Origin of the sequence: Vibrio sp. Vb1127, from assembly GCF_033338735.1 — a bacterium.
In the GTDB taxonomy this organism is placed as follows: Bacteria; Pseudomonadota; Gammaproteobacteria; order Enterobacterales; family Vibrionaceae; genus Vibrio; species Vibrio alginolyticus.
In genome coordinates this window covers 115344-173014 of the sequence record NZ_JAWOTF010000009.1, presented here as the reverse complement: position 1 = coordinate 173014, position 57671 = coordinate 115344, and the positions used below count along the sequence as shown (strand labels likewise).

The window sequence follows — 57671 nt, the reverse complement described above, 5'->3', positions numbered from 1 at the left end:
AGAGCTTATCATGCTGCGTTTCTCAGTGCCTTGGGTGAAAATCCGCCTAGCGAAGCCTGGCGCCGTGCCGCAAGCACGTGCTGTTGGTGTGGTGATTGAGCGAGGCCGAGCATGATCACCACCTATATCGGTGTTGGGACGAACGTAGAAAGAGAGCAACATGTGCTTGCTGCGTATCAGGAGCTGCAACGGCTTGGAGAAAATCTCCTCGTATCACCGATATATGAATGCGAACCTATTGGTTTTAGCAGCAAGAATTTCTACAACTTTGTCGTTGCAATGCGTACCGAGTTGTCATTAGAAGAGTTGAGCCATCAACTACGCGAGATTGAATTTAAGTGGGGACGCGAAGAAAACGCGCAAAAGTATCAGGATCGAACACTGGATCTCGATATAGTGTTGTTCGGTGAGCGCGTCTCCAAGAAAAAACCTGAGCTACCTCGCAGTGATATCTACAAATATCCTTTTGTCACAAAGCCGCTGTATGATCTCGAACCGCAATTAGTGATCCCAGGCGATGGACGCACAGTCGCAGACATTTGGCATGCTATGCAGCCAGTCGATTCGCTCAAACCCGTTTCCTTTCATTTTTAATTTGAGTTGTTTACATGAGTTATTTTGAAGCCTTTATTTTGGCTCTGATTCAGGGGCTGACAGAGTTTTTGCCTATTTCAAGCTCTGCCCATTTGATCCTGCCTTCCGCTATTTTAGGATGGGAAGACCAAGGTCTAGCCTTTGATGTTGCTGTTCACGTCGGTACATTAATGGCTGTCGTGATCTATTTTCGTCATGAAGTAATCACTTTGTTTCAAGCGTTATTTGCTTCGATCTTTAAAGGAGATCGCAGTAAAGAAGCTAAATTGGCTTGGATGATCGTGATTGCGACGATTCCAGCTTGTGTGTTCGGCCTATTGATGAAAGACATCATTGAAGTGTATCTACGTAGCGCTTACGTCATCGCGACTACTACGATCGTATTTGGCTTGTTGCTATGGTGGGTAGACAAAAACGCTGAACTCGTTGCCGATGAATACCAAACGGGTTGGAAGAAAGCTGTATTTATCGGTATTGCCCAAGCCTTAGCGATGATTCCTGGAACTTCACGTTCAGGGGCGACCATTACAGCAGCGCTTTACCTTGGCTTTACTCGAGAAGCGGCTGCCCGCTTTTCATTTTTAATGTCGATCCCAATCATTACATTAGCTGGTAGCTACTTAGGTATGAAGTTAGTGACCAGTGGTGAACCTGTCCATGTTGGTTTCTTAATGACTGGCATTATCACATCGTTTATCAGTGCGTACATCTGTATCCACTTCTTCTTGAAGATGATTTCACGCATGGGCATGACACCGTTTGTGATTTACCGTCTGATTTTGGGCATCGGTTTGTTCGCTTTTCTATTAAGTTCATAATTGATGTTAACGAAAAACGCCCGCGAAATCCGCGGGCGTTTTTGTTTGTTCGTTACTTCTTAAGTGCTGCTTTCACTGCTTCAATACGTCGTTTTTCTTGCTCGTCACGAATCGCAGGGCCTTTAAAGCCCTCTTTGATTATGATTTGAACGTCAACTGCCGCTGCTGCTTGGTAGGCTTGCCTAAAAATATCCGCCTGTGGATATGGTTGCGTTTCCAGTCCTTTACGACCAGCGTGATCCGCTTGGCAGCAAAGCAAGATATCTTGCAGACGTTCGGACTTACGCCACACATCGAGCTTATTGAGTATTTTAATTATGGTTTGTGGTTTAAGTTCAGCCGCGCGATGAATATTGGAGTGCTGTTCGCACACCATCAAGGCTAAATCACGAAACTCATTTGGTACCCGGACACGTTCGCACAGCTTTTTGATCAGTTTTAATCCTGTATGGCAATGCATTTTGTGGCTTGGCCATTCGCTCTCTGGCGTCACGCCCTTACCCAAGTCATGCACTTGGGCGGCAAACCTGACGGGGAGTGAGTTACTCAATTTTGCGGCTTGCTCTGCCACCATCAAAGTATGGATGCCAGTATCGATTTCTGGATGCCACTTCTCAGGTTGAGGTACGCCAAATAGTGCATCAATTTCAGGTAACACCACGGTTAATGCACCACAGTCTCGTAGAACCGATAAGAAAATATCAGGGCGAGGAGTAGAGAGAGATTTATGCCATTCTTGCCAAACACGCTCGGGAGTCAGTGTGCTCAGCTCTCCGGACTCTGCCATGTGACGCATTAACCGCATGGTTTCGTCGGCAACCGTAAAGTTTAGATCAGCAAGCTTCGCTGCGAAGCGAGCGACACGTAAAACGCGTAGAGGGTCTTCAATAAAGGCGTCTGATACATGGCGTAGCAGTTTATCGTTGAGATCTTGCTGGCCACCATATGGGTCATGGATCGTGCCATCACTCTCCATTGCCATCGCGTTAATGGTTAAATCACGACGTATCAAATCTTCTTCTAAGGTGACGTTTTGATCGAAGAAACATTCAAAACCAGTGTAACCAGAACCTGACTTTCTCTCTGTTCGTGCAAGGGCATATTCTTCTTTACTTTTGGGATGCAGAAATACAGGAAAGTCTTTACCAACGGCGGTGTATCCTTGGGACAGCATCATCTCGGGCGTCGAGCCTACGACCACCCAGTCGTTGTCATAACTATCAATTCCGAGCAATTTATCTCGAACTGCGCCACCTACTAAATAAACTTGCACGAATTACCTCTTAATTTATGGATATGCCGTTGGACATTGTAGCAAGCAATGGTACTTTTCTTTACTCCTAAGAATAGAAGAAGAGCGTTTATACCATGTCTGACTATTCCCAGGTGGTTTTTTAGCTGGAGAGCCTAATGTATAAGGACTTTTTTGGGTTTGTCGAACAACCATTTTCGATTGTTCCAAACTCACGTTATTTGTATTTAAGCCAACGTCACAAAGAGGCAATCACACATCTCCAAGCTGGGCTAGGCGATGGCGGTGGCTTTGCTATGCTTACTGGCGAAGTAGGTACAGGCAAAACGACCGTCGCAAAAGCGATGCTGGCGAATTTGGGTGATAACACCAAAGCGGGTCTTATTCTCAATCCCACGTTTTCGAGTAGAGACTTGCTCGAAGCCATTTGCGATGAGTTCAAAATCACCTATCCGCCAGATGCAAACCTCAAACAGCTAAACCAGGTTATCCATCAATATTTGCTGCGTAATTATCGTTCAGGCTGGCAGACATTGCTGGTCATTGATGAGGCTCAACACCTTGCTGCCGACGTTCTAGAGCAGTTGCGCTTGTTGACCAACTTGGAAACCGATACCAGAAAATTGCTCAAAGTGTTGTTGGTCGGGCAGCCTGAATTGCAGCGGTTATTACAAACAACACAACTACGCCAACTTGCCCAGCGTATTACCGGGCGTTATCACCTGTTGCCGTTGGATGAAAAAGAGACAGAAGATTACATCGCATTTCGACTACATACAGCAGGTGGCGACCAGCAACTGTTTAATCGTGCTTCTTGTAAACTTATAGCCAAATACAGTCACGGTATACCGCGGCTCATCAACCTTATCTGTGACAAATCCCTCAACATTAGTTATCACCAGGGTAATGTGGTGGTGGATAAGCAAACCGTTCAGCAGGCCTGTGAAGAGGTGATGCAGTTTCAGGCAGATATTTATCAGCAAGATAAAAAAGAGCGCCGGACTTTCCGTTGGCCTGCTTGGGGCTCTGTCACGGTAGGCCTTATTGCTGCATTAAGTACGGGGTGGGCGGTCGTGAATTATATGCCAGCTCAAGCGACGTCAGTGTTGACACAAGTGACGGAGCCAAGAGTAGAGCCAACACCAACCGTCGTCAGCCAACAGTTAACTGATGAGCAGCGTGATTTATTGTTAACACAAAAACAGTCGAACCTCGCTGTAAATGATTTGTATCGTTTGTGGGGATATCAAGCATCGGTTCGCGATAATCTTTGTTTGTCAGAACCGCAGTCGACTATGCGTTGTGAGCGTAAAATGGCGACTTGGCCGCTGTTGATGCAACAAAATCGCCCTGTGATCTTGGAGTTGAATTATCAAGGTGATGTTGGGTATGTCATTCTATATGCCGTCGGTAATGACCAAGCTGAAGTGCTCAATGGTAAGCAGCGTCTTCGTCTGCCAGTTTCGTGGCTAAAGCCGTTGTGGCAGGGCAATATTATCGAACTGTGGCATGCTCCGCTGAATGAAACATTACGTTTAGACATGGAAGGCCCTGCGATTGAAGTATTAGACCGATTATTAGCAGAAGCGGTGAGTGAGCCACTGCTTGAAACGTCTATTTTTGATGGTGCGATGAAAGAGCGAGTCGAATTATTTCAACGTTGGCAAGGAATTGGTGTCGATGGTATTGCAGGTAAGCGAACGCTAGACCGACTTCAGCAAAATGTTCAGCCAGATGCGCCTCAACTGGCGAGAATCGAGAAGGAGGACGCATAATGTCAGCTGTGAAACATATAGGTCTGTTCTTGCTGCCAATCACTGCTTCTGCTATCGGAGTCGCTTGGTACTTAGATCTCTTTGCACCGAGTGTTGAAGTAGATACAACGTCCCCGATAGAAAAGGTCGAAGTGGTATCACCTTTCAAAGTATTGGACTATCCAGAGAACACCCAGTTGGCCCAATTGCCAAGAGAGTGGCCAAGTGCAGAGCTATCGCGTGATTTTGGTACATTTACCACCCCCGATGAATACACGAGCCATACACCAAGCAGAGATGAAACACGCAACTCAGCATCAACCCAAACGACTTCTGCTGCTGAAGAGGACCTCGGGTTGTCTTTGGATGATCTGGATTTATCCTCATTATCTCCTGATTTAGCTAGGAAGGTCGAAAATGCCTTATCCCGAGATGATGACAATTCGTCATCACAAACGGCACGCGTGAACGATTTAGAGCGCAACGCTCACCAGTGGCAAGGGCGTCTACCTGCGCTTAATTTGCAAACCCATATGTATGCCAGTGATGAAAATCGCCGTTGGGTGAAAATTAACAATGTTGAGTATCATCAAGGGGATGTCGTTGATGATCAGGTCACTCTAAGAGAAATACAACCGCAAGCTGTGATTGTTGAGTTCCAAGGTGAGCAAATTCGTATACCAGCGTTGTATGAGTGGAAAGGGTAACTCTTGTAGAAACACATCAAGCCAGCGAAATCATATCGCTGGCTTTTTATTTTTCAGAGCATCTTTTGCATCTATTCTGATGATGATTTTTAGATACTCAAACAAGCAAAATATAGCTTTTCTCAGTCGTTTAAATAGCACCAATATCATTCATCTATTGATAGCGCGATTCCAGTCAGCGTTGTGTAAAAAGACACCATCTTCACGAACTTCGGAGTAATGACTTGGTCCACGTTAGACCCCATCACATAATAGGAGTCTAAACAGAGACACATGCGTATTCTGATTTTTTCTTTAAGCATTGTTGCATCGACAAGCTATGCAGCAAAGCCAGACCCATTCCCAGTTACACCAGATAGTCGCGGGCAAGATTTCATGGTCAGTGCGACGAATCCTTACGTGAGCAGTACCGGTTACTCAATATTGAAAGAAGGCGGTAACGCTGTTGATGCTATGGTTGCGATGCAGATGGTGATGTCTGTCGTTGAGCCAGATATGACCGGAATTGGCGGCGGGACTTTCGCGCTGTTTTATCAACATGACGAGAAAAAATTTCTGGCCCTTGATGGTCGAGATGAAGCACCCTCTAGCGCGAACCCTGAAATGTTTGTTGAGAATGGGGAAGTACTCAGTCGCAACGAAATATTAGGCCCTCGTTCTGTTGCGGTTCCGGGCACGTTGCGGTTGCTTTACACCACTCATGAACAATACGGCAAGTTGCCATGGGCAGAGCTGATTAAGCCGGCGATTACATTGGCGAGCAATGGGTACGCGATGAACAGCTACACCTACGACATCGTAGTAAGAGAGCAAAGCCGACTTGAGCAAGATCCGGAAGTGAAAGCCTTGTATTGGCAAGGGGACGATATTAAGCCGACGGGAACCTTGATGAAGAACCCTAAGATGGCTGAGACGCTGAGGAAGATCGCGCAACAAGGCGATCGTTACCTTTATGGTGGTGAGCTTGGTCAGCACATCGTAGAGACGGTTAATAGTCGTATTGATGACCAACACGAGAAGTTGTCTTTAGAAGATTTTAAACATTACCAAGTGAAGCAGCGTGACATCATTGAGAGCGACTACCGTGGGAATAAAATCGTCTCTTTTGGTTACCCAGCTTCGGGCGGTGTGATGGTCGCTCAGAGTCTTGAACTGCTCGCACCCTATGACATTGCCCATATGGCGAAAACGGATGTGGAACCTTGGCGTCTCATGACTGAAGCGATGCGAATTGCAAAAGCCGATCGTATTGCGTATGCCGGAGATCCGGATTATGTGGAAACGCCAGTTGAACAGTTGTTGTCTAAAGCCTATCTAGATCAGAGACGTGATTTAATCCCTGATAATGGCACTTTAAAAGAGGATCCAAAAGCAGGACAGATAACGCAAACTCAGTATGCGCAATATCAAGGCTTCGAGAGCAAAGATACAGGGCATATTTCTATCGTCGATAGAGATGGAAATGCAATTGCGATGACCAGCACGGTAGGAACGGGTATGGGCTCGGGTGTGATGGTCGATGGCGTTATCTTGAATGCGCAGATGGCTAACTTCTCACCTCAGCCAACGGTTAACGGCAAGCCTACGCAAAACTCAATTGAAGCGGGCAAGCGTCCACGTTCGGCTATTACGCCATTAATGGTGATGGACAGTGATGATAACTTGCGTTTGGTGGTTGGGTCACCAGGTAGTTCACAAATCCCGGGGTATGTACTCAAAACCGTGGTTGGGGTGCTGGATTGGAATTTATCAGCGCAAGAGGCTATTGACTTACCAAACATCCAGTATGGCACTAAGATAGACCGCACCAAGTCTTATGACCCGACTGGTTTGCTGGTGGAAAAGAAAACGTTCGCAGAAATGTTGGTGCCTGAGTTTATGGAGCTTGGCTACCCAGTGCACGTTATTCCAGTGGTAAGCGGTTTGAATGCAATTGAGCTAAAAGATGGCAAGCTTTATGGCGCAACGGATCGTCGTCGAGCCTCTAGTTCAATGGGGGAGTAGTACTCACTTCTATCAAACGAAGCAAACTAAAAAGCCAGTCAATATCGACTGGCTTTTGCGTTCTTTTTAAAGATAAAAGCGTAAGGGTTTATGCCCAACCCGCAGGAGAGCGCTTTCTACGAGGCATGACATGCGGAAGAATCAAACCAAATAGTAAACCTAAACCTGCAACACCGCCGCCATAAGTGAAGTACTTAAGCAGCATGTCATCTTTTTGTGTATCCAGCTTTGCGCGTAGCTCGCGGTTTTCTGTTTCAACAGAAGTAAGCTGATCACTGATCTCAGAGTATTTATTTTCTAGATCTGAAATTTGTTGGTTACGTGTTTCGAGAGAGGTAACAAGACCTGCTTTCTCTGCATCAGAAGTTTGACGAGCATTAGCAAGCTGCTCTTTTACTTCGGCTAGCTCTTTCTCAATGCGAGGAAGGCGAATTGCCATGCTCTCTTGGTTTGTCACAAACTTGCTTTGTACCCAACCAGTGCGACCACGGTCATCACGAACTTGCGTGTAGCCAGTATCTCGGTTGGTTTTAATCAGTTGTACTTTAGAACCGGCGTTAACACTACCAATAATACGGTAGGTGTTATTTGGACCTGAGTGCATAAAAGTGAAGAGGTCATCAGAAATATAACGGTCTGCTGCTAGGGCCGCTGGCGCTGCTAGCAAAGTAAACAAAACCGTGATGATTAGTTTTTTCACAGTAAATCCCTTAACGATTTTTCTTGGAGACAGCGTTGGCACCGAATGATTGGAGCCGGAAATAGACGAATAGTATGCAGTTTCAAACTTCGGTGCAACAAAGAAGGGAGGCAAAGCCTCCCTTTCTGTGCGTTTGAGTCAATAATGACAAAGCGCTTACATTCTATTGACGAGTGTCTTAAGCGAACATCGCTTGAAGTCCGTAGAAGAATACTACGGCCAATAACGCACCCGCTGGTAGTGTAACGATCCATGATGCCACGATGTTACGAACTACGCCTAGGTTCAGTGCTGCGATACCACGAGCAAAGCCAACACCGAGAACCGCACCAACCAATGTTTGAGTGGTTGAAATTGGCAGGCCTGTACCAGACGCTAGAACTACCGTACATGCTGTTGCTAGCTGTGCTGCAAAACCGCGGCTAGGCGTTAGCTCAGTGATGCCTGTACCAACGGTTGCCATTACTTTGTGACCCAGTGTTGCAAGACCGACCACGATACCAATACCGCCAAGAGGTAGAATCCACCAAGCGATGGTGCTTTTCGTGCTGATTTCGCCCATGTGTTCAACAGTCGATACGACAGCAGACAGTGGACCAATGGCGTTTGCAACGTCGTTTGAACCGTGTGCAAATGCCATCGCACAAGCGGTGATAACCATCAGAACGCTGAAGATACCTTCCACGCCAGAAAAGCTGCGGTCTTCTTCGCGATTAGCGAATTTTTTCTGGATGTATACGTAGCCGCCAATCATCACAAGTGCTGAAACTGCAGCTGCCCACATCCAGGCTTCACCATTGGTCAGGTGAAGACCAACGTGTTTTAGACCTTTTTTGATGGTTACAAGTGCAATCACCATTGTTGTGATGAACATGTAAACAGGTACAAAACGTTTCGCATTAAACAGAGGGTTCTCTGTATCAAAAATCAGGCGTTGTGCGCTGACAAAGATAACGTAAGCAAAGAAACCTGAAATCACTGGCGTAATAATCCAGCTACCAACAATGCCTTGAACGCTGCCCCAGTCAACCGCTTCAGTACCTACTGATACGCACGCAAAACCAATGATTGCACCGATAATTGAGTGAGTCGTTGATACTGGCCAGCCCATGTAAGAGGCAAGAAGCAGCCATGTACCTGCTGCCAAAAGCGCAGACATCATGCCGTAGACAAGAACATCTGGTTGACTAGCAAATAAAGAAGTTTCGATTACACCTTTACGGATAGTGTCGGTTACTTCACCGCCTGCAAGGTAAGCACCTGCAAATTCGAAGATCATCGCAATGATGATAGCTTGTTTTACAGTTAGCGCTTTTGAACCTACAGATGTACCCATCGCATTAGCAACGTCGTTCGCGCCAATACCAATCGCCATCATGAAACCAAAAATCGCTGCAACAATAATCAGGACAGTGCCGTAGTTCGCAAGGATATCCATCGTAATACCTAGTTGTTTTATAACAAGCGGAACAAAATTTTACGCGCGCCAAACCATAAGACGATGAAAATAGTCATCGTCCCTATGACACGTGTTAATTATGCTCTTCGTTATGTCGTTAACTTTATGTTTTAAGATCGAGATAGCATGACTTCCAAACGAGCACCTACGCGCTGCGCTTGGTCGGCAATACCACCTACCCATTCAAGAATCTTGTACAGGAACATGACATCGATAGGGTTCATGTCAGCTTCAATCACCATCAACTGTTGGCGAAGTTCAATCTGCATGGCATCGGTATCATCTTCGATAACGTCTAATTGATGAATCATTTCAGCGACGAGCGTCACTTCACGGCCTTTGAAGCCGGTTTCTAGCAATTCATCAAGTTCATTGATTACCTTTTGCGCCTGATCGGCAGCATCAAGACAACGTTGAACGTAAGCGAGGAAGTTTGGTTGGAGAGCCTCAGGGATGACAAGTTGACGACCATATACACGGCCAGCAATGTCTTTTGCCAGGTTTGCAAGTTTGTCCTGTTGAGTCAAAAGCTCAAGCATGTCAGTACGGTCGACTGGCATGAACAAACCGCGAGGCAGTTTTAGACGGATTTCACGTTTCAGCACATCCGCTTCTTTCTCTAGGTGAGAAATTTGTGCACGGATTTCTGCTGCTTTTTCCCAATCACCCTTTGAAGATACTTCAAAGAATTTCACCAAGTGTGAACAACATTCGTTGACACACACAACGTGGCGTTGCAAAGGCTTAATTGGGGACTTTGCAAATAACCCCATAATTGTATTTACTGGCATGGTCATTCAACCTAATAACTATAACCTTAAAAAAACATACACCATTTCTGAGTGCTTGGCGAAATGTTGAACGATGGCTATAAAGGCGCGCATGGTAACGCATTAAATCGCTCATTAAAACTGTTTTAGATCATCATTCCGGCGATATTTCTCTCTTGCCGTGTGAGAAATTACGCAATATCCTGTTTCTATCTGCTTTGAAAGGTATAGCTATGGAAACCGAAATAGAACTGAAGTTTTTTGTTTCTCCTGAATTTTCAGAAACTTTAAAAGAAAAAATTTCTGAGACAAAAGTACTTCAGCATAGTTGTCGTGACTTGGGTAACACCTATTTTGATACTGCCGATAAATGGCTCAGAAAGCACGACATTGGTTTAAGAATTCGCCGTTTTGATGATGTATTCGTCCAAACCGTAAAGACAGCAGGACGCGTCGTCGCAGGCTTACATCAAAGACCAGAATACAATGCTGAGCACACTAGCGACGAGCCTAATCTGTCGCTTCATCCTCTAGATATTTGGCCTCCAGGTAAAGATGCAGAAACGCTGCAATCCGAGCTTATGCCATTATTCTCGACCAACTTCACACGTGAACAATGGCTGATTGGCATGCCCGATGGCAGTCAGATTGAAGTTGCTTTTGACCAAGGCTTAGTTGTAGCCAAAGGTGAAGACGAAGAAGAGAAGCAAGAGCCAATTTGCGAAGTTGAACTGGAACTTAAGTCTGGCCAAACCGAAGCTTTATTCACACTGGCACGCAGCTTTTGCGAGCAAGGTGGTATGCGCTTGGGTAACTTGAGCAAAGCGGCGAAAGGTTATCGACTTGCAAGCGGTTATGCGGGTGATGAAGTAAAATCATTGGCACTTGTGGACAGTAGTCCGACGGATACCGTTGAATTTTGCTTGATCAACTCTTTAGAGCACGCTTTGTCTCATTGGCATTATCACGAGCAAATTTATGCTGAGCGTGACAGCGTGGAAGCACTGCGTGAAATCAGTAATGCCATTCGTTTCATTCGTCAAACATTGACCATTTTTGGCGGGATTGTCCCTCGTCGCGCGAGCGCGATTCTGCGCCAAGAGCTTAAATGGTTGGAAGAAGAACTGAGTTGGTTGGATGAGCATGCACACCTTGAAGAGCTTTTAGATGACAAAGGCAATGTGCTGCGCAAGTTGGATGCACGTAAGTTCTTAGTATCTGAGTTGACTCAGCAGTTACAAGAGTTGCCAAGCCGTGAAGAAGTGCTAGGGTTGCTCAATTCCGCGCGTTACACAGGGTTACTGCTGGATCTAAGCCGCTGGATCTTAGCGCGCGGTTGGCAGCCATTTCTTGATGAAAAAGCACGTGAAAAAATGGCAAGTAATATCATGCCGTTTTCAGTTACTCAGCTCGATCGCACTTGGGCTGAGCTAATGGAAGCTTTCCCAGCAGAGCGCGATTTGACGGCGCAAGAGTACGTTGATCAGCGTTATCGCTTATTGCGTAACCTCTATACTGGTATTGGTTTCGCGAGTTTGTATAACTCGGATGAGCGTAACAGCTTCCGTTTACCATGGGCGGATCTGGTGCATGGTATCGATGATCTGCTAATGCTGAACCACTTGCTCCCGTTGGTTGATATGCTGGAAGACGCAGAAAAAGAGCAGTTAGAACGCTGGTTGCACCGTCAAGAGCGCTCAATTTTGCATGCAATGGATCAAACCCGAGCGATCAGTGTGGAAGTACAGCCTTATTGGCGTGAATGATCGTTCTGGTGGTAACGACAAAAAAATAGGACCGCATGGTCCTATTTTTTTGTCTCTGTTTTACGTTGTTGTAGCTCTTTTTCCATGAAATCGAGTCGTTCTAGTATTTGAGCTTGTTGGGTTAGGAGCTGCTCGAGCATACGTTCTTTATTGATTGAACTGTGCGTCTGTTGTTTCGTTGGGGCAGTAAGGATAGAGGTGATAAGACCCGAGATCATACCAAAGATACCCACCCCGCAAACAATGATGATGACAGCCAAAAACTTTCCTATGGAGGTCACTGGATAATGATCGCCGTAACCAACCGTTGAGATTGTTACAAATACCCACCACAAAGCATCGGCGCCAGTACGAATATTCGCTTCTGGGTTTTTCGCTTCGATAAACAGCATTGCACTAGAACCGAGTGTTATGAGGATAACCATCAATAGCAGTATAGAGGCGACCGTGGTTTCGCGGCGGTTTTCTTTGAGCTGATGCAAAATGAACTTTGACGAACGCAGTACTAATACCACTCGCATAATATGAAAAATACGAGCAAAGCGCAGGGGCTCTATCAATGGGATGCTCGCCACGAAATCTATCCAATGACGTTTAAGGAATAACCAGCGATCTGTGGACCGGATCAAATCAATGGTGAGCTGTAGTAGAAAAATACTACAGATTATGAAATCCAGACCGATAAGAACTTGACGGGTTTCGTGATCGATCGGGAAAAACAACAAGCCAGAGATCACAAATAGTGCCATAAAAGACAATATTAGTGACAACAGGCCCATCGGTCGTGTGCTGTCTTTGATATCATTGTTTTTCATACGAAGCTCAAAATAAATCGCGTAACCACGCAAAGCGCGAACATAACTATAAGTAATATAAAGATTATAGATAAAGACTATATAAGACTCGGTGGAGAACTGACAATGGAAAAGCTGGCATTTAAGCCATGGGAAAGGGTCATATCCGACATTCGACTGGTGCCTAAAATGGTCATGTTGATGGTCTTCAGTACTGTCCTGATCGTGGCAAAACAACTGTGGGACGCAAACACTTTTTACGACTCACTTTTAGCGGCGACACAAAACGCGCAAGTTGCCCAACAGCATTATGAAGCATATTTAACGCAAGTTGCTTGGCAAACCGCCTTATTGATTGTGGTTTTTGTCGTGCTCTTATTAGCGGCGGCTAGAGTGATGTTGCGTCAAACACAGTATCTGAGCGACGCGATCAAACTGATGGCGAGCAAGAACCTCTCTGTTCCATTTGGTATGGATTGTAAAGATGAATACGGAGACGTGGCACGTGAATTAGAAAAGACACGTCGACAATTGCACGATGTTATTCAAATGCAAATTAATGCGTCTGATGAATTATCAACGCTCACCGAAGTCATGACGCTGAGCATGTCGGAAACGAAGGAATCGGCGCAAGAAGAGTTTAACGAAATTGATCAACTTGCTACGGCGATGAGTGAAATGTCGTCGACGGTCCAAACGGTTGCGGAACATGCCCAGACGGCATCTTCTCTAACAGAGCAAGCTTCCGCACAAGCAATTTCTGGTCAGCAGTTCTTGCAAAGTACAATGGCGAAAATGAGTGAACTTTCGTCGGATATCGCTTCATCGGCACAAGCGGTTAACCAAGTTGAAGAACGTGTTGAAGCCATTGGTAGCGTTGTAGGGACGATTCAAGGCATTTCTGAACAAACCAACCTGCTTGCACTGAATGCGGCGATTGAAGCGGCGCGAGCTGGCGAGGCTGGGCGGGGTTTTGCTGTGGTTGCAGATGAAGTTCGTAACCTTGCCCAACGTACACAACAAGCGACGGTAGAAATTCAAGAGATGATCGCACAGCTGCAAACCAGTGCTGAATCTGCGGTAGAACTCATGGAAAAAAGCGTTGTAGAAGCGGCAGATGGAAACGAGCTGGTTTCTAATGCTGGATCTGAGCTCGATGGTATTGTTGGGCAAGTGACGCAAATCAATGACATGAACTTCCAGATCGCGACGGCGTCTGGTCAGCAAAGCAGTGTTGCAGAAGAGATGAGCCAAAACCTCACCAATGTACGTGAGTTGGTTGAAGCCTCAGTTGTTGTTGTTACCGAGCTGCTAGAAACCTCTGAAATGATGCAAAATAATGCAGGTGAGCTAGACAAGAAGATCAAATCTTTCCAAGTTTAATATTCGATCCCGAACTTTTGATAAAACGCCCACAAACCTTTTGTGGGCGTTTTTATTTGCTTTCAGTCTGGTATAAAGAATGAGTTACCGTGCTTTTCAAACAAGGAAGAAAAATGCAGCTGCCTTCGCCACTGATTTCTATCGCTGAATCTGCCGTACAAAACGCCCAAGACGCAGGTTATTTTCCCCTTTGGCCCGATGAGGTTGCGCAGCAATTTCGTTATGTGGCGGGCTTAAGCCAGTTTATAACTGAAGCCATTCATCGCGATGAAGTCCTAGCCCGTGAGTTGCCAAGTATGTTAGCGCAGCCAAGTCGTCAGGAGTCTTACCGCTCACGCCTTGCTGAACTGTTGGAACAATGTCCTGATGAGATGTCTGGTCATCGCGTATTGCGTCAGTTTCGCAATCGAGAAATGGTGTACATTGCGTGGAAGGATTTCACGCATGCATGGTCTCTAGAGACGTCTTTAAGCCACTTATCTGAGTTGGCAGAAGCGATGATTTTTGAAACCTATCAATGGCAATATCAAGTGTGTTGTCAGGAGTGGGGCACGCCAACAAGTGAGGACGGTGAAGTGCAGCCGATGTTAATTATCGGCATGGGGAAACTGGGTGGTGGCGAGCTAAACTTTTCTTCCGATATTGATCTAATTTTCACGTATCCAGAGAATGGCGAAACCCAAGGCGCACGCCGCAGCATTGCCAATGCCCAGTTCTTTACTCGTCTTGGTCAACGCATCATCAAAGCGCTCGACCAACAAACCTTCGATGGTTTTTGCTACCGCGTCGACATGCGACTTCGCCCATTTGGAGAAAGTGGCCCCTTGGTAATGAGCTATGCCGCACTTGAAGATTATTACCAAGAGCAGGGGCGAGATTGGGAACGTTACGCGATGATCAAAGCTCGGGTGATGGGATGTGAGATGTACCCGCAGTATCAAGAGCTACGCCAAATGCTGCGCCCTTTTGTTTTTCGTCGTTATATTGATTTCAGTGCGATTCAATCTTTGCGTCGAATGAAGTCGATGATCAGTAGCGAGGTTCGCCGCCGAGGGTTGAATAACAACATTAAGCTAGGTGCGGGTGGCATTCGAGAAATTGAATTTATCGCTCAAGTTTTTCAATTGATTCGAGGTGGTCGAGAACCTTCTTTACGTAATCGAGGGCTGTTGGAAACACTGCAAGGCATTGAAGAACTGGCATTGCTTACTCCACAAGAAGTCAGCGATCTAGAAGCCGCATACAAGTACTTGCGTCAATTAGAAAACTTGTTGCAAGCAATGGCGGATAAGCAAACCCAGACGCTGCCTGATTGCGAAACCGAACGCTTAAAGCTCGCCACCGCGATGAAAATGAGCTGTTGGGATCAATTGATTGAGCAAACCCAGCAGCATATGGCAAATGTTCACCAAGTTTTTGAATCACTAATTGGTGATGATGAAGAAGACGAGGGGACTACCGTTGCTCGTCATTTTCATGAGCTATGGGATATGGCCGACAAACAAGATGTTCTTGAGCATATCTTGCAGCAGGATATTCAGATTGAAGACTTTGCTTCATGCGCGAAAACCATCATCAACTTTAAAACCGATCTGGCCAAAAAAACGTTAGGCCCACGTGGACGCGAAGTGCTCAATCGTTTGATGCCGAAAGTGTTTGATGCGGTCTTTGCCCATCCTGATGCACAGTTTGGTTTATCTCGTGTACTTCACTTGCTACACAACATCTGCACTCGCACGACTTACTTGGAATTATTGGATGAGCATCCAGCGGCTCTGGTGCAGCTCGTACGTTTGTGTACCGCAAGCCCAATGATTTCAGAGCAGCTGTCTCGTTATCCTATCTTGCTTGATGAGTTGATCGACCCTGCGCAGCTGTACAATCCCATTCCATTAGACAGTTACCGTACAGAGCTACGTGATTATTTGGCGCGTATTCCTGAAGATGATATGGAACAGCAAATGGAAGCGTTGCGTCAGTTTAAGCAAATTTGTATTTTGCGTATTGCAGCGGCAGATATTGCTGGCGCATTGCCAGTGATGAAAGTGAGTGACCATTTAACTTATTTAGCGGAAGCTATCGTTGATGCGGTGATCAGTCAGGCTTGGTTGCAAGTGTCTGAAAAGTACGGCGAGCCAACGCATGTGAAAGATCGTGAAGGTAAAGGCTTTGCTGTAATTGGCTATGGTAAAGTCGGAGGGTGGGAGCTCGGCTATAACTCCGACTTGGATATTGTCTTCATGCATGACTGCCCAGTCAATGTCTACACTGACGGCAAAAAAGAGATTGATGGTCGTCAGTTCTACCTTCGTTTAGCACAGCGTATCATTCATATTTTCTCCACTCGCACCGCTTCCGGTATTTTATACGAGGTCGATACCCGATTGCGTCCGTCCGGTGCATCGGGTTTGTTGGTTAGTCCAACGGACGCGTTCGACGACTATCAACATCAAGACGCGTGGACATGGGAGCATCAAGCACTTGTCCGCGCGCGCATGATTTATGGTGATGAACCACTGGCAATTGCATTTCACAATACGCGGCATGATGTGCTGTGCAAAGCACGCGATCAAGCTGAACTGAAAAAAGACGTTGTCGAAATGAGAGAAAAAATGCGCGGTCATCTTGGGGGGAAAAAGCCAGGCCGCTTTATGCTCAAGCAAGATGTAGGTGGGATTACCGATATCGAATTTCTCGCTCAGTACCTAGTGCTCAACTATAGTCACGATAAGCCGAAATTGACGCGTTGGTGTGATAATGTGCGCATCTTTGAAACGCTCATTGCGCAAGATGTTATGGACGAAGACCAAGCAATGCAGTTGATACGTGCTTACACGACAATGCGCAACGAAATACACCGCCGAAATCTACTCAATTTAGACGCTGATGTGGTGGAAGATAAGTTTGTTGCCGAAAGGGAGTGGGTAAAACAGGCTTGGAATCAGTGGTTCAGTTAAGACCATATATTTAGCCTCGATAAGGGCTGTGATAAACTCACTTCGATTTAATTTTTGGAGACCAACAATGAAACCAATTCTACCTGATTACAACAGCGCTGGTGTGCTCATCATCGGTGATGTCATGCTAGATCGTTACTGGTATGGCCCAACCGGGCGCATTTCTCCTGAAGCGCCGGTTCCTGTTGTAAAAGTAGAAAACAATGAAGAGCGTCCTGGTGGTGCTGCGAACGTTGCGATGAACATCGCATCATTAGGTGGCCATGCTCACATTGTTGGTCTAACTGGGGAAGATGAGCCTGCAAAAGTGCTGACGGAGACGCTGAGCTCGCTCAATGTGAAGTGCGATTTCGTTGCGCTGCCTGATTACCCAACGATTACGAAGCTTCGTGTAATGAGCCGTGGACAACAACTGATCCGCCTCGACTTCGAAGACAAATTTGAAAACACAGATTCTGCACCTGTGCTATCGCGTATGGATGCCGCACTGCCAAACGTTAAAGCCGTGATTATGTCTGACTACGCAAAAGGTTCGTTAGAGCATGTTCAGGCATACATTCAAAAAGCGCGCGCAGCAAATATTCCGGTTTTCATTGACCCGAAAGGTGCGGATTTTGAACGCTACCGTGGCGCAACACTTCTTACGCCAAACATGAAAGAGTTCGAAGACGTTGTAGGTAAAGTGAAATCTGACCAAGAGCTAGTAGAGAAAGCGCTGGCTTTGGTTGAAGAGTTTGAATTTGAAGCGCTTTTAGTGACACGCAGCGAAAACGGAATGACCTTGATTCGTCGTGGTCAGGAACCGTTCCACCTTCCAACTCAAGCGAAAGAAGTGTACGACGTGACAGGTGCGGGCGACACGGTTATCTCTGTATTGGCAGCGTCTGTTGCCGCAGGCAAATCATTTGAAGAAGCGTGTGCACTAGCAAACGCAGCGGCAGGTGTTGTAGTTGGTAAACTAGGCACGTCAACGCTTTCTGAGATTGAATTAGCAGAAGCGGTACATGGCAGCCAAGACACGGATTACGGTGTGATTTCAGAAAAAGCACTGATCGAAGCGGTGAAAAAAGCACGAGCTCGTGGCGAGAAAGTCGTTATGACAAATGGCTGCTTTGATATTCTACACGCTGGCCATGTGTCTTACTTAAACCATGCTGCTGAACTGGGCGATCGCCTAATCGTTGCGGTAAATACCGATGAGTCAGTAAAACGCCTTAAAGGCCCTGGTCGTCCGGTAAACCCAACCGATCGCCGCATGGCGGTGTTGGCAGGTTTGGGCGCTGTGGATTGGGTTGTACCATTTAGTGAAGATACGCCGCAGCGTTTGATCTCAGAAGTTCTACCAAGCTTGCTAGTAAAAGGCGGTGACTACAAACCAGAAGAGATTGCTGGTGGTAAAGAAGTCATTGCGGCGGGTGGTGAAGTTCGTGTATTGAACTTTGAAGATGGCTGCTCGACCAGTGAAATCATTAATGCAATCAAAGGCGGTAAGGGCTAAGGCTGCTGTTTGTTAGCATTGAAATGCTATTTGCTCATAAAGGTCGCTAAGTGCGGCCTTTTTGATACTTGTAGTTCAGAGGCACTTTTAAGCTCTGAACTACAAGTAATAAAAAACGCCAGCTGATAACTCAACTGGCGTTTTTTATTTATTAAGACCTGAAGTATTCAGTTCGCGGTTATTTTGCCGCTTTCAAACCTGCATCAACGTCCAAGATGTCTTGTTCGCTTAGCGTACCAACTGCTTGGCGTAGCTGAAGAACACTTAAAATGTAGTCGTAACGAGCGTTCGATAGGTTTTTGTTCGCATCGTATAGACGACGAGTCGCGTCCAGTACATCAACGATAGTACGAGTACCTACATCAAAGCCAGCTTCTGTTGCTTCTAGTGCAGAGCGTGCAGAAATAACCGCTTGCTCATACGCACGTAATGCGCCGATAGAGGCGTTAATGTTGTTGTTTTGTGCGCGAACATCTTTGACTACGCTACGGTACTGTGCTTCAAGATCTTCGCTTGCTGCCACGTACGCGTATTCAGCTTGTTTGGTTTGAGAGGTTACGTTACCACCTGTGTATAGCGGTACAGCAAGGTTCACACCAATATTGAAGTTGTCTGTCGTGTTGTCACGAGAGCTATGAGAAGTATCACCGTAGTTGTAACCACCGTCTAGAGAGAGCGTTGGTAGGTGGCCAGAGCTTGCTAGTGAAATATTGTCACGCGCAATGTCTTGAAGAATACGTGAAGATAGCAAGGTCAGGTTTTTGGTTTTTGCTTCATCAATGAGCGATTCAGCAGGTACGGTCGATGGGCTAGCAGTGAAGCGGCCAGTGTCCAAAATGTTGAGATCTTTGTGCTCTTGGCCTGTAATTTCACGCAGTGACTCGTAGCTATTAGTGAGCGCGTTTTCTGCCAACACTTCGTCCGCTAGCACTTGGTCGTACTGAGCTTGTGCGTCATGCACGTCAGTGATTGCAGACAAACCTACTTCAAAACGCTGTTTAGTTTGCTCAAGTTGACGGCCAACCGCGGCTTTTTCTGCACGTACGAAAACAAGATTATCTTGTGCGCGTAGAACTTCAAAATACGCTTGTGACACGCGAAGAATCAGTGCCTGTTGCGTCGCTGCGTAAGTTGCGTCTGCTTGGCGAGCACTTTTCTCAGCAGTATCTAGAGAGATCCAAGATGCGCGGTTGTAAAGTGCTTGTGAAAAGCTAACGCCAGCGGTTAGTGCGTTGCCATCGTTTGATACGTCGCTAATTAGATTTGAATCGTATTCAGTATCACCACGAGTTAAATTGTAACCCGCAGTAAGGTTAATTTGTGGTAATAGAGCACTACGGCTTGAGGTGATTGCTTCGAAAGCTTGGTCACGTTGTGCTGCTACACTGAGCAATTGTGGATCATTTTGTTTTGCCAAGTCGTAGATTTCAGCCAAAGAGTCTGCGAACGCAGACGTACTCATGCTACCTAGCGCTGCACTGATAAATAGTGGAAGCAATTTTTTCATTTTCTATTCCCGCGGTCCATAGATTGGTTAATTCTCAGTAGTTTAACTCAATTTGCACGATATTTACTCTAAAGTTTGCACTTTTTTACACGTAATTATCCACTTGTGCAATAAATTTTTAGCAAAGACTTAAATTAATTTGTAACTATTATACAAAAAGTTGAGCCAAGTCCTTTGAGCAAGCGAATAACAATGAGTAAACTACAGGATTCACTCAGAGAGGTGTTGAATGCAACAGCGTGACAAACAACAACAAGATTTTACTTCGCGAGATGTAAAAGTCATCTCGAAAGAAACCTTATTTGAAGGTTTTTTCAAAATGGTGAAATACCGCTTTCAGCATAGGCTATTTGCTGGTGGTTGGAGTGGAGTTGTCGAACGAGAAATGTTCGAGCGTGGTCACGCAGCAGCGATGCTTCCTTATGATCCAAAGACGGACCAGGTCGTAATCATTGAACAGATTCGTATTGGCGCGTTGGAACATGAACACCCTTGGCAGCTAGAAATTGTCGCCGGTATGATTGACCGCGATGAATCAGCTGAAGCCGTAATTCGTCGAGAGGCTGTCGAAGAAGCGGGGATTCAGGTGGGGCGCGTTATACCTGTCACTTCTTATTATCCTTCGGCTGGTGGTTGCTCGGAAAAGCTAGACGTCTTTGTTGGTGAAGTGGATGCGTCTAAAGCGCACGGCATTCATGGTTTAGACTATGAGAATGAAGATATCCGAGTTCATGTCATGAGTCGTGAAACGGCGTATCAATGGGTGAAGGACGGGAAATTTGAAAATGGTGCGTCGATTATTGCGTTGCAATGGCTGCAATTACACCATCAAGAGTTAAAGTCAGAATGGGGACAATCCCAAACGGTGGAGAGTGAGTAATGGCACAATTGGCTGAAAAACAACAATATCATGTTGATTTAGCTGGTCTTATGAGAACGTATGAGACCAACTACGCTAAGTTGAACGCCTTATTGCCTGCTTCTGCCGAAGTTGGGGATGTACGTTGCTACCAAGCGGCGAACATGGTTTACCAATTGACCGTGAATGAAATCACAAAATACACCACAGTTGTTGAGATATGTCAGAGTGATGAAACGCCAGTGTTTCCTTTACCGACGATGTCTGTCAGGCTTTATCATGATGCGAGAGTAGCCGAAGTATGCTCAAGCGGAGAGTTCTCTCGCATAAAAGCTAAGTATGATTATCCCAATGACCAACTGATGCAGAAAGATGAAAAGCATCAATTAAACACATTCCTCGGTGAATGGCTGACGTTTTGTTTACGAAGTGGTATCAGTAGAACACCACTTGCCTTCAATTGATCGTCACGTCACTAAAGGAAAATAACAAATAACGATATAGTGGACGAATCAGGTTTTCATTTTGCAATCATCTAGTGACAGCATCAAACTTTTACAAATTACGGATACTCATCTGTTTGCTGCCGATGAGGGAAGTTTGCTAAGCGTAAAAACAGTCGATAGCTTTAATGCTGTTGTTGCTGATGTTTTACGCCGCAACGTGGCGTTTGATTACATCTTGGCGACGGGCGATATTTCCCAAGACCATAGTGCAGAATCTTATCAGCGCTTTGCCAACGGCATTGAACCGCTAGAGAAAGACTGCTTTTGGCTACCTGGTAATCATGATTACAAGCCTAATATGGGCAGTGTTTTGCCTTCGCCACAAATCAAAGCCGCAGAGCATGTGTTGCTTGGCGAGCATTGGCAGTTAATTCTTTTAGACTCGCAAGTTGTTGGCGTTCCTCATGGGCGCTTGAGTGATCAGCAATTAACGCTACTCGAAGAAAAGCTAGCCGAACACCCAGAAAGACACACACTTGTTTTGTTGCATCATCACCCGTTACTGGTGGGAAGCGCGTGGCTTGATCAACATACTTTAAAAGATGCCGAAGCGTTTTGGCAGGTTGTCGAGCGTTTTGATAACGTGAAAGGCATTCTCTGTGGTCATGTTCATCAAGATATGAATGTGCTTCACAAGGGCATTCGAGTGATGGCAACACCCTCAACTTGTGTTCAGTTTAAGCCTAACTCGGATGATTTTGCCCTTGATACCACTTCGCCTGGTTGGCGGGAGCTGCAACTACACGCTTGTGGCGATATTACGACCCAAGTAGGTCGGCTTCCTGATGGCCAGTTCCAACCAGACTTCTCTTCTAACGGCTACTAACGCGCCCGAGCTCTCTGTTCGGGCTCGCTTTTTTGTGCGAGATATCTATGAGTAAACCTTCACTTCTTCTCTATATCCATGGCTTTAATAGCTCTCCACTCTCCATGAAAGCGAATGTGATGAGAGCCTACTGCGAGCAACATAGGTCTGATATCAAGGTGATTGTTCCCCAGTTACCTTGTTATCCTCAGCAAGCGGCGAAAATGTTGTTGGATATTATCGAGCAATATAAAGACGACTATAAAATTGGTCTAGTGGGCAGTTCATTAGGCGGTTTTATGTCAACGTGGCTAAATGACAAGTTTGGGTTTAAAGCGGTAGTGGTCAACCCCGCAGTCAAGCCTTATGAGTTGCTAGTAGATTATTTGGGTAAGCAAACTAACCCATATACGCATGAAACCTATACACTTGAAGCTTGTCATATTGACGAGTTAAAAGCTCTTGATGTACAAAGCATCGCGTCGCCACATTCTTTTTGGTTATTGCAACAAACAGAAGATGAGGTTTTAGACTATCGACAAGCGGTAGATAAGTTTGCAGACGCTAAGCAAACAGTAGAACAAGGCGGTGATCACAGTTTTGTAGGCTTTGAGCGTTATCCTGCACAGATTATCGAATTTCTAGAACTGTAATTCGAAAGCGATTGGAAAAGGCTCATAGTTTTTATTGATATATCCAACCGTTTCTTGACATGGGCGGTATGCTTTCCGACTATGTTTTGCCAAAAGATCTTAAGGGTCGAGGACCCTGGCTACTTTGTTATGCATCATGTTTACAAACTCTTAGTGATGTGAACAGGGTGGCTTTTTCGTTTCCTGAGTATGGGTACGCCCATTGGTGATACTCAGGCAACAAGTAAACTTTGAGAATAATTCCGTATTATGACTGAACAATATAATGCTGGTGCCATTGAAGTACTGAATGGCTTAGAGCCAGTACGTCGCCGACCAGGGATGTATACGGATACAGCGCGCCCAAACCATTTGGGCCAAGAAGTTATCGACAACAGTGTCGATGAAGCGCTAGCCGGACATGCCTCAAAAGTACAAGTCATCCTACATGCTGACCAATCACTCGAAGTGATCGATGATGGTCGAGGCATGCCTGTTGATATCCACCCAGAAGAGAAAGTATCAGGCGTAGAGCTAATTCTATGTAAGCTACATGCGGGTGGTAAGTTCTCTAACAAAAACTACCAATTCTCTGGTGGTTTGCACGGGGTAGGTATATCTGTAGTAAACGCGTTGTCAAAACGCGTTGAAGTAACAGTTCGTCGTGATGGTCAAGTGTATGAAATTGCATTTGAACACGGCGAGAAAGTGTCTGATCTGACCGTAACTGGCACATGTGGTCGTCGCAATCGCGGTACCAGCGTACATTTCTGGCCTGATGCGAAGTACTTCGATTCGGCTAACTTCTCTGTGACGCGCTTAGTCAACAACCTGCGCGCAAAAGCGGTTTTGTGTCCGGGCTTAGAAATCACATTAACCGACAAAGTTAATGGCAAAGACTATAAGTGGTACTACGAAGACGGTCTTAAAGACTATCTTGCGGAAGGTGTAAAAGGCTATCCAGTTATTCCTGAAGAACCATTTACTGGTGAGTTCTTGGCGGATACTGAAGCGGCAAACTGGGCGGTAATTTGGCAGCCAGAAGGCGGTGAAATGATCACCGAAAGCTACGTTAACCTAATCCCAACCGCTCAAGGTGGTACGCACGTTAATGGTTTACGCCAAGGCTTGTTGGAAGCGATGCGCGAATTCTGTGAGTTCCGTAATCTATTACCTCGTGGTGTGAAGCTAACGGGTGATGACGTTTTCGACCGCTGTTCTTACGTGCTGTCGGTTAAAATTCAAGATCCACAATTTGCAGGCCAGACCAAGGAACGTCTCTCTTCTCGTCAAACCGCGGCATTTGTCTCTGGCGTTGTAAAAGATGCGTTCAGTCTTTGGTTGAACGAAAAGCCTCAGCTCGCAGAGCAATTGGCAGAAGTCTGTATCGCTAACGCGCATCGTCGTATGCGAGCGGCGAAAAAAGTCGTACGTAAGAAAGTGGCTTCTGGCCCGGCACTGCCAGGTAAGTTGACCGACTGTTCTGCACAGGACTTAAGTCGCACGGAAATCTTCTTTGTGGAGGGTGACTCTGCGGGTGGCTCGGCAAAACAGGCACGTGACCGTGAATTCCAAGCTGTGATGCCACTGCGTGGTAAGATCTTGAACACGTGGGAAGTCTCTGCCGATCAAGTTCTTGCGTCTCAAGAAGTACACGATATCTCAGTTGCTTTGGGTATTGACCCAGATAGCGACAACCTCGAGAGTCTTCGTTACGGTAAGATCTGTATCCTTGCCGATGCGGACTCGGATGGTCTTCACATCGCAACGCTGCTTTGTGCTCTATTTACTCGTCACTTCCGCGCACTAGTGGAAGCGGGTCATATCTATGTGGCGATGCCGCCTCTGTATCGAATCGACTGCGGGAAAGAAGTGTTCTACGCCCTCGATGATGATGAAAAAGATGGCATTTTAGAGCGCTTGTCGAAGAAGAAAGCCAAAATCAACGTGCAACGATTCAAAGGTCTGGGTGAGATGAACCCACTTCAGTTGCGTGAAACCACCATGGATCCGAACACGCGTCGCTTAGTGCAGTTAACCATTGACGACTCTACGGCGACCATGGAAATGATGGACATGCTGCTAGGTAAAAAGCGTGCAGATGACCGTCGTTCTTGGCTACAAAACAACGGCGACTTGGCAGAGGTGTAACGGATGTCTACAGAAATTACCTACGATGGCGTCGAACAATTGCCAATGCGCAAGTTCACTGAAGACGCTTATCTGAACTACTCGATGTACGTAATCATGGACCGCGCCTTGCCATACATTGGTGATGGCTTAAAGCCGGTTCAACGACGCATCATTTATGCGATGTCAGAGCTTGGTCTCTCTGCATCAGCAAAATACAAAAAATCTGCACGTACCGTTGGTGACGTGCTAGGTAAATACCATCCGCACGGTGATTTAGCGTGTTACGAAGCGATGGTATTGATGGCTCAGCCATTCTCTTACCGCTATCCATTAGTGGATGGTCAAGGTAACTGGGGTGCGCCAGATGATCCGAAATCATTTGCGGCAATGCGTTATACCGAAGCAAAACTGTCTAAGTTTGCTGAAGTATTGCTTGGCGAACTTGGTCAGGGCACGGTTGAATGGCAACCTAACTTTGATGGCACAATGAAAGAGCCACAAATGTTGCCAGCACGTCTGCCTCATATCCTGCTTAACGGTGTAACCGGCATTGCCGTTGGTATGGCAACAGACATCCCACCGCACAACGTTCGTGAAATCGCAGATGCGACTATTCATTTGATCGACAACCCGAAAGCAGAACTGCCGGACGTGATGCAGTATGTCAAAGGTCCAGATTACCCAACAGAAGCAGAAATTATCTCGCCGCAAGCGGATATCGAGAAGATTTACCGCAACGGTCGTGGCAGCATCAAAATGCGCGCGGTTTGGCATAAAGAAGGTTCTGATATTGTTATCACTTCTTTGCCTCACCAAGTATCGGGTGCCAAACTGCTTGAGCAAATCGCTAACCAGATGCGTGCGAAGAAGCTGCCAATGGTTGACGATCTTCGTGACGAATCGGATCACGAGAACCCAACGCGTATCGTTGTGGTGCCTAAGTCAAACCGTGTCGATTGTGACTTGTTGATGAACCACTTGTTCGCATCAACGGATCTTGAGCGCAGTTACCGCGTTAACTTGAACATGATTGGTTTGGATAACCGTCCTCAAGTTAAAGGTCTGGTGCAAATTCTATCTGAGTGGATCGAGTTCCGTCGTACGACTGTGCGTCGTCGTCTACAACACCGCCTAGACAAAGTAATGGCTCGTCTACACATCTTGGAAGGTTTGTTGGTTGCTTACCTCAACCTAGATGAAGTGATTGAGATCATCCGTACTGAAGACGATCCAAAAGCTGTGCTGATGGAACGCTTTGGTATTACCGATATCCAAGCGGATGCAATTTTAGATACCAAACTTCGTCATCTAGCAAAACTAGAAGAGATGAAGATCCGTGGTGAGCAAGACGAGCTAGAGAAAGAGCGTGAGAAGCTAGAACAGCTACTCGGTTCTGAGCGTCGTCTGAACACACTACTGAAAAAAGAAATCAAAGCAGACGCAGAGAAATACGGTGATGACCGTCGCTCTCCAATGGTTGAGCGTGCAGAAGCAAAAGCGCTGACTGAACGTGACCTCGTACCAAGTGAGCCAATCACGGTTGTGCTTTCTGAGAAAGGTTGGATTCGTCACGCGAAAGGCCATGACGTGGATGCCGAAGGCTTAAACTATAAGTCGGGTGATAAGTATTTAGCGCATGCTCGAGGTAAGAGTAATCAGCCTGCGGTATTCCTAGGTAGTGACGGTCGAAGTTACTCTCTGGAATCGCACTCACTGCCTTCTGCTCGTAGTCAAGGTGAGCCGATTACCGGTCGCTTGAATATTACGGCTGGTAGCAGTATTCGCCAAGTCATCATGAGTGAAGAAGATCAGCTGTGGCTGGTGGGTTCAGATGCAGGTTACGGCTTTGTATGTAAAGGCGCGGACTTGCTGTCTAAAAACCGCAGTGGTAAAGCGCTCGTCACTTTACCTGCCAACTCTGAGATCATGACGCCAAAAGAGATTGAAGATTTAGACTCTGATGAAATCTTAGCAATCACTAACCAAGGTCGCATGCTGCTGTTCCCAATCAAAGACTTGCCACAACTGGCGAAAGGTAAAGGGAATAAGATCATCAACATTCCTGCTGCTAAAGCAAAAGAGCGAGAAGAAGTACTATCTCACTTAATGTCTTTACCAAAAGGTGCATCGTTAACGCTGTACGCGGGTAAGCGAAAGTTGGGTCTTAAACCGTCTGACCTTGATAACTTCCGTGGCGAACGTGGTCGCCGAGGTGGGTTATTACCGAGAGGTTTGCAGCGAGTCACTCGCATTGAAGTTGAGCTGGATGATTCCGATACGACGGAAACACCGAGCGATAGCGAGTAACGCACAAATAAAAATCCCAGCCAATGGCTGGGATTTTTTATGCTTCTTGCTTGTCTTCAGCAATGGTGACTTTCAAGGTCATCTCTTTTCCTTTGCGAATGATACCGACGTCCACGGTGGTGCCAGGACGTAAATCGGTGACGATATCCATAACGCTCTGACGCCCCTGAACCTTATTGCCATCAATACTGATAATGATATCTTGTTTTTGAAAGCCAGCCGCATTGGCTGGGCCATTTGGATCAATACCAAGTACGACAATACCACCTATGTGTTCATTTCCAAGTAGGCGAGCAGTGACCGCATTAATGTCTTGGCCGTCGATTCCAATATAACCACGAATCACGCGGCCATCAGCGATGATTTTCTGCATGATCTTACTGGCTAGCGGCGCAGGGATCGCAAAAGAAATACCGTAAGTTTCTAAGTCTGTCGCTTGCTGAAAAGAGGCGGTGTTAATGCCGACGAGCTCGCCTTGTGTGTTCACTAGGGCTCCACCAGAGTTACCTTCATTGATGGCGGCATCGGTTTGAATGAATGCTTGACGACCATCGCTAATAGATGAACGACCTGTGGCAGAAATAATGCCGAACGTTGTGGTTTGTCCAAGGTTGTATGGGTTACCGATGGCTAGTACTACATCGCCCACTTGTGGTTTGTAATTAGAGTTCAGAGGGATTACGGGCAAATTCGAACCTTCGACACGCAGCACGGCTATATCAGTACGTTTATCTGTCCCTACGAGCTGAGCCGCTGCGGCTCTGCCGTCTTGTAATGCCACAACAATTTGATCAGCTTGAGCAACCACATGATAGTTAGTAATGATGTAGCCTTTCTCACTAACAATGACACCTGACCCCAGACCTTGAGTCGAGAGTTTACTGCGATCATTCTCAACATACTTACGGCTGTAGATGTTTACCACTGCAGGCGCTGCTCTTCGGACCGCTTGATTAAACGTCAACTCGACTGATGCGATATTAACAGGTTGAGGATCAAGCGCGGCAGGAATTACGTTGTTGCGCAAAGATGGAACCGCCAGTAATACCACTGCGGCAGTAGCCAAGCCTAAAAAGACAGAACGTAATAAAAAGCTGAGCATATCCTCTCCATGCGTGAGCGCCAAAATGGCATCGAAGATGAAGAATAGCATTACATTGAAAAATAACAAAAGGGCAGCACGTCATCGCGCTGCCCTTTTCATTAGTTATTGAGCGATAAGGAAAAGTGATCGAGCCTTATCACTCAGTACTATGCATCGAAAACCTTATTTCCTATCACTTTGAAAGTGGTTAACGAATGACAAGATAAATAGTACGTTCACCACGTTGAATATTAAGAGCCAGTACACCTTTGTGTTTCTCTACGATTGTACGAAGCTCGGCAAGGTTTTTCACTCGTTGACGGTTCACACCGATAATAATGTCACCTTGTTGTAATTGATATTGAGCCGCTGGAGAGTTATCTGCAACGCTCGATACTTTAACACCTTGGATTACATCACTTGGTGTTGTATTGCTTAACTCCGCACCTTTGAGTCCCTCATGTAATGTCTCCGCTTTAGCTTTCATATTCGTAGATTCGCCAAGCGTTACATCAAAGGTTTTATTCTTACCATCTCGAACCACACCTAATGTGATTTCTTTACCTGCTCCCAGTGTTGCCACTTTTGCGCGGAGCTCTGAGAAAGTATTAATCGCTTTGCCGTTCACCGATACAATTACGTCACCGGCTTTTAACCCTGCTTTATCGGCTGCGCTGTCCGGTACGACTTGACCAATAAAGGCCCCTTTACTTGACTCGTAACCCAATGCATCAGCTAGCTCAGAGGTTACTTCGCCACCTTGCACACCCAACATGCCGCGTTTGACTTCACCAAACTCTAGAATTTGATCAGTGAGGTTTTTCATCATGTTTGATGGAATCGCAAAGCCAATACCCACATTACCGCCGTTAGGGCCTAAAATCGCAGTATTAATACCGATCAGCTCACCATTAAGGTTGACCAATGCACCACCAGAGTTACCGCTGTTAATTGCGGCATCGGTTTGGATGAAGTTTTCGAAGTTTTCAACGTTTAAGCCACTACGACCAAGGGCTGAAACAATACCCGAAGTCACAGTTTGACCGAGTCCAAATGGGTTACCAATCGCAACCGTAAAGTCACCGACACGCAGTTTGTCGGAATCCGCGACTTTAATCTGCGTTAAGTTTTTCGCTTTCTCTAATTTAAGTAACGCAACATCGGCCATTTCATCACCGCCAACGAGCGTAGCGTCATACTCGCGCCCGTCAAAGAGGCGAACTCGAATCTCATCTGCGCCCTTGATCACATGGTAGTTAGTGACAATATGGCCTTTCTTCGCATCAATAATGACACCAGACCCTAAACCTCTGAACGGGCGCTCTCGCCTTTGTTCCATAGGAAAATCTGGGCCAAAGAAAAATTGAAATTGCTCGGGAATGCGGCTGGTTTGTACTTGTTTACCTTCTACAGCAATACTCACAACAGCTGGGGTCACCTTCTCAAGCATTGGTGCCAAGCTAGGTAACTGTTGGCCATCCACATTCAAAGGTAATGCGGCAGTGGCTTGAACTGGGGCAATAATCGAACCCAAACTCAGAGATAGAACGGTGAGCGCAAGCAGTGGTTTTTTCATCCAATAACTCCTCTTGAAACATGTCTGCCAAAAAGAAATATCCGAACGGTTAGTTCACTTTGTTAATAACTAATATAGGGTCTAGTTCGGACAATCAAAAGGGGAGGCAGTGCACACCCAAGTTAGAGCGAAGGTGAGGGGAAAAAGTTCAAAAAAGGGCCGATACAAATGTATCGGCCCTAGATAGAAGTAAGAGAGGATTATGATGCTTTTGCGGTTACCGCTTCGGGAGCATTAATGATTTCTTTCTCTTGATCCTTCAAAAGACCGGTGGCGCCATTAGCGTAGTCTTTTGGTTGTTCGTTAAACTCTGGTTGATCTTCTGCAATGGTTTCAGACGACATTGCCGTTTTCTTATCAAACGGGTTGTCTTGTTCTGGTAAGTTTGGCAAAAGCTCAGAAGAGGTCTTGGCCATATGTTGGTATAGCTTGGTGTAATCTTTACCTAGGGTGTCCAACATTTCTGCGGTTTGTGCAAAGTGATCGACGAGCTCTTGACGTTGTTGCTCTAATTCAAACTTGGCCGCTTCAAGTTCTTTCTGCACAGACTTTTGTTTTTTGTATTCAGGGGTGGTTAGTCTACTAATGACTACGCCTACGATTGTACCGACCAGCAAACCCACAATGGCATAAATCCAAGGCATAACTGCTCCTTATAGTTGTTTTAACAAGTCTTTTACTACTTAGTTACACGCGGTGCTCGTCCATGTTACTATGGCTTGAACAGCCGATAAAGAAAAATAGCAGTATGTCTTCGGGGACTGATAACTACTTCTCTCTATTCTCAAAGTTGACCCCGAGGTAACCCTTTTCTCTATACCTCTATACGACTTAATACGATGACACCACTACAACAATATCAAAAAGACATAGCAGAACACGGGTTTCAGCGTGATGAAGCTCAGTATCAAGCGGTCGTTGCATTAGACAAGCTTTACCATGCTATCGTTGAATTTCAGTCAGCGCCTGTGCCTCAGCTTTCCAAATGGCAAAAGCTAATGGGGAAAAAAATCGACAAGCCTGAACCACCAAAAGGCCTTTACTTTTGGGGGGGCGTAGGTCGCGGTAAAACCTACCTTATGGATGCATTTTTTGATGCTTTACCGACCCAAAGAAAAATGCGCGTCCACTTCCATCGATTTATGTATCGAGTACATGATGAGTTGAAGCTGTTAGGTGATGTCGAAAATCCGCTATCAAAAGTGGCGGATAAATTTAAAGAAGAAGCCGATGTGGTTTGCTTTGATGAATTTTTTGTTTCCGACATTACTGATGCGATGATCCTTGCAACGCTACTTCAAGAAATGTTCAAGCGGCAGATGATCCTAGTCGCGACTTCAAACATTGAGCCGCAGAACTTATATCGTAACGGTTTGCAAAGAGCGCGCTTTTTGCCCGCGATCGATATGATTTTGGCGCGTTGTGAAGTGTTGAATGTCGATAGTGGCGTTGATTATCGCTTAAGAACGTTAGAACAGGCTGAAATATACCATTACCCGCTTGATGAGCAGGCTAGCATAAACCTTAACAAATATTATCAGCAGCTGACTGGAGAGCGTCAGTTTGTTGCTCATCAAATCGAAGTTAACCACCGTCAACTAGCGGTGATTGAAGCAAGCGACGGGGTGCTGCATGCGTCGTTTGCTCAGTTGTGTCAAACTGCTCGCAGTCAAAATGACTACATTGAATTGTCTCGTATTTACCACACGGTATTACTGGCAGATGTTCAACAAATGAACCGAAAAATCGATGATGCGGCGAGACGCTTTATCGCGCTGGTCGATGAGTTTTACGAGCGCAATGTTAAGTTGATTATTTCTGCTGAAGTGCCAATGGCCGACTTATATACTGATGGGCAGTTAGAGTTCGAATTTAAGCGCTGTTTGTCTCGGCTTACTGAGATGCAAAGTCATGAGTATCTCGCGCGTGAACATTTGGCCTAGATCCAATGGGTTCTTAAAAAAGTGAAGAAAAAATTAGTGATTTGGCGCAAAAAAAGGTGATTTTTTCTTCGCTCTTCTCTATAATCCTGCGACCCACCGTTACTGCAGACCTGATTATCGAAGTTATTTCGAAATTGAAGGTCGAGAGTACCAACGACTCGAAGGGGTGATGACTGGGCTCTTAGACAGTGTGGGAGCACTATTGGGTGTTCCTTTAAAGTTTAAAATTTAATTAACGGGTTATTGTTAGCATGAAAACTTTCGTTGCTAAACCAGAAACTGTAAAACGCGACTGGTACGTTGTAGACGCTGAAGGTAAAACTCTTGGCCGTCTAGCAAGTGAAATTGCATCTCGCCTACGTGGCAAACATAAAGCTGAATACACTCCTCACGTTGACACTGGTGATTACATCATCGTTATCAACGCTGAGAAAGTTGCTGTAACTGGTAACAAAGCTAAGAACAAAGTGTACTACCGTCACTCTGAATTCCCAGGTGGTCTAAAATCTATCACTTTTGAAAAGTTGATCGATCGTAAACCTGAGATGGCTCTTGAGCTTGCAGTTAAAGGCATGCTTCCACGTGGTCCTCTAGGCCGTGCTATGTACCGTAAGCTAAAAGTTTACGCGGGCGCTGAGCACAACCATGTTGCTCAACAACCACAAGTACTAGACATCTAATTGGGGATTTCGAAAATGGCAGAGAATCAATACTACGGCACTGGCCGTCGCAAAAGCTCAGCTGCACGTGTTTTCATTAAACCAGGCAGCGGTAACATTGTAGTAAACAAGCGTAACCTTGACGAATACTTCGGTCGTCCAACAGCACGTATGGTTGTACAACAACCTCTAGAGCTAGTTGAACTAACTGAAAAGCTAGACCTTTACGTAACAGTTAAAGGCGGCGGTATTTCTGGTCAAGCTGGTGCTATCCGTCACGGTATCACTCGCGCGCTTATGGAATACGATGAGTCTCTACGTCCTGCTCTACGCGCAGCTGGCTACGTTACTCGTGACGCTCGTTGCGTTGAACGTAAGAAAGTTGGTCTACGTAAAGCACGTCGTCGTCCACAGTTCTCTAAGCGTTAATTTCCTCTTATCGGGAATTATGCTTTCAGAGTTACTCTGGAAACTGTGTACCAAAAGCTCGGCTCTATGCCGGGCTTTTTTGTATTTAAAGACATCATACTTGTCTTCAAGCAACGAACAGCCTTCACTTATCATCACACTCCGAGCAGGCCTTCTTATTCGTCCTCTTCGTCGAAAGGTTGTCAGTGCCGTTTTATATGTGTGCCTTATTTAATCGCGACTCACCACGCTTTCTCTTGCGATGCAGCATAGATGTATTCATCAGCAGGAATGTCTTTGTATCTTATTCTTCCTGTAACATGTTTTAAAATGACTTACGTTCCTTTTTGAGCATTCTGCGTGCTACAAAATTGAAAATATAAACACAGTAAGCTGAACGCGTAATACGAAATATTTCTCTGTGTAATTAACTGAAAACTACCAAGATAAAAGGTTTTATCCGCTTTCAGCGGGGCTTCTATGTGGTGCTTTCTTGTTACAAATCACATCAATTTTTTATAATTCTGCCGCTTTTGTGACGACGCGAGCGATTTGCCTCACAAATGTTACAAAAAGGTAGCTTTATCTTGTCAAAAAGTAGGGTTTTCTTTATCATTTCCCTCCAATAAATAGAACTAAATTCATTATTTGTTAGCCATGCTCTTATAAGCGGAATAATAACGATCCAAAGGGAGCAAATGGGAGAATGTTTGGATGAGCAACGCGCCTTTAAATAACGGTCGCAGGCGTTTTCTAACCGCTACAACGGCAGTTGTTGGTGGGTTAGGGGCAGTCGCCGTCGCCGTGCCTTTTATCAAATCATGGAATCCGAGTGCTAAAGCCAAAGCGGCGGGCGCACCGGTGGAAGTGGATATAAGTAAAATTGAACCAGGTCAGCTGGTTCGTGTTGAGTGGCAGGGAAAACCTGTATGGATTGTTCGCCGCACTCAAAGCGTTCTGGATAACTTAAAATCGATCGGTGATAAGCTTCGCGATCCACAATCTGAAATGGAGCAGCAGCCTGAGTACGCTCAGAATGAGTTTCGTTCGATTAAGGAAGAGTTTTTCGTCGCAGTTGGTTTCTGTACCCACTTAGGTTGTTCACCAACCTATCTACCTGACTCTTTCTCAGAGCAGGTGCAGGGCGTAAGATCTGGCTTCTTCTGTCCTTGTCATGGTTCTAAGTTCGACATGGCTGGTCGAGTGTTCCAAGGAGTACCTGCTCCGTTGAACCTTGTCGTTCCTAAGCACATGTATTTGAGCGATACCAAGCTCATTGTGGGTGTTGATGAGGGAGATGCATAATGCAAGCAATGTTAGATTGGGTTGAAAAGCGTATTCCTGCAATGAATGCTTATAAAAAGCATTTGTCTGAATACCCAATGCCTAAGAACTTCAACTTTTGGTACCTTTTCGGTTCTCTGGCGATGCTGGTTCTTGTTAACCAAATCCTAACGGGTATTTGGCTAACGATGAACTATGTTCCTTCAGGTGACGGTGCATTTGCGTCTATCGAATACATTATGCGTGATGTAGAGTACGGTTGGCTTCTGCGTTACATGCATTCCACTGGCGCGTCAGCGTTTTTCGTTGTTGTGTATCTTCACATGTTCCGTGGTTTGATCTACGGTTCATACCAAAAACCTCGTGAACTGTTGTGGATCTTCGGTATGTTGATCTTCCTAGTTCTCATGGCTGAAGCGTTCATGGGTTACCTACTTCCATGGGGTCAGATGTCATACTGGGGTGCGCAGGTAATCATTTCCCTGTTTGGTGCTATTCCTGTTATCGGTGATGACCTAACACTTTGGATTCGTGGTGACTACATCATCTCTGGTGCAACGCTAAACCGTTTCTTCGCACTACACGTTATTGCACTGCCTATCGTTTTGCTTCTTCTTGTTGTTCTGCACGTATTGGCGCTGCACGAAGTAGGCTCAAACAACCCGGATGGTATCGAAACTAAGCTGCCAAAAGGCTCAATGGGCGACGATTACAAAACGCAATTCAAGTTCCACGATTACTACACGAAGAAATATGACATCATTGATTCGATTCCTTTCCATCCGTACGGCACGGTTAAGGACTTGGTCGGTGTCGCTGGTTTCTTGTTCTTCTTCTGTTACGTGCTGTTCTTTAACCCAGAGATGGGTGGGTACTTCCTTGAGCCGCCTAACTTTGAAGCTGCAAACCCACTGAAGACACCAGAGCATATTGCTCCGGTATGGTACTTCACGCCGTTCTACGCAATCTTACGCGCGGTTCCAGACAAACTATTAGGTGTTATCCTAATGGGCGCGTCAATTGCAGTGCTGTTTGTTCTACCTTGGTTGGATCGTTGTAAAGTTCGTTCATACCGTTACCGTAGCAAACTTCATTTATTGAATATTGTACAGTTCACTATCGCCTTTATCGCTCTGGGTATTTTAGGTGCGTTACCTGCTACACCAACGTACACACTACTATCTCAGATCTTTAGCTTGTGTTACTTCATGTTCTTTGTGTTGCTGTTCTTCTACAGCAAAAATGAAGCAACCAAACCATTACCAGAGAGGGTGACATTCAAATGAAGAAGTGGATTGTAATTCTATTTGCTATGTTGCCATCACTAGCGATGGCAGCTGGGGCCAATGTTCCGCTGGATAAAGCGAATGTTGACCTTACGGATAAAGCTTCGCTACAAAACGGCGCGAAGTTGTTCATGAACTACTGTTTTGCTTGTCACTCTACGCAATACCAGCGTTACGAGCGTGTAGCAACAGACTTGGAAATTCCAACAGACTTAATGAAAGAAAACCTGATTTTCAATCCTGAAGCGAAAATCGGTGATCTAATGGTCAATGCTATGCCACCGAAGCAAGCGGCAAACTGGTTTGGTGCTCCACCACCAGATCTTACGTTGGTTGCACGAGTTCGTGGTGCTGATTGGTTATACACTTACTTACGCTCTTTCTATGTTGATCCATCTCGTCCATTCGGCGTGAACAACATCGTATTCCCGAGTGTTGGTATGCCGCATGTACTTGAAGAGCTACAGGGCATCCCGACGCCGATTTACGATACGAAAATCGTAGATGGCGAAGAAGTACAAGTTGTTGTTGGTACTGAAACCGATGGCACGGGTGAGCTGAGTGAAGGCGAATATGACAAAGCGGTTGGCGATCTCGTTAACTTCTTAGTTTATTCAGGTGACCCAGTGCAGCTTGAGCGTCATGCTTTAGGCTGGTGGGTAATGGGCTTCTTAGTGCTTCTAACCATCGTTGTTGTGATGCTCAAGAAAGAGTATTGGCGCGATGTGCATTAATTGTGCTAAAATACCGTGCTAATTCCCAATTTTAATTGATGTACAATGGAGGCTTAGCCTCCATTGTTTTTATTTGTAAGTGTACTGGAGGGCTCCATGGCTGTAGCTGCCAATAAACGTTCTGTGATGACTCTTTTCTCAAGTGCATCAGATTTGTATAGCCATCAGGTTCGCATTGTACTAGCTGAAAAAGGCGTAAGTGTTGAAGTTGAGCTTGTTGACGAAGCAAACCTTCCTGCTGAGCTTGTTGAGCTAAACCCATATAAATCAGTGCCAACTCTTGTTGACCGTGAGCTAGCTCTTTACGATTCAAAAATCATCATGGAGTACTTGGACGAGCGTTTCCCTCATCCACCTCTAATGCCGGTTTACCCTGTTGCTCGTGGCAACAGCCGCTTGATGATGTACCGTATCGAACGCAACTGGTATTCACTCGCTGAAAAAGTGATGAAAGGTAATGCGGAAGAATCAGAAAAAGCACGCACAAAGCTGCGTAATGATCTTCTGACGTTAGCGCCAATTTTTGCTGAATATGAGTACTTCATGAGCGAAGAATTCAGCTTGATCGATTGTTACCTAGCTCCACTATTGTGGCGTTTGCCTCAACTTGGTATCGATCTTGTTGGCCCTGGTTCAAAAGAAATCAAGGTATACATGAACCGCGTATTTGAACGTGATTCGTTCCTTGCTTCTTTGACTGAAGCTGAACGTGAAATGCGCCTAGTTCGCTAAGCGATTTAAAACACGTTATGGATATTGCAAAAATGACTGCTCGCCGCCCGTATATGCTTCGCGCATTTTACGACTGGTTAGTAGACAATGACTTGACTCCTCACTTGGTTGTGGATGCAACAATGCCAGGGGTGCGTGTCCCGGTTGAATTTATTCAAGATGGTCAAATTATTTTGAATATTGCGCCACGTGCAGTGGGTAATCTTGAGTTAGGTAATGATGCGATTACCTTCCATGCTCGCTTTAGCGGTCGTCCGCACTCAGTGATCGTGCCTGTGTATGCTGTTCAAGCTATTTATGCACGTGAGAATGGTGCTGGTACTATGTTTGAACCAGAAGAAGCGTACACTCACATCGAAGAAGAAGCGATGACCGAGGAAGAATCATCCCCATCGTTCACAACGGTTAGCGATGAGCCTTCTGAGTTAGTTTCTGATTCAGATGCCGAAGAGGACGATGCTCCTCGACCAAAAGGCAAACCAAGCTTAAGAGTGATTAAATAATAAAAAAGCAGCGTTACGCTGCTTTTTTCTTTTTAACTTGTTGAAGATGATTTCAAGCCAGACTTTGGAAATTACTCACTAATCGTAAAGACTTCGACGTTCTCTTCATTTTCTGTGCTTGCCTCACTTTCTATTGTTTGTACACCGTCACTCGGTAAGTCCACTTCAACAGGCTCCATTTCGCCGTATTGGAACCCTTTAATGACTTGTTTTACGCCTGAGATATTACGTGCGATTTCTGTCGCTCGATCGCCTTGCTCTGGCGTGACATAACCAAACAGAAAAACGTCGCCATCTTCGGTGATCACTTTAACCTTAACACCATTAAGCTCAGAATCAGTAAGCAAAGCTGACTTTACTTTGGTTGTGATCCAGCTGTCATTGCTAATCTGGGTAACAGTGAGTGGCTCTTTTTGTTTGATTTGATTGTGTATGACTTTTACACCACTAACTTCTCGAGCCCTTCGCTCTAAAGCAAGGATAAGGTCTTGTGTCGGAGCTTGTCCCATAAGGACTACAGTCCCATTATATGAACTGGCAACGACACGAACTTCACCTTTAAACGGTGCTTTATTGCCGATCGCCGCAACTTCGAATTCGATGTTATTGTCCTGCCAGATTTGTTTTGTCGTGCGTGTGTCCGTGACAATATTCGCTGTGGTTGCTGCACCTGCGATAAACAAACCTGCGCAACCACTTAAACTCAATGCTGTTAATAAGATAACGAGGCTACGTATCATAATTCTGACTCTCAGTCTTGGTTACTCTTCGTGAGCAGGGAAAAGCACCTGGTCAATAAGATCACAAAGACAATGGAGTGTTACCATATGTACTTCGTGAATACGTGCAGTGCGGTGTGATGGAATACGAATTTCGACGTCGTTCTCACCGAGCAGTCCTGCCATCTCTCCGCCATCTTTTCCTGTTAGCGCGATAATCGTCATGTCTCGAGTTACGGCTGCTTCCATCGCTTTGATAATATTTTTACTGTTACCGCTAGTCGACATGGCAAGCAAAATGTCGCCTGGTTGACCAAACGCTCGTACCTGTTTTGAGAAGATTTCCTGGTAGTGGTAATCGTTGGCCACTGCGGTTAGGGTAGTATTATCGGCGGTTAAGGCCATTGCTGGTAGGCTAGGGCGCTCAGTTTCAAAACGGTTTAAAAGACAAGAAACAAATTGTTGAGCGTTTGAAGCACTGCCGCCATTACCACAACATAAAATTTTATTGCCATTAAGCAGGCTCGACACCATCGCTTGAGCTGCATGAGTAATGGCATCAGGCAGCGCCTCTGCTGCTGCGATTTGAATTTGAATACTTTCTGTAAAGCTGTCTTTAATGCTGTCTAGCATCGCTTATCCTTCAGAGATTGCGTTTTCTATCCAGTTGATATCTCGCCCATTATCATGAATGGCGATGACATCAAATCGATAATCGATATTGTGTTTTAAGCGCTTTTGTTGGCTAAGCCAAACTTGTGCGGTTTTGACTAGCTTGCGCATTTTAGCGTGCGTCACCATTTCTGCTGCCGAGCCAAAGTGATTGTTCTTACGGTATTTGACTTCAACAAACACAATAGTTTCACCTTGTTGGAAGATTAAATCAATCTCACCGACCTTAGTCAGAAAATTTTGTTCAATAAAGTTTAAGCCCTGGCGTTGTAAATACTGCTTCGCCAGAGCTTCATATTGATTTCCGATTTGGCGCTTGCTAAAGAGCCCCACGCTCAGCCCAGCTTAGCTCACGCTGTACAACACAATTATTGTCGATACTTAAAATACCGGTTTGGCCGCCAACTGAGTAGCCCGGAACGACCTTCATTTGTGGCAGCTCCCCAATCAATTTATACGCATCCATACCCAGTGCTTTCAAACGTTTTTCCATGTTAGATTGCTCTGACCACAACTCGTTCATTTCAGCGGTCACGCTAGGGTCTGGGTCAATCAGTAATGGGATATCGCTGTAGATGATGCCTGTTAGATCTTCGTAAGTCGCGCCGCCACTGTTGCTACGCGAGCTAGAGAAAATTTGAGGAGCTTTGGCGTCTGGGTTAATCGCTACCTCAATAAATGGCTTGATCAAAGTCAGTTCCGTGCTTCTAGCAACAATATAAACCGCATCGACATCACGACGGCTACGTGGCTGTGTTTCAAGCTTGATACGCATTAGTGATTGCATCTGAGCAATACGTTGTTTGCTTTCTTGCAGACCAAATACTTCATTGATGTCTTTTTGAAGTTGGCGCTTGTCGCCAAAATAACTTGCTGCGACTTTATTAGAGCTGTACTTGCGCCATTCTTTGTTGAACGCTTCAGTTACGCGCTCACCAAAGATGCCCTTTGGTGCCAGGATCAGAGGGAAGTTATAGCCTTCGCTGAACAAGTGTTTCGCTGCTTGTGCGGCTTCTTGTTCTGGTGATAATGCCAAGTAGCAAATATTGCTATCTGGTTGCACATCTTCGGGAATATTTAGCGCAAGGGCTGGAATCGTAGGACCATTTTCTGAGCCATCCATGGTTGTGTGCAATAGCTCAACGTTCTCTTTTTCTAGAGGACCAACAACAAAATCGATGTTTTCATTGATCAAACGTTGTTTAATTTGGTCGGCGTTATACGCATTAGTGTCTATTACCGTGAGGGTAGCGCTTGGATCACGGTTACGATCATTCATCATCGCAAACACAAAACCATCACGAATTAATTGCGCTTGTGGCGAGAATTTACCAGTAAGCGGCAGTAACAAAGCGGTGTTGTTTGGTTTAACTATGTCTAGAGAGAGAATGTTTTGAATCTCTTCTGGTGTGTAGATAGCGGCTGGATGCGATGGGTTCTCGTTTAACCAGCGTTCGAGGGTATTTTTTAGTTGGGATAAGTTGCCCGACAGCGTTTTCGCATAAATAGCGAGTTGTAGCCAACCATCCAAAACATCTTCATTTGGCTCTGTTTCTAATGAGGTCAGTTCGTACTCGGAGTAGCTGCCAAAGTTCATCCAAATACGGCTAGAAATCTCTCTCTGCTCCGCGGACGATGCATATTGGCCAAATGCAACCAGTTGGCGGTTTGCCTCAAACGCTTGGTTAAGACCTTGATAAGCGTCGGCACGCATAAAGTAGTAGTCTTTCCATTGCTCATTTGGCAACTTCCACCAAGGTTTAAAATTCAACAATTGCAGCAATTGAGAGTAATTACCCTGTTTTTGCTGTATGGTCGCACGCGCTAGTTGCCACTCTGCTTGCTGAACTTCGGTTAACTGTTGACGAGCTAGGCGCTTGATCAACATTTCTGCTTGATCAAACTGGTTTGCTTGAATCGCGGCTTTGGTTGCCATGATCAACCAGTCATTTTGTAAACTGCCTTCCGTGCTATCAGCTTGGATCATATAGTTCTGAACAGACTGAGTAGGCTCAAGTGTTACATCAACGCCATCAGGCTGTCTTGGACCTGAAGAACAGGCGGCGAGCGTAATTGCTAGTGCAACAGGAGTAAGTATGCGTGGTACACTGAGTCTCTTATGGTTAATCATTGCCGTGAGTTCTCTATAATTTTGTACAAAATTGTCTCTATATTAATCGTTGAAGTGATGGTAAACAAATGACAGATAAAAATAAGTTGCCGAATGAGGGGCCAACTCTCTATATCGTACCGACTCCAATCGGAAATTTAGCGGATATCACCCAACGTGCTATCGAAATTCTGTCGACTGTGGACATCATTGCCGCTGAGGATACTCGACATACGGGCAAATTACTGTCTCACTTCAATATTCAAACCAAAACTTTTGCTCTACACGACCACAATGAGCAGCAAAAAGCACAAGTTTTGGTAGAAAAGCTGCTTTCCGGTCAGTCTATCGCATTAGTTTCTGACGCTGGTACGCCACTTATCAGCGACCCAGGATACCATTTGGTGACAAAATGTCGTCAAGCGGGCGTTAGAGTTGTGCCTCTTCCAGGTGCTTGTGCGGTCATTACGGCGTTAAGTGCCTCTGGCTTGCCATCGGATCGCTTTAGCTTCGAAGGTTTTTTACCACCGAAAAGCAAAGGTCGTAAGGATAAATTCCTAGAGATTGCTTCGGTAGAGCGTACGTGTATTTTTTACGAGTCACCGCACCGTATTTTAGACTCTCTACAAGACATGTTAGACGTTCTTGGCCCAGATAGAGAAGTTGTGTTGGCAAGAGAGCTAACAAAAACCTTTGAAACCATTCAAGGCATGCCGTTAGGTGAGCTGATTGAATGGGTGAAAAGTGACGATAACCAACAGCGTGGTGAAATGGTATTGTTGGTACATGGCCATCGTGAAACAACAGACGACTCACTACCTGAAGATGCTTTACGCACGTTAGGGATTTTGACCAAAGAGCTGCCTTTGAAAAAAGCAGCTGCTTTGGTTGCAGAAATACATAACTTGAAGAAGAATGCGCTATATAAATGGGGCTTAGAAAACTTAGACTAAGTGCCGCTAGCGAGATAAATGGTCAATGAGGGCTGATGTTTAGGCATCGGCCTTTTTATTATCTATTTTTGGTACGTTGACTAAAAAGTCATCACTTAGTGCATTCATTTCATCATATCTGTGATCTAACTAGACTCTGAAGTGAGAACTCTATACAATCCGCCCTCGGAGCTGACTGGGTAGTCGCTGCTTTGTTGATGTCCTTCGGGAGACTGACGTCGAAGTCCCTTTGGGAGACTGACGTTGACGTCCTTCGGGAGACTGACAAAGGGGAGGAAAGTCCGGGCTTCATAGAGCAAGGTGCCAGGTAACGCCTGGGAGGCGCAAGCCTACGACAAGTGCAGCAGAGAGAAGACCGCCGATGGCCCGTAAGGGTACAGGTAAGGGTGAAAGGGTGCGGTAAGAGCGCACCGGACGACTAGCAATAGTTCGTAGCAGGGTAAACTCCACCTGAAGCAAGACCAAATAGGCCTCCACATTGCGTTGCTCGCGTAAGGAGGCGGGTAGGTTGCTCGAGCCAGTGAGTGATTGCTGGCCTAGACGAATGGCTACCGCCGCGCAAGCGGAACAGAACCCGGCTTATGTGTCGGCTCCACCTATTCGAGACCCATCTCTACTTCGGTAGTGATGGGTTTTTTGCATTTAATTGACGCAAACTATGTCATTACCAATAAACTTGGCGTAAATCACGTCTAACTTTAGACTTGTGGTGGCGATGATGTAGGAAATCAGTACACTAAAGAATCGCTTCAAGATCATTCAACGAGAAAGCTATGACCGAAACCTTCCAACATATTTCCGTGTTATTAAATGAATCCATTGATGGCTTAGCTATCAAACCAGACGGCGTCTATATTGATGGAACATTTGGCCGTGGCGGTCACAGCCGGACAATTCTATCTAAACTCGGTGAAAATGGCCGACTGTACAGTATCGACCGTGACCCTCAAGCGATCGCTGAGGCAGGCAAAATCAATGACCCTCGCTTCACCATTATTCATGGTCCATTTTCTGGTATTGCTGAGTATGCTGAAGAGTATGGACTAGTTGGAAAAGTGGATGGTGTTCTGCTGGATTTAGGCGTTTCTTCTCCTCAGTTAGACGACGCAGAGCGTGGCTTTAGCTTTATGAAAGACGGTCCGCTAGATATGCGTATGGACCCGACATCAGGTGTTCCAGTATCTCAATGGTTGATGGAAGCAGACCTCGATGATATCACTTGGGTCATTCGCGAGTTTGGGGAAGATAAACATGCGCGCCGTATTGCAAAAGCGATTGTTGCCTACCGTGAAGACGAAGAAAATGAGCCAATGGTTCGCACTGGTCAGCTGGCAAAATTGATTTCAGATGCCGCACCGAAAAGTTTTAAAGAGAAAAAACACCCTGCGACTCGTGCTTTCCAGGCTTTTCGTATTTACATCAACAGTGAGTTAGAAGAAATTGATACGGCACTTAAAGGCGCGGCGAGCATTCTGGCTCCTGAAGGCCGTTTATCTGTGATTAGCTTCCACTCTCTGGAAGACCGTATGGTCAAACGTTTTATCCGTAAAGAGAGCAAAGGGCCTGAAGTGCCACACGGTATTCCAATGACGGAAGAGCAAATTCGTGCTCTTGGTAGTGCGAATATGAAAGCAGTGAGCAAAGCGATTAAGCCAAGCAAACAAGAAATTGAAATGAACCCTCGCTCGCGCAGCTCTGTGTTAAGAATTGCGGAAAAGCTTTAATTATTATGACGAAATCCACTCCTAATCTTGCTAAGTTGATTGCAACAGATCTCCTCACTGTTGGTCGCTGGCCATTACTGTTGTTGCTATTGATCGTGGCATCGGCAATGGGAGTGGTATTTGCTACCCACCATGCGCGTCAAGCGATCACCGAAAAAGACCATACGTTGGTTGAACGAGAACGATTAGATAGCGAATGGCGTAACTTAATGTTGGAAGAAACTGCCCTCGCGGAACACAGTCGTGTTCAAGACCTTGCCAAAAAAGAACTTGAAATGAAACGACCTGATGGCGATAAAGAAGTGGTTGTCACGCTCAAATGATTAGAAAAAAATCCAACACGAAACAAGCCAATAAGCGTAAACCTGTAGCAAAAGAGAAAGTGGCTACGGGGGATAAGAAAAACGATAACAAAGCAGTGAAAGTGGCGGTCGAAGAATCTTTCTTGATTCGTTGGCGCTTCCATCTATTACTGTTTTTTGTTTTTTGTGCATTTGCCCTTTTGGTGGCACGCGTAGCCTACATCCAAATCATTGAGCCAGATAACCTGATTAAACAAGGTGACCTACGTTCGGTTCGTGTTAAATCCATTCCTTCTGCTCGCGGTATTATTTCGGATCGAAATGGTGAGCCGCTTGCTGTCAGTGTTCCGGTTGAGGCTGTTTGGGCAGATCCTGCCACGATTTTTAAAGAAAACGCGTTAAGCCAGACCAAAAGTTGGCATGCATTAGCGGATGTTCTTGGTATTGACCGACAAGGGTTAATAGACAAAATCAAGCGCAATGAAAAACGCCGCTTTATCTACTTGCAGCGCCAGGTCAGTCCGGCCATGGCGAACTATATTCGTGAGCTAAAGCTGCCAGGTGTTGGCCTTAAGTCGGAATCTCGTCGTTATTATCCTGCAGGTGAGGTTAGTGCTCACTTAGTCGGTGTGACAGGCATTGACGGGCATGGCCTAGAAGGTGTGGAGCGTAGCTACGATGAGTGGCTCACTGGCGCGGCGGGTAAGAAAACTATTCGTAAAGACCGTTATGGTCGTGTTGTGGAAAACATTGCTTGGCAAGACAAGCAAGAAGGTAAATCACTTCAGTTAACCATCGATCAGCGCCTACAGGCGATTGCGTATCGTGCGATTAAGCAAGCCGTTGCGGACCACCGCGCCACTTCAGGTTCTGTTGTCATGTTGGATGTAAAAACGGGCGCCGTATTGGCCATGGTTAATGCTCCTTCTTACAACCCTAACAATCGTAGCGATTGGCAAAGCTATCAAATGCGTAACCGAGTGATCACGGACTCAATGGAGCCCGGTTCGACCATTAAGCCTTTCGTTATTTTAGCCGCCTTAGAAAATGGGATAGCGGATAAAGATACCATCGTAGATACCGGTAATGGTGTTCTACGTTTAGGTGGTAGTCGAGTCAGAGATGTCTCTCGCGTAGGTAAAGCGAGCTTGACCACGATCCTTAAAAAGTCGAGTAATATCGGTGTGACGAAGCTAGCAATGCAAATGCCGGTAGAGGCGCTTCTTGGGCTGTACAGTTCAGTGGGTTTTGGTGAGCTTTCTGGCCTAAACCTAGTTGGGGAAGTGACGGGTATTTTTCCTACACGAACTCGTTGGTCGCCAATTGAGCGCGCCACGATTGCGTTTGGTTATGGTCTATCAATTACACCAATCCAGCTAGCCCATGCTTATGCGACGCTTGGAAACCTTGGCAAATACGAGCCTATTCATATTATCGAAAGCAATGATCATGACATGTCACGCCAAGTGGTGAGTGCGAAGTATGCGCGTCAAGTATTAGACATGTTGGAAACCGTAACTCAAAAAGGGGGCTCGGCTCGCAGAGCGGCAGTTCCTGGTTATCGAGTAGGAGCGAAAACGGGTACATCACGTAAAGCTTCTGCCGGTGGGTACAGCGACGAGTACATCACCTACACGGCTGGGCTTGCTCCGGTTAGCGATCCGCGAATTGCTTTAGTAGTGATCGTAAACGAGCCTCAAGGCGATGACTACTATGGTGGTTCGGTAGCGTCTCCTGTCTTCTCTGAAATCATGAAAGGCGCGCTACAAATACTCAATGTTGCACCTGACGAAAACAAATTCCAACAGTAAGCCCTGTGGTTTACTGAGCAAACAAAATTAAGAAAACCTGAGCCAAAGCTCGGAGAACAAATATGACTAAAGCCATCAGTATGGACGTGCTGCTTTCCCCTTGGGTGGATTGCCCTAGCTTATCGTCCGTTCTTGTTTCTGAATTGGAGCTCGACAGCCGAAGAGTTCAACCTGGAACCACGTTTGTAGCAGTGATTGGCCATGTTGTGGATGGGCGTAAATTCATTGCCTCTGCAATTGAGCAAGGTGCAAATGCAGCCCTGGCGCAAGCCTGCGATGTCAAAACACATGGTACGGTGGAAATCATTGATGATGTTCCCGTCATTTACATTGATAGGTTGGACCAACGTTTATCCGCAATTGCTGGAAAGCTTTATGCTTACCCTGATATGGATTTGATTGGTGTCACCGGCACCAACGGCAAAACCACCATTACCCAGTTAATAGCGCAATGGCTAGAACTGCTTGACCATAAAGCGGCGGTAATGGGAACAACAGGAAATGGCTTCCTCAATAACTTGCAACAAGCTGCGAATACAACGGGGAATGCCGTTGAAATTCAGAAAACGCTCTCCTCTCTCGCAAATCAACAAGCCACATACACCGCGCTAGAAGTATCTTCCCATGGCCTGACGCAAGGTCGTGTCAAAGCATTATCATTTGCGGCGGGCGTGTTTACTAACTTAAGTCGTGACCATCTTGATTACCATGGCACGATGGAAGAGTATGCCAATGCAAAGCTTGGGTTGTTCACGCAACACCAATGTGAACGTGCCATTATCAATGTTGATGATGAAGTAGGTCATCAATGGGCGTCGCAGTTAAGTAATGCGGTCGCTGTTTCGCTCAAACCGAATACTGAATTTGAAAGCGCAATTTGGGCGACGGAAGTCAGTTACGCGGAGTCAGGGATTACTATTAAGTTCGATGGTAAATTTGGCTCAGGTGAATTGCACGCGCCATTGATTGGTGAGTTTAATGCAACCAACTTAATGCTCGCTTTTGCGACCTTATTAAGCTTAGGTAAAGAGAAACAAGCGTTACTCGAAACCGCAGGTCAACTGCAACCTGTACTCGGCCGAATGGAGTTATTCCAAACTGAGGATCGTGCCAAAGTCGTGGTTGATTATGCCCATACTCCTGATGCTTTAGAAAAAGCGCTGCAAGCTTTACGAGTTCATTGTGAAGGCCAGCTGTGGGCTATTTTTGGCTGCGGTGGCGATCGCGATGCAGGTAAGCGCCCAATGATGGCGGAAATTGCAGAGCGTCTAGGCGACAGAGTGGTGTTGACTGACGATAACCCACGCAGCGAAGACCCGGTTCAGATTGTGAAAGACATGTTAGCTGGGCTGTCAAAACCTGCTGAAGCGATTGTTCAGCATGACCGCTTCAAAGCACTGTCTTATGCCATTGAAAATGCTTCGCCAAACGACATTATCTTGTTAGCTGGAAAGGGCCATGAAGATTATCAGATTCGTAATGGCGAAACGATTCATTACTCCGACCGCGAGTCCGCAATGCAACTTTTAGGATTGACCTCATGATCAAAGTAACGTTATCTCAAATTGCAGACATCACTCGTGGTGAGCGATTCGGCGACGAGCTACTTATCGACGCGGTTTCTACTGATACACGAACGATTGAGCGTGGGGCTTTATTCGTCGCGTTAGTTGGGGAGCGCTTTGATGCGCACAACTTTTGCCAACAAGCGGTAGATGCAGGTGCCGGTGCTTTACTCGTGGAAAAACGCTTAGATGTGAATGTGCCGCAAATTGTGGTGTCGGATACCAAACTTGCATTGGGTGAATTTGCTTCTTGGGTGCATCAAGCATGCCAAACACCTACCGTTGCCATCACCGGAAGTTGCGGTAAAACGACCGTAAAAGAAATGGTTGCGAGTATCCTGCAATTGAAAGGCAAAGTGCTATTCACGGCGGGTAACTTCAATAATGATATTGGTGTTCCGTTGACATTATTACGCTCACAGCAGGATGATGATTATGCCGTGATTGAGCTTGGTGCTAACCATATAGGTGAAATTGCTTACACGACTCAGTTAGTAAAACCAGATATCGCGTTAGTGAACAATGTAGCAGCCGCTCACCTTGAAGGCTTTGGTTCTATCGATGGCGTGAAACAAGCCAAAGGTGAAATCTACCAAGGCCTTTCAGCTGGTGGTATTGCGATTGTTAACCTAGACAGCAATGGTGAAGCCAAGTGGGATGAAGTGTTAGCAGATAAGAAAGTCATTACTTTTTCACAAAGTAATACTGATGCAGACTTCTTCGCTTCTAACATCGTATTGAACGCCGCAGGTGAAGCAAGCTTTGACTTACATATCGCAGCAAGCTCACAAGAAATTGAACTGTCTCTGGGTATTATAGGTCAACACAACGTTGCGAATGCCATCGCTGCTTCTATTATTGCGTTACAAATGGGCGCCACATTAGAAGAGGTTCGCGCTGGCCTTAAACATTTGAACAAAGTGAAAGGTCGCGTCGAGGTTGAAGCGCTGAGCGAAAAGATAAAATTGATTGACGACAGCTACAACGCGAGCGTGCCAGCCATGAAAGCGGCAGTTGATTTATTGGCCGCTTTCCCAGGTCAACGCTGGCTGATTTTAGGTAATATGGCGGAATTGGGCGAGGAAAGTCTTGCACTTCATCGTCAAGTCGGGGAACATGCTGCCCCACAAAAATTTGAACATGTTCTCACATATGGTGCAGACGCCAAGGTGATCAGTGATCTTTGCCAAGGCATTCATTTTGAGACGCACCAAGAGATGATTGAATACATCAAGCAGCATCTAGACCAAGCCGTTCCTGAAAACCATACGATATTGGTGAAAGGAGCGAACGGTGCACGTATGTTTGAAGTCGCTGCTGCTTTGAAGGAGTATTATTAATGATTATTTGGCTTGCCGAGCTGCTACAGCCATACCTGTCTTTTTTCCGATTGTTTGAATACTTGTCTTTTCGAGCAATCCTAAGCGTATTAACCGCTCTAGGTCTGTCATTATGGATGGGACCAATCATGATCAAGCGTTTGCAAATGCTGCAAATTGGTCAGGTAGTGCGTAACGAAGGTCCTGAATCTCACTTTAGTAAGCGTGGTACCCCAACAATGGGCGGTATCATGATCTTAGCGGCCATCTCAATCACGATTTTGCTATGGACAGACTTATCCAACCCTTACGTATGGGCGGTACTGACAGTCTTACTTGGCTACGGTGCGGTCGGATTTGTTGATGATTATCGTAAAGTGGTACGAAAAAATACCGATGGTTTGATCGCGCGTTGGAAGTACTTCTGGCAATCGTTGATCGCGTTTGTCGTGGCTTTTGCATTGTACGCTTACGGTAAAGACACTGCAGCCACTCAGCTCGTGGTGCCATTTTTTAAAGACATCATGCCGCAACTTGGTTTGATGTACATTATCCTGACTTACTTTGTGATTGTCGGTACGAGTAACGCGGTTAACCTGACCGATGGTCTAGACGGTTTGGCAATCATGCCAACGGTTCTTGTTGCTGCAGGCTTCGCGGTTATTGCATGGGCGACGGGTAACGTTAACTTCTCTGAATACCTTCATATTCCATACTTACCACATGCTTCTGAGTTGGTTGTCGTATGTACAGCAATCGTAGGTGCAGGCCTTGGTTTCTTGTGGTTTAACACTTACCCAGCACAAGTGTTCATGGGTGATGTCGGCTCACTAGCGCTTGGCGGTGCATTGGGCACCATTGCTGTTCTAGTTCGTCAAGAGTTGGTGTTGGTGATCATGGGTGGCGTATTTGTGATGGAAACGCTATCAGTCATCCTACAGGTAGGTTCTTACAAATTACGTGGTCAGCGCATTTTCCGTATGGCACCAATTCACCACCACTACGAATTGAAAGGTTGGCCAGAACCTCGCGTAATCGTGCGCTTCTGGATTATTTCTATGGTTCTTGTTCTGATTGGTCTTGCGACATTGAAAGTGCGTTAATCGCACTTTCCAAGAATAAGATTTACAGTGTGATCAAATATGGAACGTTGGCAAAACATACATAGTGTTGTCGTCGTAGGGCTCGGTATTACCGGGCTCTCTGTCGTTAAACACCTAAGAAAAAATCAGCCACAACTTGTGGTCAAAGTCATTGATACTCGTGTAAACCCTCCAGGTGCAGAGCGCTTGCCGGAAAGTGTTCAACTGCATAGTGGTGGTTGGAATACAGACTGGCTTTCTGACGCGGATCTTATCGTGACCAACCCTGGTATTGCGCTAGCGACACCAGAGATCCAAGCCGTATTAGCAAAAGGTACGGCAGTAGTAGGTGATATCGAGTTATTCGCTTGGGCGGTGCAGAAACCGGTGATTGCGATTACGGGCTCAAACGGTAAGAGCACAGTAACCGACCTCACAGGTGTGATGGCTAAGGCTGCAGGTTTGGATGTTGGCGTTGGTGGTAACATCGGTGTGCCTGCACTGGATTTGTTAGAACAAGACGCAGACCTATATGTACTCGAACTCTCGAGCTTCCAGTTAGAAACGACGTCAAGCTTAAAGCTCAAAGCCGCTGCGTTTCTGAATCTTTCTGAAGATCATATGGATCGTTATCAAGGCATGTCTGACTATCGACAAGCTAAGTTGCGTATTTTTAACCATGCTGCTCTTGCAGTCGTGAACCGTGATGATCAAGAAACCTTCCCAGACGCAGAGATGCCATTGGTGACATTTGGCAGCGACAATCAGGACTTTGGTCTCGAGGTGGATGGCAACCGTACTTGGCTGCTCGATCACGGTCAACGAGTTGTCGCAAGTGATGAGCTTAAGTTGGTTGGTAAGCACAACTTATCTAACGCTCTGGTTGCTTTAGCGCTATTAAAAGCTGCGGACGTAAACTATCACAAAGCATTGAATGCACTTAAAAATTACACGGGACTGACACACCGATGCCAGGTGGTTGCGGATAATCAAGGCGTCAAATGGGTGAATGACTCTAAAGCAACTAATATTGCCAGCACTATGGCTGCGCTATCTGGTTTGGAATCGACAGGCAAGCTCTACTTACTCGTTGGTGGTGTTGGCAAAGGTGCTGACTTCTCGCCATTAAAACCGATCTTCGCGACGCTTAACTTGCAACTGTGTTGCTTTGGCGCTGATGGCGATGAATTTATGCCACTGCATGAATCTGCAATACGTTTCGACACTATGGAAGATGTGATTCAACAAGTATCTTCGCAGTTAAAACCAGGTGATATGGTGATGCTGTCTCCTGCATGTGCTAGCTTTGATCAATTCGACAACTTTATGGCAAGAGGTGATGCTTTCGCTGCTCTTGCTCAGAAATATGCATAATTAAAGGTTACACACTTCGTGGGTTTAGGTAACGTTAAACGCAGTATTGGCAATTGGCTCAAGCATCCAGCCCCAGAGGCGATGTTTGATCGTCAGTTAGTGTGGATTGCACTGGGTTTGATGTTGACTGGTTTGGTCATGGTAACCTCTGCATCATTTCCAATCAGCTCTCGATTAACGGAACAGCCGTTCCACTTTATGTTTCGTCATGCGACGTTTCTCGTGCTGGCGTTAGGGACCTCCGCTGTTATTTTGCAAGTGCCTTTGCAAGAGTGGTTTAAGAAGAGCCATTACTTACTTTGGACTTCTTTCGCACTGTTGATCATCGTGCTCTTGGCGGGTAAGTCGGTTAATGGTGCGTCTCGTTGGATTCCCCTTGGGCTGTTTAACCTTCAGCCAGCGGAAGTCGCGAAGCTATCGCTGTTTATCTTCATGTCTGGTTACTTAGTTCGAAAGCAAGACGAAGTACGACAAACGTTCTTTGGTGGCTTTATGAAGCCTATCATGGTGTTTGCCTTCTTCGCAGTATTACTACTTGGTCAGCCAGACTTGGGGACGGTCGTCGTGATGCTGGTCACGCTGTTTGGCATGCTTTTTATCGCAGGTGCAAAACTAACCCAGTTTCTCGCCTTGATGGTGGCAGGTATCGGCGCTGTGGTAGGTTTGATTCTCGTCGAGCCATACCGTATGCGACGAGTAACCTCCTTCCTTGACCCGTGGGAAGACCCATTTGGCAGTGGCTATCAGTTGACTCAGTCTTTGATGGCGTTTGGTCGTGGTGAATGGTTCGGTCAAGGTCTCGGTAATTCAATTCAAAAACTGGAATATCTACCGGAAGCGCATACCGACTTTGTGTTTGCCGTACTTGCTGAAGAGCTTGGTTTCGTAGGCGTAGTGCTGGTCTTAATGCTGATTTTTAGCTTGGTGCTAAAAGCGGTTTACATCGGCAAGCGTGCATTTGAAGAAGGCGAAATGTTCGGAGGTTATCTGGCTTTCGGAATTGGTATTTGGTTTGCGTTTCAAACCTTGGTTAATGTTGGAGCTGCCGCCGGTATTGTTCCAACAAAAGGTTTAACACTTCCACTCATCAGTTATGGTGGTTCTAGTCTAATAATTATGTCCGTCGCAGTGTCCATATTACTGCGTATCGATTACGAATGCCGCTTGAAACGCGAGCAACAACAATCAGAACAACAAGCTAATGAAACAAAATAAACGTTTGATGGTGATGGCTGGTGGTACTGGCGGTCACGTATTCCCAGGTTTGGCGGTAGCAAAACAGCTTCAAGAGCAAGGTTGGGAGATCCGTTGGTTAGGTACGGCGGATCGAATGGAAGCGGATTTGGTGCCAAAACATGGCATTGAAATCGACTTTATCAAAGTGAAAGGGTTACGAGGTCAAGGCGTTAAACGTCTTCTTGCAGCACCATTTCAAATTATCAATGCCATTATGCAGGCTCGTGCTCACATGAAACGCTGGCAGCCAGACGCAGTGCTTGGTATGGGCGGTTATGTTAGCGGCCCGGGCGGTATTGCCGCTTGGATGAGTGGCATTCCTGTTGTTCTGCATGAACAAAATGCAGTAGCAGGTTTAACGAACCAATGGTTATCGAAAATCGCTAAGAAGGTTTTTCAGGCTTTCCCAGGCGCTTTTCCAAATGCCGAAGTGGTTGGGAACCCAGTTCGTGAAGACGTGACTCAATTAGCAGCGCCAACTGAGCGCATGCAAGAGCGCCAAGGTCCAATTCGCATTTTGGTGATGGGTGGCAGCCAAGGCGCACGTATTCTTAACCAAACTCTGCCAGAAGTGATGTCGAAATTGGGCGAAGATTACTGTATTCGTCATCAAGCGGGCAAAGGTGCCGCCGAAGAAGTGAATGCAGCATACCAAGCTAATGGTGTGGTAAATACAGAAGTAATGGAATTCATTGATGACGTTGCAGAAGCTTACGCATGGGCTGACCTTTTAGTTTGTCGCTCTGGAGCGTTAACCGTTTCTGAAGTCTCGGCGGCAGGTGTAGGCGCTATTTTTGTTCCATTCATGCACAAAGACCGCCAGCAAGCACTTAATGCAGACCACTTGGTGGATTGCGGCGCGGCGAAAATGATTGAACAACCAGATTTAACCGTTGAGTCTCTGACTCTGCAGATCCAACAATTGGATCGCCAAGCTTTACTTACAATGGCTGAGCAAGCGCGTGGCGCTGCAAAATTGAATGCTGACCGAGTTGTCGCACAAGCCATTGTCGCTTTGACCGAAAAGCGTTAACCGAATTATTGAGAATAGAATTGATGACAATCCAACATACACAAGACTTAGCTCAGATTCGCGCAATGGTGCCAGAGATGCGCCGCGTGAAATCCATCCACTTCATCGGTATTGGTGGTGCGGGCATGAGCGGCATTGCAGAAGTGCTGTTGAACGAAGGCTACCAAATCACAGGTTCTGATCTATCAGAGAACGCTGTGACAGAGCGTTTGGTATCAAAAGGTGCGACGGTATTTATTGGTCATCAAGCCAGTAATGTCGAGAAAGCGAGTGTGGTTGTTGTGTCAACGGCGATCAACGAAGAAAACCCAGAAGTGATGGCGGCACGTGAATTACGCATCCCTATTGTACGCCGCGCAGAGATGTTGGCTGAATTGATGCGATTCCGTCACGGTATTGCCGTTGCGGGTACACACGGTAAAACCACGACGACCGCTCTTGTTACTCAAATCTATTCTGAAGCCGGTCTTGATCCAACGTTTGTGAATGGCGGTTTGGTGAAAAGCGCAGGTACAAATGCGCGTCTAGGCTCGAGTCGTATTCTAATTGCAGAGGCAGATGAAAGTGACGCGTCATTCCTGCACTTGCAACCAATGGTGAGCATTGTTACCAATATCGAAGCCGATCATATGGATACCTATGGTGGTGACTTTGAAACCTTAAAGCAAACCTTCATCGATTTCCTTCATAATCTACCGTTTTACGGCCAAGCAATTGTTTGCATTGATGATCCTGTGGTTCGAGAGTTAATCCCACGTATTAGTCGTCAAGTGATAACTTACGGTTTTTCTGAAGATGCCGACGTACGTATTGAAGATTATCGTCAAGAGGGACAGCAAGGCAAATTTACGGTAGTACGTAAAGGGCGAGCTAACTTAGATATCACGCTGAATATTCCAGGTCGTCACAATGCATTGAATGCGTCTGCTGCGATTGCGGTTGCTACTGAAGATGATATTGAAGACGATGCGATCCTAAAGGCAATGGCTGGTACGCAAGGTACGGGAAGACGTTTTGATCACCTTGGCGAGTTTGATACTGGCTACGGCCATGCAATGCTTGTTGATGATTACGGCCATCATCCAACAGAAGTGGATGTAACCATTAATGCAGCACGCAGTGGTTGGCAAGACAAGCGTTTGGTGATGATTTTCCAACCGCACCGTTATAGCCGTACTCGTGATTTATACGATGATTTCGCGAATGTGCTTGAACAGGTGGATGTATTAATCATGCTGGATGTTTACGCAGCGGGTGAAAAGCCGATTGCAGGTGCTGATGGGCGCGCTTTATGTCGCACAATTCGCAGCCGAGGCAAGGTAGATCCGATTTTTGTTCCAGAAATCGAGCAATTACCTTCAGTTTTAGCTAACGTTATACAAGACGGCGACCTAATCTTAACGCAAGGTGCGGGTGATATTGGTAAAGTGGCGAAACAGCTAGCAGGTCTTAAATTGAATATAAACAAGATGCTTGGCTGACACATATTGTTGACGCGAAGGACAGATAAAGACTCAGATCTCGATTTTGCGTCAATATCATTGTGATTTATTGCTATCAGTGTTTGATAGTTTACAAGAGCTCAGTATAATCCCAAGGTTAAAGTCAAGACTTTTACCTCTGCGTAATTATATGGGTAAAAAGTACACGACAAAAGTCAGGAAACGAAGACGTTGTTGAATATTGCACTGAATGACGAGCGACCAAACACGGGTAACAACCGTGGTCGCCAAGAAAAAATCTTGGGTGCGTTATTTTTCGTTGTGGTTGTGACTTTAATTAGTTCTGTTTTGTACGCGGCGATCAGTTGGATGTGGGATGACCAAAGGTTACCTCTCTCCAAAATAGTACTTCAGGGGAAACTGGAGTATGTCCAAGCTGACGATGTGCAGGCTGCATTTAGTCGAATTGATCACATCGGTACATTTATGTCCCAGGATATTGATGTATTACAGCAAAGTGTCGAAGCTCTGCCATGGGTAGCGCATGCTGCAATCCGAAAGCAGTGGCCGGATACAGTAAAAGTTTTTTTGACGGAGCATCAACCAGAAGCCATTTGGAATGGCAACGAACTGTTAGATAAAAACGGGTTCGTTTTTGATGGAGATGTTGCTCTGTTGCAAGAAGAAAAAGTGAAGCTGTACGGACCCAAAGATAGCGGACCGGAAGTCTTACAGACTTACCGTGATTTGAGTCCTAAGTTTCAGCAATTGGGTTTAGCGATATCGTCTCTGGTATTAAACGAGCGACGAGCTTGGCAAATCATCCTTGATAACGGTATTCGATTAGAGCTCGGTAAAGAGTCTCTTCTTGAGCGTATAGAGCGCTTTTTTAAGCTCTATAACAAGCTTGGCAGTGACACGCAAAGAATCAGTTATATCGATCTTAGGTACGATACAGGAGCCGCAGTTGGTTGGTTTCCTGAACAAGAGTTAGAAGAGAGTACAGATGACTAAGGCCGCTGATGACAACATTATTGTTGGTCTTGATATAGGCACTGCAACCGTATCGGCTCTAGTGGGTGAGGTTTTACCAGACGGTCAAATTAATATTATTGGCGCAGGTAGTAGCCCCTCACGCGGCATGGATAAAGGTGGCGTGAATGATTTGGAGTCGGTTGTAAAATCAGTACAACGTGCAATTGATCAAGCTGAATTAATGGCAGAGTGCCAGATCAGCCGAGTCTTCATTTCGTTGTCTGGTAAGCATATCGCAAGCCGAATTGAAAAAGGTATGGGCACGATTTCTGATGAAGAGGTGTCTCAAGAAGACATGGATCGCGCTATCCATACCGCAAAATCGATTAAAATCGGTGATGAACAGCGAATTCTTCATGTGATCCCGCAAGAGTTCACCATTGATTACCAAGAAGGAATCAAAAATCCGCTTGGTTTATCTGGGGTAAGAATGGAAGTGAGTGTCCACCTTATCTCATGCCATAATGACATGGCACGCAACATTATTAAGGCGGTAGAACGCTGCGGCCTTAAAGTAGAACAACTCGTATTTTCTGGGCTTGCTGCTAGTAATGCAGTAATCACCGAGGATGAAAGAGAGCTTGGAGTTTGTGTGGTTGATATTGGCGCCGGCACGATGGATGTGGCCATCTGGACTGGCGGTGCGTTACGTCACACAGAAGTATTTTCGTACGCAGGAAATGCTGTAACCAGTGATATTGCTTTTGCTTTTGGCACGCCAGTGAGCGATGCTGAAGAAATAAAAGTCAAATATGGCTGTGCTTTGAGTGAACTGGTCAGTAAGGATGACACGGTTAATGTACCAAGCGTAGGTGGACGACCATCACGTAGCCTGCAACGTCAAACGTTGTCAGAAGTGATTGAGCCACGCTACTCTGAGCTTATGGGACTGGTTAACCAAACTATCGACTCTGTACAAGCAAAATTGCGCGAAGAGGGTATCAAGCACCATCTGGCTGCGGGAGTTGTACTCACCGGCGGTGCTGCGCAAATGGACGGAGTGGTAGAATGTGCGGAACGCGTATTCCGCAATCAAGTAAGGGTCGGCAAACCGCTCGAAGTCAGCGGATTAACTGACTATGTAAAAGAGCCGTACCATTCTACGGCAGTTGGATTACTTCATTACGCAAGAGACATGCAGTCTAGCGACGATAGCGATTATAATGAACCTAAACGCTCATCTGTAACTGGCTTTTTCGATAAATTGCGTAACTGGATACAAAAAGAGTTTTAACCTGAGTTGCAGGATAAACGGAGACAACACATGTTTGAACCGATGATGGAAATGTCTGACGATGCAGTAATCAAGGTCGTTGGGGTTGGTGGCGGCGGTGGTAACGCCGTTGAACACATGGTGCGTGAATCCATCGAAGGTGTGGAATTCATCAGCGTCAACACTGATGCGCAAGCACTTCGTAAGACAAGCGTTGGCAATGTTATTCAGATCGGTGGTGATATCACTAAAGGTCTGGGTGCAGGTGCTAATCCACAGGTTGGCCGTGACGCAGCTCTCGAAGACAGAGATCGAATTAAAGATTCCCTGACTGGCGCCGATATGGTGTTTATCGCAGCTGGTATGGGTGGCGGTACCGGTACTGGTGCAGCGCCTGTTATTGCTGAAGTGGCTAAAGAGCTTGGCATTCTAACAGTAGCGGTAGTAACTAAACCGTTTAGTTTTGAAGGTAAAAAGCGTTTGGCATTTGCTGAGCAAGGTATCGATGAGCTGTCTAAGCATGTTGACTCTTTGATCACGATTCCAAACGAAAAGCTACTTAAAGTACTTGGTCGTGGTGTAACACTACTAGAAGCTTTTGCAAGCGCTAACGATGTTCTTAAGAATGCCGTTCAAGGTATTGCTGAGCTAATTACTCGCCCTGGCA

51 protein-coding genes and 1 other RNA gene (2 of these 52 cut by a window edge) are annotated in these 57671 nt (G+C 45.9%); 39 read left to right on the top strand and 13 right to left on the bottom strand.

What is annotated here, in order from left to right; all coding sequences use genetic code 11:
• The 3 genes in view from folB to R7H07_RS14410 are tightly spaced (at most 14 nt apart) and all read left to right on the top strand, a layout consistent with a single transcriptional unit that may run on beyond the window.
• A protein-coding gene (folB, locus tag R7H07_RS14420; RefSeq protein WP_005379859.1) for a bifunctional dihydroneopterin aldolase/7,8-dihydroneopterin epimerase crosses the window boundary here: on the top strand, positions 1 to 115 show its 3' portion. Its footprint begins 245 nt before the window's first position; 115 of the gene's 360 nt are visible here — the last part of the coding sequence; the start codon falls outside the window, past its left edge; the stop codon is at positions 113 to 115.
• The gene (folK, locus tag R7H07_RS14415) at positions 112 to 594 is read left to right on the top strand and encodes a 2-amino-4-hydroxy-6-hydroxymethyldihydropteridine diphosphokinase (protein WP_005387457.1); all 483 of its coding nucleotides are present in this window, start codon (positions 112 to 114) and stop codon (positions 592 to 594) included. The genes folB and folK overlap by 4 nt, the downstream gene beginning before the upstream one ends.
• A 14-nt stretch (positions 595 to 608) precedes the next feature.
• Complete coding sequence (locus R7H07_RS14410; protein ID WP_005387455.1) at positions 609 to 1412, top strand: undecaprenyl-diphosphate phosphatase; 804 nt, start codon at positions 609 to 611, stop codon at positions 1410 to 1412.
• Between the two features lie 52 nt (positions 1413 to 1464).
• On the opposite strand, the gene R7H07_RS14405 is transcribed toward R7H07_RS14410, so the two are convergent.
• Complete coding sequence (locus R7H07_RS14405; RefSeq protein ID WP_033906081.1) at positions 1465 to 2685, bottom strand: multifunctional CCA addition/repair protein; 1221 nt, start codon at positions 2683 to 2685, stop codon at positions 1465 to 1467.
• A gap of 137 nt (positions 2686 to 2822) precedes the next feature.
• On the opposite strand from R7H07_RS14405, the gene R7H07_RS14400 reads away from it, so the two are divergent.
• From R7H07_RS14400 to ggt, 3 genes are all read left to right on the top strand, one after another.
• Positions 2823 to 4439, top strand: a complete 1617-nt coding sequence (locus R7H07_RS14400; protein WP_033906082.1) for an ExeA family protein — start codon at positions 2823 to 2825, stop codon at positions 4437 to 4439.
• Positions 4439 to 5125, top strand: coding sequence for a general secretion pathway protein GspB (locus R7H07_RS14395; protein WP_005387437.1), 687 nt, complete (start codon positions 4439 to 4441; stop codon positions 5123 to 5125). The genes R7H07_RS14400 and R7H07_RS14395 overlap by 1 nt, the downstream gene beginning before the upstream one ends.
• A 273-nt stretch (positions 5126 to 5398) precedes the next feature.
• Positions 5399 to 7129, top strand: a complete 1731-nt coding sequence (gene ggt / locus R7H07_RS14390; protein WP_025768393.1) for a gamma-glutamyltransferase — start codon at positions 5399 to 5401, stop codon at positions 7127 to 7129.
• A gap of 88 nt (positions 7130 to 7217) precedes the next feature.
• Here the strand turns inward: ggt and R7H07_RS14385 are convergent, their stop codons facing one another.
• The 3 genes from R7H07_RS14385 to R7H07_RS14375 all read right to left on the bottom strand — a co-directional run bounded on the left by R7H07_RS14385 (position 7218) and on the right by R7H07_RS14375 (position 10079).
• Positions 7218 to 7829, bottom strand: coding sequence for a TIGR04211 family SH3 domain-containing protein (locus R7H07_RS14385; protein WP_005379900.1), 612 nt, complete (start codon positions 7827 to 7829; stop codon positions 7218 to 7220).
• Positions 7830 to 8007: 178 nt separating this feature from the next.
• Positions 8008 to 9267, bottom strand: coding sequence for an inorganic phosphate transporter (locus tag R7H07_RS14380; protein WP_005379898.1), 1260 nt, complete (start codon positions 9265 to 9267; stop codon positions 8008 to 8010).
• 131 nt (positions 9268 to 9398) lie between these two features.
• The gene (locus tag R7H07_RS14375; protein WP_005379896.1) at positions 9399 to 10079 is read right to left on the bottom strand and encodes a TIGR00153 family protein; all 681 of its coding nucleotides are present in this window, start codon (positions 10077 to 10079) and stop codon (positions 9399 to 9401) included.
• Between the two features lie 212 nt (positions 10080 to 10291).
• Here R7H07_RS14375 and R7H07_RS14370 point away from each other — a divergent pair, with 212 nt between their 5' ends.
• Positions 10292 to 11824: an inorganic triphosphatase gene (locus R7H07_RS14370; protein ID WP_005379894.1), complete on the top strand. Its 1533-nt coding sequence runs from the start codon at positions 10292 to 10294 to the stop codon at positions 11822 to 11824.
• Between the two features lie 41 nt (positions 11825 to 11865).
• On the opposite strand, the gene R7H07_RS14365 is transcribed toward R7H07_RS14370, so the two are convergent.
• Positions 11866 to 12639: a potassium channel family protein gene (locus tag R7H07_RS14365; protein ID WP_025768395.1), complete on the bottom strand. Its 774-nt coding sequence runs from the start codon at positions 12637 to 12639 to the stop codon at positions 11866 to 11868.
• A 105-nt stretch (positions 12640 to 12744) separates the two neighbouring features.
• Between R7H07_RS14365 and R7H07_RS14360 the strand changes: the two genes are divergently transcribed.
• From R7H07_RS14360 to hldE, 3 genes are all read left to right on the top strand, one after another.
• On the top strand, positions 12745 to 14001 hold the full coding sequence (locus R7H07_RS14360) for a methyl-accepting chemotaxis protein (RefSeq protein ID WP_005379890.1): 1257 nt from the start codon (positions 12745 to 12747) through the stop codon (positions 13999 to 14001).
• 113 nt (positions 14002 to 14114) lie between these two features.
• Entirely contained in the window at positions 14115 to 16958 is a 2844-nt protein-coding gene (gene glnE, locus R7H07_RS14355) for a bifunctional [glutamate--ammonia ligase]-adenylyl-L-tyrosine phosphorylase/[glutamate--ammonia-ligase] adenylyltransferase (RefSeq protein ID WP_064353615.1), read from the top strand.
• 67 nt (positions 16959 to 17025) lie between these two features.
• The gene (gene hldE / locus R7H07_RS14350; protein ID WP_017633601.1) at positions 17026 to 18456 is read left to right on the top strand and encodes a bifunctional D-glycero-beta-D-manno-heptose-7-phosphate kinase/D-glycero-beta-D-manno-heptose 1-phosphate adenylyltransferase HldE; all 1431 of its coding nucleotides are present in this window, start codon (positions 17026 to 17028) and stop codon (positions 18454 to 18456) included.
• 178 nt (positions 18457 to 18634) lie between these two features.
• On the opposite strand, the gene tolC is transcribed toward hldE, so the two are convergent.
• A complete protein-coding gene (gene tolC / locus R7H07_RS14345; protein WP_005379884.1) occupies positions 18635 to 19963 on the bottom strand; it encodes an outer membrane channel protein TolC in 1329 nt (442 codons plus the stop codon).
• Positions 19964 to 20192: 229 nt separating this feature from the next.
• On the opposite strand from tolC, the gene nudF reads away from it, so the two are divergent.
• The 6 genes from nudF to parC all read left to right on the top strand — a co-directional run bounded on the left by nudF (position 20193) and on the right by parC (position 27205).
• Positions 20193 to 20843: an ADP-ribose diphosphatase gene (gene nudF / locus R7H07_RS14340; RefSeq protein ID WP_025768397.1), complete on the top strand. Its 651-nt coding sequence runs from the start codon at positions 20193 to 20195 to the stop codon at positions 20841 to 20843.
• Complete coding sequence (locus R7H07_RS14335; RefSeq protein ID WP_017633603.1) at positions 20843 to 21286, top strand: DUF1249 family protein; 444 nt, start codon at positions 20843 to 20845, stop codon at positions 21284 to 21286. Before nudF ends, R7H07_RS14335 begins: the two co-directional genes overlap by 1 nt.
• Positions 21287 to 21347: 61 nt before the next feature.
• Complete coding sequence (gene cpdA / locus R7H07_RS14330) at positions 21348 to 22154, top strand: 3',5'-cyclic-AMP phosphodiesterase (protein ID WP_005387419.1); 807 nt, start codon at positions 21348 to 21350, stop codon at positions 22152 to 22154.
• A gap of 47 nt (positions 22155 to 22201) precedes the next feature.
• On the top strand, positions 22202 to 22786 hold the full coding sequence (yqiA, locus tag R7H07_RS14325; RefSeq protein WP_005379875.1) for an esterase YqiA: 585 nt from the start codon (positions 22202 to 22204) through the stop codon (positions 22784 to 22786).
• Positions 22787 to 23035: 249 nt separating this feature from the next.
• Complete coding sequence (gene parE, locus R7H07_RS14320; protein WP_005387417.1) at positions 23036 to 24916, top strand: DNA topoisomerase IV subunit B; 1881 nt, start codon at positions 23036 to 23038, stop codon at positions 24914 to 24916.
• A gap of 3 nt (positions 24917 to 24919) precedes the next feature.
• On the top strand, positions 24920 to 27205 hold the full coding sequence (gene parC / locus R7H07_RS14315) for a DNA topoisomerase IV subunit A (protein ID WP_206959305.1): 2286 nt from the start codon (positions 24920 to 24922) through the stop codon (positions 27203 to 27205).
• A gap of 37 nt (positions 27206 to 27242) precedes the next feature.
• Here parC and degS read toward each other — a convergent pair whose 3' ends face one another.
• The 3 genes from degS to zapG form a co-directional block, all read right to left on the bottom strand.
• Complete coding sequence (degS, locus tag R7H07_RS14310; RefSeq protein WP_017633606.1) at positions 27243 to 28307, bottom strand: outer membrane-stress sensor serine endopeptidase DegS; 1065 nt, start codon at positions 28305 to 28307, stop codon at positions 27243 to 27245.
• Between the two features lie 190 nt (positions 28308 to 28497).
• Positions 28498 to 29865, bottom strand: a complete 1368-nt coding sequence (locus R7H07_RS14305) for a Do family serine endopeptidase (protein ID WP_025768400.1) — start codon at positions 29863 to 29865, stop codon at positions 28498 to 28500.
• A gap of 200 nt (positions 29866 to 30065) precedes the next feature.
• Positions 30066 to 30509, bottom strand: a complete 444-nt coding sequence (zapG, locus tag R7H07_RS14300) for a Z-ring associated protein ZapG (RefSeq protein WP_005379861.1) — start codon at positions 30507 to 30509, stop codon at positions 30066 to 30068.
• A 195-nt stretch (positions 30510 to 30704) separates the two neighbouring features.
• Here zapG and zapE point away from each other — a divergent pair, with 195 nt between their 5' ends.
• From zapE to sspB, 8 genes are all read left to right on the top strand, one after another.
• The gene (gene zapE, locus R7H07_RS14295; RefSeq protein WP_005387411.1) at positions 30705 to 31808 is read left to right on the top strand and encodes a cell division protein ZapE; all 1104 of its coding nucleotides are present in this window, start codon (positions 30705 to 30707) and stop codon (positions 31806 to 31808) included.
• Between the two features lie 251 nt (positions 31809 to 32059).
• On the top strand, positions 32060 to 32488 hold the full coding sequence (gene rplM, locus R7H07_RS14290; RefSeq protein WP_005372872.1) for a 50S ribosomal protein L13: 429 nt from the start codon (positions 32060 to 32062) through the stop codon (positions 32486 to 32488).
• Between the two features lie 15 nt (positions 32489 to 32503).
• The gene (rpsI, locus tag R7H07_RS14285) at positions 32504 to 32896 is read left to right on the top strand and encodes a 30S ribosomal protein S9 (RefSeq protein ID WP_005372876.1); all 393 of its coding nucleotides are present in this window, start codon (positions 32504 to 32506) and stop codon (positions 32894 to 32896) included.
• 693 nt (positions 32897 to 33589) lie between these two features.
• Complete coding sequence (petA, locus tag R7H07_RS14280) at positions 33590 to 34180, top strand: ubiquinol-cytochrome c reductase iron-sulfur subunit (RefSeq protein WP_005372877.1); 591 nt, start codon at positions 33590 to 33592, stop codon at positions 34178 to 34180.
• A complete protein-coding gene (locus R7H07_RS14275; protein ID WP_005372880.1) occupies positions 34180 to 35445 on the top strand; it encodes a cytochrome b in 1266 nt (421 codons plus the stop codon). The genes petA and R7H07_RS14275 overlap by 1 nt, the downstream gene beginning before the upstream one ends.
• A complete protein-coding gene (locus R7H07_RS14270; protein ID WP_005372881.1) occupies positions 35442 to 36179 on the top strand; it encodes a cytochrome c1 in 738 nt (245 codons plus the stop codon). The genes R7H07_RS14275 and R7H07_RS14270 overlap by 4 nt, the downstream gene beginning before the upstream one ends.
• 96 nt (positions 36180 to 36275) lie before the next feature.
• Positions 36276 to 36911: a stringent starvation protein SspA gene (gene sspA, locus R7H07_RS14265; protein WP_005372897.1), complete on the top strand. Its 636-nt coding sequence runs from the start codon at positions 36276 to 36278 to the stop codon at positions 36909 to 36911.
• A 17-nt stretch (positions 36912 to 36928) separates the two neighbouring features.
• Positions 36929 to 37414 carry a ClpXP protease specificity-enhancing factor gene (gene sspB / locus R7H07_RS14260; RefSeq protein ID WP_005387408.1) on the top strand — a complete coding sequence of 162 codons (486 nt, stop codon included), beginning with the start codon at positions 36929 to 36931 and terminating at the stop codon, positions 37412 to 37414.
• A gap of 71 nt (positions 37415 to 37485) precedes the next feature.
• Here sspB and R7H07_RS14255 read toward each other — a convergent pair whose 3' ends face one another.
• From R7H07_RS14255 to R7H07_RS14240, 4 genes are read right to left on the bottom strand one after another with little or no spacing between them, the layout of a single operon-like run.
• Complete coding sequence (locus tag R7H07_RS14255; RefSeq protein ID WP_025768401.1) at positions 37486 to 38154, bottom strand: BON domain-containing protein; 669 nt, start codon at positions 38152 to 38154, stop codon at positions 37486 to 37488.
• Between the two features lie 21 nt (positions 38155 to 38175).
• A complete protein-coding gene (locus tag R7H07_RS14250) occupies positions 38176 to 38766 on the bottom strand; it encodes a phosphoheptose isomerase (protein ID WP_005372901.1) in 591 nt (196 codons plus the stop codon).
• Between the two features lie 3 nt (positions 38767 to 38769).
• Positions 38770 to 39138: a YraN family protein gene (locus R7H07_RS14245; protein WP_005372903.1), complete on the bottom strand. Its 369-nt coding sequence runs from the start codon at positions 39136 to 39138 to the stop codon at positions 38770 to 38772.
• Positions 39125 to 40936 carry a penicillin-binding protein activator gene (locus R7H07_RS14240; protein ID WP_182038532.1) on the bottom strand — a complete coding sequence of 604 codons (1812 nt, stop codon included), beginning with the start codon at positions 40934 to 40936 and terminating at the stop codon, positions 39125 to 39127. The genes R7H07_RS14245 and R7H07_RS14240 overlap by 14 nt, the downstream gene beginning before the upstream one ends.
• A 68-nt stretch (positions 40937 to 41004) precedes the next feature.
• Between R7H07_RS14240 and rsmI the strand changes: the two genes are divergently transcribed.
• The 15 genes from rsmI to ftsZ all read left to right on the top strand — a co-directional run.
• Positions 41005 to 41868 (top strand): 16S rRNA (cytidine(1402)-2'-O)-methyltransferase, encoded by an 864-nt coding sequence (rsmI, locus tag R7H07_RS14235; protein WP_005372907.1) that lies wholly within the window; start codon positions 41005 to 41007, stop codon positions 41866 to 41868.
• A 167-nt stretch (positions 41869 to 42035) separates the two neighbouring features.
• Positions 42036 to 42466, top strand: an RNA gene (gene rnpB, locus R7H07_RS14230) — RNase P RNA component class A.
• Between the two features lie 175 nt (positions 42467 to 42641).
• Positions 42642 to 43592, top strand: coding sequence for a 16S rRNA (cytosine(1402)-N(4))-methyltransferase RsmH (gene rsmH, locus R7H07_RS14225; protein ID WP_005372918.1), 951 nt, complete (start codon positions 42642 to 42644; stop codon positions 43590 to 43592).
• 5 nt (positions 43593 to 43597) lie between these two features.
• On the top strand, positions 43598 to 43915 hold the full coding sequence (gene ftsL, locus R7H07_RS14220; protein ID WP_005372920.1) for a cell division protein FtsL: 318 nt from the start codon (positions 43598 to 43600) through the stop codon (positions 43913 to 43915).
• Positions 43912 to 45705, top strand: a complete 1794-nt coding sequence (locus R7H07_RS14215; protein WP_206959303.1) for a penicillin-binding transpeptidase domain-containing protein — start codon at positions 43912 to 43914, stop codon at positions 45703 to 45705. The genes ftsL and R7H07_RS14215 overlap by 4 nt, the downstream gene beginning before the upstream one ends.
• A 62-nt stretch (positions 45706 to 45767) precedes the next feature.
• Positions 45768 to 47249: a UDP-N-acetylmuramoyl-L-alanyl-D-glutamate--2,6-diaminopimelate ligase gene (murE, locus tag R7H07_RS14210; RefSeq protein WP_054578500.1), complete on the top strand. Its 1482-nt coding sequence runs from the start codon at positions 45768 to 45770 to the stop codon at positions 47247 to 47249.
• Positions 47246 to 48610, top strand: a complete 1365-nt coding sequence (locus R7H07_RS14205; RefSeq protein ID WP_025768405.1) for a UDP-N-acetylmuramoyl-tripeptide--D-alanyl-D-alanine ligase — start codon at positions 47246 to 47248, stop codon at positions 48608 to 48610. The genes murE and R7H07_RS14205 overlap by 4 nt, the downstream gene beginning before the upstream one ends.
• Positions 48610 to 49692, top strand: coding sequence for a phospho-N-acetylmuramoyl-pentapeptide-transferase (gene mraY, locus R7H07_RS14200; protein WP_005372931.1), 1083 nt, complete (start codon positions 48610 to 48612; stop codon positions 49690 to 49692). The genes R7H07_RS14205 and mraY overlap by 1 nt, the downstream gene beginning before the upstream one ends.
• Positions 49693 to 49731: 39 nt before the next feature.
• Complete coding sequence (gene murD, locus R7H07_RS14195; protein ID WP_017821485.1) at positions 49732 to 51045, top strand: UDP-N-acetylmuramoyl-L-alanine--D-glutamate ligase; 1314 nt, start codon at positions 49732 to 49734, stop codon at positions 51043 to 51045.
• A gap of 18 nt (positions 51046 to 51063) precedes the next feature.
• Positions 51064 to 52260: a cell division protein FtsW gene (gene ftsW, locus R7H07_RS14190; protein WP_206959301.1), complete on the top strand. Its 1197-nt coding sequence runs from the start codon at positions 51064 to 51066 to the stop codon at positions 52258 to 52260.
• Positions 52247 to 53314 (top strand): undecaprenyldiphospho-muramoylpentapeptide beta-N-acetylglucosaminyltransferase, encoded by a 1068-nt coding sequence (gene murG / locus R7H07_RS14185; RefSeq protein ID WP_206959299.1) that lies wholly within the window; start codon positions 52247 to 52249, stop codon positions 53312 to 53314. The genes ftsW and murG overlap by 14 nt, the downstream gene beginning before the upstream one ends.
• A 23-nt stretch (positions 53315 to 53337) precedes the next feature.
• Positions 53338 to 54795, top strand: a complete 1458-nt coding sequence (murC, locus tag R7H07_RS14180; RefSeq protein WP_206959297.1) for a UDP-N-acetylmuramate--L-alanine ligase — start codon at positions 53338 to 53340, stop codon at positions 54793 to 54795.
• A 192-nt stretch (positions 54796 to 54987) separates the two neighbouring features.
• Positions 54988 to 55770: a cell division protein FtsQ/DivIB gene (locus tag R7H07_RS14175; RefSeq protein WP_005387393.1), complete on the top strand. Its 783-nt coding sequence runs from the start codon at positions 54988 to 54990 to the stop codon at positions 55768 to 55770.
• Positions 55763 to 57025 carry a cell division protein FtsA gene (gene ftsA, locus R7H07_RS14170; protein ID WP_005372946.1) on the top strand — a complete coding sequence of 421 codons (1263 nt, stop codon included), beginning with the start codon at positions 55763 to 55765 and terminating at the stop codon, positions 57023 to 57025. The genes R7H07_RS14175 and ftsA overlap by 8 nt, the downstream gene beginning before the upstream one ends.
• A 30-nt stretch (positions 57026 to 57055) precedes the next feature.
• Positions 57056 to 57671, top strand: the beginning of a protein-coding gene (gene ftsZ, locus R7H07_RS14165; protein WP_017633617.1) for a cell division protein FtsZ. 623 nt of this gene lie beyond the right edge of the window; 616 of the gene's 1239 nt are visible here — the first part of the coding sequence; the start codon lies at positions 57056 to 57058; its stop codon lies off the right edge, out of view.

Coding starts and splice junctions, on each gene's coding strand:
- R7H07_RS14395 (WP_005387437.1), top strand. CDS start 4,439: ATGTCAGCTGTGAAACATATAGGTCTGTTCTTGCTGCCAATCACTGCT.
- murD (WP_017821485.1), top strand. CDS start 49,732: ATGGAACGTTGGCAAAACATACATAGTGTTGTCGTCGTAGGGCTCGGT.
- glnE (WP_064353615.1), top strand. CDS start 14,115: ATGCAGCTGCCTTCGCCACTGATTTCTATCGCTGAATCTGCCGTACAA.
- R7H07_RS14370 (WP_005379894.1), top strand. CDS start 10,292: ATGGAAACCGAAATAGAACTGAAGTTTTTTGTTTCTCCTGAATTTTCA.
- R7H07_RS14410 (WP_005387455.1), top strand. CDS start 609: ATGAGTTATTTTGAAGCCTTTATTTTGGCTCTGATTCAGGGGCTGACA.
- sspB (WP_005387408.1), top strand. CDS start 36,929: ATGGATATTGCAAAAATGACTGCTCGCCGCCCGTATATGCTTCGCGCA.
- R7H07_RS14400 (WP_033906082.1), top strand. CDS start 2,823: ATGTATAAGGACTTTTTTGGGTTTGTCGAACAACCATTTTCGATTGTT.
- R7H07_RS14305 (WP_025768400.1), bottom strand. CDS start 29,865: ATGAAAAAACCACTGCTTGCGCTCACCGTTCTATCTCTGAGTTTGGGT.
- ftsA (WP_005372946.1), top strand. CDS start 55,763: ATGACTAAGGCCGCTGATGACAACATTATTGTTGGTCTTGATATAGGC.
- R7H07_RS14335 (WP_017633603.1), top strand. CDS start 20,843: ATGGCACAATTGGCTGAAAAACAACAATATCATGTTGATTTAGCTGGT.
- rplM (WP_005372872.1), top strand. CDS start 32,060: ATGAAAACTTTCGTTGCTAAACCAGAAACTGTAAAACGCGACTGGTAC.
- parC (WP_206959305.1), top strand. CDS start 24,920: ATGTCTACAGAAATTACCTACGATGGCGTCGAACAATTGCCAATGCGC.
- rsmH (WP_005372918.1), top strand. CDS start 42,642: ATGACCGAAACCTTCCAACATATTTCCGTGTTATTAAATGAATCCATT.
- murG (WP_206959299.1), top strand. CDS start 52,247: ATGAAACAAAATAAACGTTTGATGGTGATGGCTGGTGGTACTGGCGGT.
- R7H07_RS14240 (WP_182038532.1), bottom strand. CDS start 40,936: ATGATTAACCATAAGAGACTCAGTGTACCACGCATACTTACTCCTGTT.
- rpsI (WP_005372876.1), top strand. CDS start 32,504: ATGGCAGAGAATCAATACTACGGCACTGGCCGTCGCAAAAGCTCAGCT.
- folK (WP_005387457.1), top strand. CDS start 112: ATGATCACCACCTATATCGGTGTTGGGACGAACGTAGAAAGAGAGCAA.
- R7H07_RS14270 (WP_005372881.1), top strand. CDS start 35,442: ATGAAGAAGTGGATTGTAATTCTATTTGCTATGTTGCCATCACTAGCG.
- R7H07_RS14205 (WP_025768405.1), top strand. CDS start 47,246: ATGATCAAAGTAACGTTATCTCAAATTGCAGACATCACTCGTGGTGAG.
- murE (WP_054578500.1), top strand. CDS start 45,768: ATGACTAAAGCCATCAGTATGGACGTGCTGCTTTCCCCTTGGGTGGAT.
- R7H07_RS14215 (WP_206959303.1), top strand. CDS start 43,912: ATGATTAGAAAAAAATCCAACACGAAACAAGCCAATAAGCGTAAACCT.
- tolC (WP_005379884.1), bottom strand. CDS start 19,963: ATGAAAAAATTGCTTCCACTATTTATCAGTGCAGCGCTAGGTAGCATG.
- ggt (WP_025768393.1), top strand. CDS start 5,399: ATGCGTATTCTGATTTTTTCTTTAAGCATTGTTGCATCGACAAGCTAT.
- R7H07_RS14250 (WP_005372901.1), bottom strand. CDS start 38,766: ATGCTAGACAGCATTAAAGACAGCTTTACAGAAAGTATTCAAATTCAA.
- nudF (WP_025768397.1), top strand. CDS start 20,193: ATGCAACAGCGTGACAAACAACAACAAGATTTTACTTCGCGAGATGTA.
- hldE (WP_017633601.1), top strand. CDS start 17,026: ATGAAACCAATTCTACCTGATTACAACAGCGCTGGTGTGCTCATCATC.
- murC (WP_206959297.1), top strand. CDS start 53,338: ATGACAATCCAACATACACAAGACTTAGCTCAGATTCGCGCAATGGTG.
- mraY (WP_005372931.1), top strand. CDS start 48,610: ATGATTATTTGGCTTGCCGAGCTGCTACAGCCATACCTGTCTTTTTTC.
- parE (WP_005387417.1), top strand. CDS start 23,036: ATGACTGAACAATATAATGCTGGTGCCATTGAAGTACTGAATGGCTTA.
- petA (WP_005372877.1), top strand. CDS start 33,590: ATGAGCAACGCGCCTTTAAATAACGGTCGCAGGCGTTTTCTAACCGCT.
- zapE (WP_005387411.1), top strand. CDS start 30,705: ATGACACCACTACAACAATATCAAAAAGACATAGCAGAACACGGGTTT.
- R7H07_RS14255 (WP_025768401.1), bottom strand. CDS start 38,154: ATGATACGTAGCCTCGTTATCTTATTAACAGCATTGAGTTTAAGTGGT.
- degS (WP_017633606.1), bottom strand. CDS start 28,307: ATGCTCAGCTTTTTATTACGTTCTGTCTTTTTAGGCTTGGCTACTGCC.
- R7H07_RS14360 (WP_005379890.1), top strand. CDS start 12,745: ATGGAAAAGCTGGCATTTAAGCCATGGGAAAGGGTCATATCCGACATT.
- yqiA (WP_005379875.1), top strand. CDS start 22,202: ATGAGTAAACCTTCACTTCTTCTCTATATCCATGGCTTTAATAGCTCT.
- rsmI (WP_005372907.1), top strand. CDS start 41,005: ATGACAGATAAAAATAAGTTGCCGAATGAGGGGCCAACTCTCTATATC.
- sspA (WP_005372897.1), top strand. CDS start 36,276: ATGGCTGTAGCTGCCAATAAACGTTCTGTGATGACTCTTTTCTCAAGT.
- R7H07_RS14375 (WP_005379896.1), bottom strand. CDS start 10,079: ATGCCAGTAAATACAATTATGGGGTTATTTGCAAAGTCCCCAATTAAG.
- R7H07_RS14380 (WP_005379898.1), bottom strand. CDS start 9,267: ATGGATATCCTTGCGAACTACGGCACTGTCCTGATTATTGTTGCAGCG.
- ftsL (WP_005372920.1), top strand. CDS start 43,598: ATGACGAAATCCACTCCTAATCTTGCTAAGTTGATTGCAACAGATCTC.
- R7H07_RS14275 (WP_005372880.1), top strand. CDS start 34,180: ATGCAAGCAATGTTAGATTGGGTTGAAAAGCGTATTCCTGCAATGAAT.
- R7H07_RS14365 (WP_025768395.1), bottom strand. CDS start 12,639: ATGAAAAACAATGATATCAAAGACAGCACACGACCGATGGGCCTGTTG.
- zapG (WP_005379861.1), bottom strand. CDS start 30,509: ATGCCTTGGATTTATGCCATTGTGGGTTTGCTGGTCGGTACAATCGTA.